Below are 56,365 nucleotides of genomic sequence, written 5' to 3'. Positions count from 1 at the left end.
GAGACCTGCTCCTTGACCGCGAGCGGCCTGAGCTGGGCCGTCTGCTGCTCGGACGAGCTGGAGCATCCGGCCAGGAACAGCAGGGCGAGAGCGCCGACGATTCGGGTACTGTGCGTCACATAGTCGTCATAACCCGTGAACCTTCCGGTCTCCACCGGACACACACGACTCGGGCGAATTCTTTAACAGGGATTGTTTATGACGGATTCTCCGCACCGGTCTCCTCGCCGCCGCCTTCCCGGCACCGCCTTCCCCACCCGGCTCCCGCCCTGCCCCTTCAGCGCGGGCGGACCACCCTGGTCTCGTCCCAGATGGGTTGCGGCGATTCGTACACCTTGCCATCGGAGCCGAAGACCAGGTAGCGGTCGAAGTCGTCGGCGAACCAGCGGTCGTGGGTGACCGCGACCACGGTCCCGTCGAAGGCGTTCAGCCCCTCCTGGAGCGCCTCGGCGCTGGCCAGGTCGAGGTTGTCCGTCGGCTCGTCCAGCAGGAGCAGCGTTGTCCCCGACAGTTCGAGCAGCAGGATCTGCAGACGCGCCTGCTGCCCGCCGGACAGCGTCTCGAACCGCTGCTCGGCGATGCTCCCCGCCAGTTCATACCGCGAGAGCGCCTTCATCGCCTCGTTCTTCAGCCTGGCGTGCTCGGACATGACAATCTCGCAGGGCGTCCTGCCGAGCAGTTCGGGGCGCGCGTGGGTCTGCGCGAAGTGGCCGGGCACGACCCGCGAGCCGAGCCTGGCCACACCGGTGTGCCGGACCCCCTCACCCGCGACCAGGCGCAGGAAGTGTGACTTCCCCGAGCCGTTCGAGCCCAGCACCGCGACCCGCTCGCCGTACCAGATCTCCAGGTCGAAGGGCTTCATGAGCCCGGTCAGCTCCAGCTTCTCGCAGATCACCGCGCGCTTGGCGGTCCGCCCGCCGCGCAGGCGCATGCTGATGAGCTGCTCCCTGGGCGCGGCCTCCGGCGGTCCCGCCTCCTCGAACCTGCGCAGTCGCGTCTGGGCCGAGTGGTAGGCGGCGGCCATGGTGTCCATGTACTTGGCCTTCTGACCGAGCATGACGACCAGCCGCTTGAGCTTGGCGTGCTCCTCGTCCCAGCGTTTCTTCAGCTCGTCGAGGCGCTCGCGGCGGTCCTTGCGCGCCTGGGCGTAGGTCGCGAACCCGCCGCCGTGAATCCACACGTTGCCGGACTCGACGGTGACGATCCGGTCGGCCGCGTTGGCCAGGAGCTGCCGGTCGTGGCTGACCAGCACCACCGTCTTGGCCGTCTCGCGGAGCGCCTGCTCAAGCCAGAGCTTGCCGGGCACGTCGAGGTAGTTGTCCGGCTCGTCCAGCAGCAGCGTCTGGTCGGGTCCCCGCAGCAGCGCCTCGAGCACCAGCCGCTTCTGCTCGCCGCCCGACAGGGTGTTGACCTCGCGGTACTTGCAGTTGTCGTACGGCACGCCGAGGGCCGCCATCGTGCAGGTGTCCCAGAGCACCTCGATGTCGTAGCCGCCCGCGTCGCCGTAGTCGGTGATGGCCTGTGCATAGCGCATCTGGGCCTTCTCGTCCTCGCGCTCCATCATCACCAGCTCGGCGGCGTCGAGCCGCTCCGCCGCCTGTCGTACACGCTCGGGGGCGACGCCGACCAGCAGGTCGTGCACGGTCCGCCCGTCGCGGATGCTGCCGATGAACTGGCGCATGACCCCCAGGCCGCCCGAGCTCGCGACGCTTCCCTCGACCGGTTGCAGGTCCCCCGCGATCAGCCGCATCAGCGTCGTCTTGCCCGCCCCGTTGGGGCCGACGAGCGCCGCCTTGACCCCTTCCCCGACGCGGAACGACACGTCGTCGAGCAGCGGCCGGCCATCCGGCAGGACATATGTCAGATGCCCGACCTCAACGTGCCCCACGACGATTCCCTTCCCTAGGTCCTCGCGCAGGGTACATGCCGTTTTCGCTCATCGACATCCCGTTTTCCCGCGGGCACGGGTGTCCGGACCAGGAGACCGGGAGGCCGAAACGGACCAAGACGGAGAGGCCGCGCGCCGGCTCTCCGGCCGCCGTCCGTTCTCCCGGAGAACCCGGATCGCCCCTTCTCATATCCGAACCGATCGTTAGGGTTTGCTCCATGGGACCCAACGGCTTCAGTTACGACTCCAACCAGCTGCACAGTCTGGCCATCAAGACTCATGAGACGGCCGTCAAGCTCTTCGACGTGCACGACCGCTTCAAAGAGGTCACGGAATCCACGCGGGCCGCGCTCGGCGGAGACGAGTTCGCCCATAAATACTGGCAGTCGAGCGGGAAGCGAATGGGCGCCATCAGCGAGGCCCTGAACCTGCTGAAAAAGGCGGTTGGCGCACAGGAATCCAAGCTCAGGGCCGCCTCCGCCACCTATAAGGCAAGTGACGAGGCCAGCACCGTACGCGAATGACCATAAATGAGAGATATGTCACGGCGTGATCGCCGGAGCGCTCCCGCGCTCACCTTGTGAACGAGCTTGTCAGGCACGAGTGGTCACGAATGCGACCATCTTCGGAAACCGGAAGTTAACGCAGAGACGGCCAAAAGTTAACGCAAGGGCAACTAAACGTCCCACAGAGGCAGACGATAATCCTGATGTGACTGAGACAGGAGCAATTCGTCTCACGGGGGCGTCAAAGTGAGCATGGATGATTCTTGGACGGTGCTCGAAAAGCTCGTCAAGGAGGTGAACCGGCAGACCAGGCAGGTCCAGGACATGCACGAGAAGGCTCGTGACATGTCCGCCTCGGCCACGTCGAAGGACGGCATGGTGACCGTCACCGTGGGGGCGCGCGGGGAGGTACGCAAGATCGACCTTGATCCACGGGTCTACCGGAAGCTGTCCCCGTCGGAGCTGTCCGCCTCGCTCATCGAGCAGATCGGTGCGGCCACCCGGACGGTCTCCGGCGAGCTACAGGAGGCCATGCAGCCGTTCACACCGGCGGACCTTTCTCTCGAAGATCTGTTCGGCGAGGGAGCCGACCTCCCGTCCTTCCTGGCACAGGTCGTGACGCCGCGTCCGACGGAGCGTGAAGAGCGCCCATGACGACGGCACCCACCCCCTCGCCTAAGCGGCGGCACGTACGCTCATGGGGCTGAATCTCGACTTCGTCCCCGATCTGGTCAAAGGCGTGGCACCGTTCCTGGCCGGAGGGGCGATCCCCGACGCCAAGGTCGACCAGGTCATGCATGAGGCGGACGCGCTGGACCAGATCGCCGACATGATCGCCCAGGTCAAGGCCGAGGACATCGACAAACTGTTCGCCTCCCTGAACGGCCCCGGGTGGAACGGCGCGGCCAAGAAGGCCTTTCAGGAGGTGTTGGCGCAGCTTACCGAGGAGCCTCCGGGAGGCGACATCTCGGGTACGTCGCTGCTGAGGCGGCTGGAGGCGGCGATCAGGGCGGAGGCCGCGAACCTCCGTGAGTACGGCGTGCAGATGGAGCACACCCAGTGGATGATCTACGCGTCGCTGGCGCTGCTCGCCCTCGCCATCGCGCGCCTGCTGGTGTGGATCTACGTCAACGGCCCGGCTGTTCTCTCCGCGATCCAGGAGCGAACCCTGCTCACGAAGATGTCGATCGACGAGCTGAAACGCCAGACGCTCACCAACATGAAGAGGTTCGCCGGGATCATGGGCGGCCTGGACCTCGGCGTGCAGACCGCGCAGAAGGAATGGGGGCACCGGGAGCACTACGATGTCAGCTCGCTCCTGCTGTCCGCGGGCAGCGGCGCCCTCACCGGCGCGGTGTTCACCAGAATGGACTTCGGCCTCAGCCGTCTGCTCTCGCAGGAAACGCGGTACGTCGCGTCGAGCGCTGAACTGTCCTTGCGGGACAAGGTGGCCGCGTTCGGGCAGAGCCTGTACGGGCGCGCCCTGATGGGCGGCGTCGCGGGCGCCGCGGGCAGTGTTCCCGGGCTCGCGATGAGCGGCAACCTCGATTCGTCACACCTCTTCTACACCTTCGTCGCCGGAGTCGCGGGAGGCCTGGACGTCCCGGCCGGCGCTCGCACCACCTATCACTCACTGGACGCCGTCGCCGCCCTCGACGGGCCCTCCACCGGACATCAGTCCGGCTCGTCCGGCACACCGCCCCCCAGCGGGGGCGACCTCTTCGTCTCCCCGCACGTCAGCGAGGCGGGGCAGCACTCGAATTCGGCGCCCAGCGGATACGAGAGCGCCTATCAGACATCGCCCACGGCACCGGCCGGGCACAGGCCCGTCATCCAGCCGTCGCACACAACGCCGACCGGGCACGAACCCGTCATTCAGCCGTCGCACACAACGCTGGCCGGCGTCGCGGAACAGTCTCCCGTTCACTCCCTGAACAACGGCCGCCCTGAGCCCGCGAGCCCGATGGCCCCGGTGGCACAGCACGCCCCACCGGCCGAAGCACAGCCCGGTCCGGTGCGCATCGACGCCGGCACGGTGGTTTATCCGGCCAACACGCCCATCCCGGCGCCCCGAGGCCACGACGGCCCAGGAAGTGGTGGCTTCGGGGCGGGGGACGGTGCCGGAGTGAGACCCACCGGCACCGGCAACCGGCCCGCCGATACGGGACAGGTGATCGCGGGCGAGGTCGTGCGGCGCCAGGATTCACCGCTACCCGCCGGTTCCGGTGACACGGCGCACGGCACCACCGTGGTCCCCAGGCAGCCGAACGAGGCGAACCTCGCGGGCGACCGGACCCGAGGAAGCACCACCGCGCCGCAGCAGGCCGAGGCCCCGGGCCGCCCGGCCTCCCCGCAGCAGGCCGGGCCCCCGGCTCACCCGGCCTCCCCGCAGGCCGAGACCCCAGCCCATCCGGCCTCCCCGCAGGTGCGGCCCCTGGCGCCCCATGGCGACCAGGGTCAGACAACGGTCCTCGCCGCACCACGCTCCGGGGATGGGCAGGTGGAGACGGCAGGCGCTCCGACGAGCCCGCTCCCCGGTGCCGGACGCATCGGCAACTCGGCCGCCCCGCGCCCGAGCATCGATGACCTCATCAATCCGGCCAGCCGCCTGAATCCGGTGCCCCCGCTGCTCAGTCTGGAGAGTCCGGGGAGACCACCCGCCCATTCCACACCGGCCGGTGACCTTCCTGTCGCACTGCAGGAGCGCCCCTCCGGCGATCCCATGCCCACCGGGAATTCCGGGAGGCCGGGCGAAGTGGCGACGGTTCCGCCGCTCCACCCGCCCACGATCAATCCGCCCAGATACGTCGAGCTCGGCGCCGTCGGAGAGACGGCGCTGCACCAGGTCCAGATCCCGGCGGACCCCAGGAGCGCGGCGCAGCAGTGGGTGGACGGCATTCCGGGCGATCTCAGCCCCGAGATCCGCACCAAGATCCAGACGTGGCTTACCGAGCAACTGTCCAATGCCGACCGGGAGAAATGGACTGATCTGCTCCAGAGGGGCGCAGCGCTGAGCGTCGGCGACGATGTCGTGTACCTGAAGCCGCGGATGCGGGACTTCTCCGTCACGGAGACCCCAGAAGGCCCGCGCGCCTATCCCGTCTCGTTCGGCGGTGACGGCGTGGAGAGCAGGACGTCGAGAAGCCGCCATGCGGAGCTGAGCTCAGGCGTCGCGAAGATGTGGGAAACCACCGATGAGGTGGAGACCTTGGGACTGCCCATCGTGGGGCTCAGGCATTCGTCACGCACGAGCGACATGAACGGCGTCGACATCATGAGCGGCCGCAAGCCGGTCGCCTTCCTCGACTTCTTCGACGCCGGGCTGTCGCTCGAGATCTACCGAAACGGATCGGAGGTGCCTTACGGCGCCCGCGTTCCCGACCTGTCCGTCGTCGTGCCCTTCCCCACGGACTTCCGCCGCACGGGGCAGCTCACCAGCGGCGACAGCCCGTCGCTTCTCCCCCGGCACGAGGTCCCGTCCGAGGCGGCCCGGAGAGTACCGGACCACAGCGTTCTCCTCACCGCGGTGGACACCAGGCCGTTGGCGTTGGAGGTGCAGCGCCGCCTGGTGGAGGCGGGCGTGCCGTCGCACCAGATCGTCAAGATCGTCGACCATCTCATGTCCACAGTGTGGAGCGAGCAGGCGATGAAGAACCGCAGCCAGTGGCTGCTGACGAGCGGAGTCACCTCCGAGGCGGTGCGGTACCAGACCTCCCGGTGGCGCTCCACCGAAGACGCCTTCCATGTCACCTCCACCGTCCTGCGCATGGAGCCCGTGACGGGGAGCAGGCCGGGGAGCAGGGAGATGCCGATCGAGACGCGCATCCGCGAAGACCTGGGACGGCGTGCGGTCACGGGCTCGACGAGCCAGGAAGGCAACGCGCTGAGCGGTTCGGTCGGCCTGAAGTTCGACGTGGGCGAAGCCGACAAGCTCGTCGTGAGGGCCGGTGTCAGCGGCAGGCTCGGAAAGCAGCACTCCATAGGGACATCCGACACAGACGTGGTGAAGACAAACTTCATCGAGAAGACCGACGTCGTCCTCTATGACGCGACGGTACGGCTCCATGTCTCCTCGGAGAAAATGGGCCCCTTCGACGTCGATGTGCGCATGGAGATGGCGCTGCCGGTGCGCGAGGCGGACCGGTTCGAGCTGGACATCTTCGGCAGGGAGCTGACCCCCGTACAAGAAGAGTTCGCCGCTCTACGGGACCAGATCGCCGCATTGAAGAAATACACCGAAGAGACGCGGGCCGAACTGGGCATCCCGCACATCGAATCCGTTCAGCCGCACGGCGAGGGCCAGGGCACGGTGTACGAGCCCCATCCGCAGGAGCCGTTGATGCTGGCCGCCGGACGTGGGCCCGGACTGGGCACACCGGCCCATCTGATAGGAAGCGAACGCCTCGTCACGGGAATCCGTGACGCTCTCACCGAGGCCGTGCCCAACCTCCCACCGGCTGCGCTACGGCAGGTCCTCCAGGATCTCGGCGCCTATTTCGGCCGTCCCGCTCTGGAATCCGATCTCACCCACCTGCTGAACGGGATCGACTACCGGACAACGGTCGGCGGCCATCACATCGAGGTTTCCGCCCGTGGCACCCTCGGCGCGCTGCACGAGGTCGCGGAGTATCCCCTGACGGTGAATGATCGCAGGACCGTGGGGGCCGCGCTGAACACCGGATGGACGACCGCCAGGGCGGCCGGTTTCGAGCTTGCCGGAAACGTGCGCTTCAAAGTGGACGTGCAAGAAGTGTTCGGGATCAAGCTTCCCAAGCTGGGTATCGACTTTCCCAAGATGCTGGCCAGAGGGACGGTGGGATCCACCAACAAGACGGCTTTCTCCTCCGGTCACAGCGTCTACCGCAGGACCGAGACCGAAGGTACGGTCACCGTGTTCAAACGGGCGGTTCCCATCGAGGTGGAACTGCACGTCACCAGGAGGGGCAAGGAGATCGCGGACGTCTCCTGGCGGGTGGACGGCAGCGTGGCGGAGATCGTGGTGCCCGGCCAGCATGTCCCGCACCAGCCGGTGAGCGCGCAGGACGCGGCGGGTGTGGGCCACCTCGAACCGCTGGAGCGCCGTCCCGACGACATGCTCGACCTCGGCGAGCATCCCGCCGGTGTGGTCCGCATCGGCGCCATGCCCGACCTGGCCCTGGCGGTGGCCAAGGCACACGCCGAGTGGACCGGACTGCCGTCGCCGGAGGGGCGTCGAAACGTTCCCGCCGAGATCCTGGATCTCACCCGGCCCTCCTTCATCGAGGCGAACATCGGGTTGCTCACCTCGCCGGACGGCATGACGATCGAGCTCCCCGCACACGGGGGCTGGAACCAGGCGCTGCGGATGAAGGTCGGCATCGCCGGGCTGGAACACACCACGTCGGGCCCGGGAGTGGAGTACGAGCACTACACGAACGCGAACTCCAGGGTCATCACCGGCAAGGGCAGCACCAAGGGCCTGGAGGGGCAGGCGATGATCGGAGCACGCACCACCCTGGGCGACTCTGCGGTGGGCGGGAGCGAGCACAAGCTCATGGCGATGACCGCGGCGACCGCCTCGACCGGGCGGGCCTCGAACGAGAGCACCTATTCCGGCGCCATCGACGTCGCCCGCGCCACCTACGGCGGCGAGTCACACTGGTACCGCGGTGACCTGGTCGTGGAGGTGACCCCGATCCGATGGAGGGGGGAGTCGGTCGAGCAGGGCCACACCACCGGCCTCAGGGTGAACCAGATCATGGACTTCATGACGCCGGATCAGGTGGCACGGCACCTCGGGCTTGAGGGGCCCGCCCCCGCCGAGGTCGTCGTTCCCGAACCCCGTGCCTACGTCTCCCCCGAGCTGACGATGAGCTCGGCGTACGTCGAGCATCTCGCCTCGGGAAACGTGCTCCCCGAGCTTGTCAAGATCTTCCATGAACAGGGGTACCTGTTCAAGGGTGAGGAGCTCACGACAAGCCCGATCATGGAGGCCCTGCGTTCCCAGTACAACGAACAGGCGCTGTCGGCGAACCTGTTGTCGCTCCGTACCGGCGTGACGGCCTGGCTCCCCGTCGAACGTGGCCGTGGTTTCACCGAGTACGTAGGGGTCCGGGTCAAGGCGGTGGTGCTGGACGGAGCACACACCGCGGTCCGTCCCGACGTCAGGCTCATGCTCCGCAGTGAGCTCGCCAGCGGCGACGGAACCATGCACGAGGCCGGTTCCAGCCGTGGGGCCAGAGCGGTCGGGCGCTACAGCAGGTATGCCGGAGACGTCATCACCGGAGCGGAGGCGTCGGCCAGGAACATCTCCGAGTCCGGAACCTCACATCTCCAGGGCAGCAATGTGAAGGAGATCAACCGGGTACAGACCTACGACTCCTCGCACGAGTTCACGCACCCCGTCCGGTACGAGATCGAAGTGGTGAGCAGCAAGGAGCCGCCACCCGGCCTGGAGCATCTGGCCCGCGGGGTCCGCGGCACCCTGCACAAATGGACGGAGCTGACCGGTAACGATGCGGCAGAGAGGTTCTGGGACAGGCGTCGTTCGATCTCGGCACCCTCTCGGGTGGCACACGGCGAGGTCCGCCTGATCGTGCCCGAGCACCTCACCGTGCCGGTCGCCGAGGGCACACCGGTTACGGCGCAGACGGTCGTCACAGGAGAGGCTCCACGCTGGTCGAATCCCGTCAAGCCCCTCGCCGTGAACGCGACGCTGGGCGAAGTCGCCAATCAGGTAACCATTCCGGCGGCCCTCCTGATCGAGCAGTGGGCCCCGGTCGCCGCCCTGCCGCCGAAACTTCAGGGGTCGGTGCCTCTGCTGTCCGACCGCCCCCTCGGATATGAGCTCAGCCAGCCGCTCGGCATGCTTCTCGACGAGGCAGGCAACCCGAGAACGGCGCGCGCCAACCTGAAGGCACTGCTCGCGCACGAGTACGAGATCCCCGGTCTCGGAAAGGCCGGAATCCAGGTTCTACGGGCCGAACCGGTCGCCGAGGCATCGGTCAAACAACGCGTGTACAGCCAGACGACGACGGGAACCGGCCATGCCCACAGCGACAACAGGGAACGAGACACCCATGTGGGCGCCTCCCTCGGCCTGACCGAAGAAAACGCCGTAGGCATCCTCGGTGCCGGCAGGGGACAGGGATCCGGCGTGGAAACAGGGTCGCGGAACAACAACATCCGCGAACGCAACCTGGAGATAAGCACCGAGACCACGTACTACCGTTGCGCCACCAGCCTCGTCTTCCACGGCGCGGAAAGGGACCTGATAATCGACGTCCCCGACGGACTGTACATACGGCTCTCGGCCGCCGACATCGAGCGGATCGAAAAGGAGCACCCCGGGTTCATCTTCCGGCGCTGAGCGCGTCTCATGGGTGGCCTTCGGCCACAGCTGCTGGTCAGCGTTGTGTGTGAAGGTGGTTTCAATCCCCGTTATGAACGTGCAGTCGCTGGCTGGGCAGGTGCCAGCCGTGTGTGAGGAGGTCGAAGACCTCTTCGACGGCCGTTCGGGGATCTCGTAGGCCTCGGGTGAGTACCGGTATGTCCAGCACGAACCGGGCGAGTGCGCGGCAGGCGATGTTGTCGTGGCTGACGCCGGCGTCATCGGCGATAGCCGCGCTGAGGGCAGCGGTGTGCCGGGTCCACATACGTTCGGCGTACTCCTGCAGCGCCGGCGTGGAGTCCACGAGATCGGTGAATTCGGTCCGTAGCGGGTGGGTCGCGACCCGGAGCCGGGACGCGAGGACGTGTTCGCGGAGTGCACCGACGATGCCTTGACCGGCGGGGCGCTGGCGTACCGCGGCGATCAACTCCGCCTCTCGGTCTTCTTCCTGGTCGAAGACCAGTGCCTCCTTGCCCGGGAAGTGCTTGAACAGCGTTGTGGTCGATACGTCGGCCGCTTCGGCGATGTCTCTGATGCTCACCCGGTCGTAGCCGCGCTCCAGGAACAGTTCCAGGGCGGCGTCGGCGATCGCTTGACGGGTTGCCGCCTTCTTGCGTTCACGGCGACCGACGACAGGTGGGGTGTCCATGCACGCACCCTATCAAAAGTGGCTACAGACAATTAGTGGACCAATTGCACTTTTTTACTCGTTCTGCTTTTATGTGGTGGCGGGGCCGCCGCCCGCTCTCGGGATCTCGGGGACGACGTGCACGAGCAGCTGCGGTAAGCGACCGGGCGGGGCGAACAGCCCATCGCGGTTCCTCGCCAGGGATCGGCAGGCGAACACAGCTTGCGGCCCCCGTGTGCTACAGGCAGTCGCGTCTGCGATCCCCGGCGCGGCTCGCACACCGTCATGAACGAAAGGGACCAGTCATGAACTCACCAGTACCGGCCGCCGCGAGGATCAGCATCATCGGAGCAGGTCCCGGCGGCCTCACCTGTGCCCGCATCCTGCAAAAACACGGCATCCCCGTAACGGTCTACGACCGCGACCCCCACCCGAAGGCGCGCAACCAGGGCGGCACCCTCGACCTGCACGCCGACGACGGCCAGCTCGCCCTGCGCGAGGCCGGCCTGATCGACGAGTTCTTCAAACTGGCACGCCCGGAGGGACAGGAGATGCGCCTATTGGATCCGACGGGGCGCATCCTGGGCCACCACGTCCCGGCCGAAGACGAGCTCTTCAAACCGGAGATCGACCGAGGCCAGTTGCGCGATCTGCTGCTCGACTCGCTGGAGCCGGGAACCGTACGGTGGAACCACTCCGTCGAGAAGATAAGCGGCCCGGCCGACGGCCCGCGGCGGGTGCACTTCCTCGACGGCACGACCGTCGAGACAGACCTGGTCATCGGAGCCGACGGCGCGTTCTCCCGAGTCCGCCCCGCGCTGTCGTCGGCCGCGCCGCAGTACACCGGGGTCAGCTTCCTGGAGGCCTGGTTCCAGGACGTCGAGAACGCGCACCCCGACCTCGCCGCGCTCGTCGGCCAGGGGAGCGCCACCGCAGCCGACGGCGACCGCGCTCTGTTCGCCCAGCGCAACAGCGGCGACCACATCCGGGTCTACATCATCCAGCGCCTGCCCGCCGACTGGATCACCGCGAGCGGCCTGAACACCGGCGACACCACCGGGATCCGCACCCGGCTGCTCGACGCCTTCTCCGGCTGGTCGCCGCCCATGCTCCAGATGATCAACAACAACGACGGACCGTACGTCGATCGTCCGTTGTTCGCCCTGCCGGTCCCGCACACCTGGGACCCCGTACCGACCATGACGCTGCTTGGCGACGCCGCCCACCTCATGCCCCCGCTCGGCGTCGGCGCCAACCTGGCCATGCTCGACGCCTGCGAACTCGCCCTCGCGCTGGCCGGCTCCACCACGGTTGCCGAAGCCGTCGGCACCTACGAAAAGACCATGCTCCCCCGGGCGACGGCCACGGCCCGGATCCTCGAAAACGGCGCCGAGGCCCTGCTCGAGCGACACGACAGCGGCGAAGCCGCTGGTATGCCTCCAGCCACACCAGCAACGCCAGGAAATGCCGGTCATCCCGTGTCTTGACGCACGCCCACTCCACCTCACCGACCGACGGGGTGAACACCTCCGCCAGTTCCCGCACCGGTACCGCCCGCGTGAACCTCGGGTATGCCGTCCGCTCGATTGACGCCGCCCGAACCCCCCAGAAACCACCACTAAGCAGCCGGAACGCCAAGATCTAACGATCGGCGATCAAGCCCACGGCCCGTTTTTGCCGTATTTCGGTGGCACCCCTCAACCGCCCGGGGAGACGGCCGGGACGCGGCCCTCCACGAGCGGAACGGGGCGGTTCTCAGAGGTCCTCGTCTCTGATGACGTCGAGGTCGACGAACCGGGGCGGCCCGTCACACAGGTCCCGCATGCGCCTGGCCAGTGCGTCGGTCTCCGGCATGCTGCTGTTGCGCATCGCCTCCTCATACGACGGGAACTCCACGATGGCGACGTAGTGGTTGGGTCGCGTGTGGTCGCGGGTGAGGGTGGTGTGCGTGACCGTGCGTTCGTTCTCCGTCGAGTCACGCCAGTCATCCATCACTCGCTGGATGTCCTGCTCGTGGGTGGTGTCGAACTCGATGACCTGTACGAAGCTCATGGAATTCTCCCCTCCTCGTACTCGCTACCCCACGACTCCACCCCCGTCCACCGGCATGGGCAAGCACGGTTGGGTCAAAACGCATCCGTCTTTCCATGACCCTTGATCCGCCCCTTCCCCACCTCGACGGTGCCCGGGGGGCAGGGCGGCTCAGCCCTTGCTCCGCCGCCGCCCCAGCGCCTCGACGAAGGCGGTGAGCAGGCGGGCGAACTCCCACTGGTCGCGCTCGGGCCAGTCGCGCACCGCCGTACCGAAGACCTCCCACCTGAAGGCGTGGACCCGCTCCGCGTGCTCAACGCCAAGGCCGGTGAGCTCCAGGGTGCTCCGCCTGCCGTCGACAGGATCGGCGACCCGCCTGACCAGGCCCGCCTCAACGTCCCTCGCCACCAGGCGGCTAGCGCGAGGCTGGTCGACACCCAGGCGGTCGGCGACGGAGCCGACCGTCGGCGCTCCCGGATCGCCTGGACGTGCGTCCCGGCTGAGGCGCCCCGGCACGTGAGGCCTGCGGCCGATGTCCCCGTCACGAACGGTCTCAGTCGTAGACCTCACGCGCCATGGCCGCGGCGGAGACCCCCATCGGCCGCCTCGCTCACGATGGTGAGATCGGGCTCGGAATCGATGATGATCCACAGGCCCGCGCGGATCAGGTCCTCGTCATCGGCGATCACCACACGCAGCGTCATGGCCACGACCATAGGAGCTCTGCCGCACCTGAAAGTCGTTCCTGATTTCGTCTCCTCATTTTCAGAAGGGGGACGGTGAATGCGGCATGCGCAGCGGGAATCGATCGGTGAATATCGGAGAAAGCCCCAGATTCACGACTCTCCCATCAGTAACATTTTGGACGCAAGAAGGCTACCTCAATTTGTCGGCATTTTTGCCGACCGAAAAGGATAATTCATGCACACAGCCATCCAATTTGAGGGCGTAATCGCACTATCATTAAAAACGCCCGAATTGTCGACTATCCTCACGTTTACGGCCTTGCTGGTAGTGGCTGGCCTGGTCGGCTACCGCGTCGCCACCAGGAGAAGGAGGAGGGTGAAGTGAGGCGCCGTAAGCAGCACGATGGCTTACGGGTAGCGACAGCCGGCATGTTCGTGCTTGTCGCCGCCGTCGCATGGATTTTCATCTTTCGCACGTTCCTCGGCGACCCCGCGAATTGGGAGTCGATGGGGGGTCTATCTACTCACCACAGGCGTTTTCCTGGCCGTGCTCGGCTCGACGGTTTACCCTCGCCGATTCACTCACCTCCCACCGGCCAAGGGATGGATAGTGGCAATCATCCCCGCTTACAACGAGACGACCGAGGCGCTGAACTCCACCATCGTGGGCCTGCTTAACTCCTCCCGTCCGCCGGATGAGATCCATGTCGTGGACGACGGCTCCAGCACCCCGGCTCCCAGACGGCCACCGTCGTAGGGGCGATGAGGACGGCCCTCCATCCATCTGCATCTAAGGCTCGCAGAGAAATAACTTGCTTGTTCCCAGCATGATGACCTCGGTGGAAGCCATGTGAGCACGCAAGTTATTGATCGACAGGTCTTTAGTAACCGGTGGTGAAGCGCTCGCGGATGAAGGAGCCGTTCTCCAGGACATCGATCAGGGCTGCCGCGTAGTCCGGGACGCTGATGCGGGTGGCGATGCCGTCGATCGGCGTGTCGCCGCCCCTCACCTGGTAGACGCCGGTGCGCTCACCGTCGACCAGGTACGCCGGAGGCGGGCTGGCGTAGGACCACTCGAGCGCGTCGCCCTCCGCCCTGAGCAGGTCGAGAGCCCTCGCCTGGGCCTGGGCGTCGGCGAGATACTCCTTGGGGAAGTCGGGGCCGTCGACGAAACGCTGCCCGGGGGCGTACTCCAGGCTGCCGCCGCCGCCCACGACCAGCACCCGCGTCACCTTGATCCCGGGGAGCACGTCGATCAGGTTCCGTACGGCGCCCGGCACGTCGCCCTTCACCGACACGATCACCGCGTCGTATCCGGGGAGCGTCCTCGCGATCGACTCGGGGTCGAGCACGTCGACGGCGACCCCGCTCTCCAGCGAGGAGGCGTTCCTGGCGAGGCCGGTGACCTCGTGACCGCGCTCGCGGGCCTCGCGGGCGATGGTCGAGCCGATGTGGCCGGTCGCGCCGATAACTGCGATCTTCATTTGCTGTCCTTTCCGACACGCTCGAGGAAGTCGGCGATCAGGGGGGCGATTTCCGGAAGTTTCTCTTCGAGTGCGAAATGCCCGGTATCGACTAGATGCAACTCCGCCTCGGGAACATCCCCGAGGAAGGCCCTGGCCCCCTCCTCCAGGAAGAAGGGGTCGTTGCGTCCCCAGACGATCAGGGTCGGCGGGCGGTGCTCGCGAAGCCACGCCTGCCACTCGGGGTAGCGCGCGACGTTGCTCTTGTAGTCGAACGCCAGGGCGATCTGACTCTCCTTGCGACCGGGCAGGTCGAGGAAGTGCTGGTCGAGAGTCCAGCCGTCGGGGGCGACCGTCTCGGGGTCGGACGCGCCGCCCTCGTACTGCCCTCTGGTCGCCTCCAGAGTCAGCAGGCCGAGCACCTGCTCCTCCTCGCCGGGCCCGAGGGCGATGAACCCCCGTGCCATATCGCTCAGCCCCTCCTCGTAGGCGTTGCCGTTCTGCACCACCAGGCCCGTGACCAGCTCGGGACGCCGTACGGCCAGCCGGAACCCGACGGGCGCCCCGAAGTCGAACGTGTAGAGCGCGAACCGCTCCAGCCCGAGCTTGTCCACGAACCCTTCGACCACGTCGGCGAGACCGTCGAAGGAGTACTCGAACCCGGCCGGAGCCTCCGTGTGCCCGAACCCGGGATAGTCGGGAGCGATGAGGTGGTACCGATCACCAAGGGCATCGATCAGGCGTCTGAACTGGTGCGATGCCGAGGGGAAGCCGTGCAGCAGGAGCAACGTGGGCGCGTCGGCGGGCCCGGCCTCCCGGTAGAAGACCCGCACTCCGTCCACGTCCACGAACCGGTGGGCAACGTTCGGCACGTTCATCACATGCTTCTTTCGCTCGAAGATGCATTAGTTATAGCGCGCGATCTGCTAATGCGTCAACGCGACGAAGTACCATTAGAAGCATGGACCTCCCGCTGACGGGCGAACCGCTCGCACTCGACCTGATCAACACCATGGGCGGCTCCCCCGAGGGCCCCGTCGACCACCTGGCGACGATCGAGGGGCTGCGGAAGTGGCTCGGGACACAGTCGCACCGACTTCCCCAACCCGCCGCCCCCCTCACCGAGGCCGACCTGGCAGCCGTCCTTGAGCTGCGCGAGGTCGTCACCACGGTGATCGACCAGGCGCGGCGGGGCCTCGAGCCCCCGGGCCACGCACTGCTCGCGCTGAGCGAGGCGGACCGGCTGGCCTCGCCGTACCGGACGCTGGGCTGGGAGGACGGCAGGGTGGTCGTCGGTGCCGAGCGGCAGGGCGACTACTGCTCCACACTGCTCGCGCTGCTCGCGGGTGCGACGATCGACCTGCTGGCGGGGCCGATCGGGACGGTGCGCGACTGCGAGGGGCCGGGCTGCTGCATGCTGTTCCTGCCCGCGCACCCCCGGCGCCGTTGGTGCTCCCCCGAGCTGTGCGGCAACCGGGTCCGGGTCGCGCGCTACTACCGGCGCCACAAACCATGACCCGCGGCGCGCCCCGGGCCGTCCGATCCCGGCCCCCACCCACGTGTGCCACGGGGCCGACCGGCAACCAATCCGGCAAAGCCCCACATATGATCACCGTCATGCCCGAAGCGATTCTTCGCCCGTCCGCACGGATCCTGCTGGTCGACGACCGGGACCGGATTCTGCTCTACCGCGGGCTGGGGTTGATGAGGGACTCCGGCTACGCCTGGTTCACCCCTGGCGGCGGCGTCAACGACGGTGAGACCCTGAACCAGGCCGCGGCCCGCGAGCTTCGCGAGGAGGCCGGACACTCGGTCACACCCGAGGCGCTCGGACACGTCGTGGCCACCAGCTCCGGCCACTGGTACCACGCGGACGGCAGACTCTTCCGCTCCTTCGACTCCTTCTTCTTTCTCCGCGCGGGAAAAACGGAGGTCGACACCTCCAACATGGAGGACCTCGAACGCTCGATGATCGACGACTTTCGCTGGTGGTCGTTGCCCGAGCTGCACGGCACCGATGAGCGGATCATCCCGCTCGGCCTGACCGGCCTACTGGAGCGCCTGCTCACCGGCGACATCCCCGCCGAGCCCGTCGTCTTCCCCTGGCACCACCCGGACCCCTTCGCCTGAGAACGCCTCCGGCCAGGAAGGGCTCTCAGCCGTCGAACCAGATCCCCGCGGAGGGAAGCGCCAGCAGCACAAGGGCGCAGCCGTACGAGGAAAGGGCGCGTCGGTGAGCGTGCGTCACTCGATGTGACCATTTCCGAAAAGCCACATGTTCGTGGATGGCCGCATGCGGCGGCATCCGCCAGTGACCACTCGCGCTCGAGTGACTACGGTGAGACGTGGTGCGGCCGATGAAGGAGCCGACCCCCGAGACGAACGGGAGGGCGAAAAGCATGCTGACCGACCCGCAGAAGCACAGGTTCGATCGTCTGTTCGACCTGTTGGACGCCGACCGCAACGGCGTCATCGATCTCGCCGACTACCACCGCCTGGGGGACGTGTCGGGCGACGACCTGACCCCTCAGCCGGGGTCGGCCGCCGGGGAGCCGATCCGCGCGTCGTTCACCCGGTTCTGGGACCAGGTGGTCAGGCCGCTCGACTCCGATGGTCAGGGCACGATCACGCGTGAGCAGTTCGTCACGGCCCTCGGCCAGATGGCCGCGCAGCCCGAGGGGTTCGACACCGCGCTCGGCCCCGCCGTCGACGCCGTCTTCGACCTGATGGACCTCGACGGGGACGGACAGGTGCGCGAGGACGAGTACATCCAGACCCTCACGGTGTTCGGCCTCACCCCGGCCGCGGCACAGCAGACGTTCGCCCATCTGGACAACGGCGACGGCCTGCTCGGCCGCGCGGAATTCCGGTCCCTGGCCAGGGACTTCTATCTCAGCGACAGCCCCGACAGCATCGGAAACCTCCTGTTCGGCCCCCTCTGACCCGCCGCCCCAGATTCCGGGGTGGCGACGCGTGGAAGGGCGAGGAGAGCAGTCATCACCAGGACCTCTGGAAACCATCCCCGGGGGTGTGACAGTTTCGGCGCCCTCCCGCCCCAGATCCGCCTCCGCCGAGAGATTGACGGGCCAGAGACTCGCTGTCAAGGTCGGGCGTAAACCCCCCGTGAAGAGGTGAACCCTCATGTCCATACGTCGAGGCAGACGCGTCTTCCAGGTCGCCGCCGTGGCGGCGGCGTTGCTGGCACCGCTCGTGCCGCAGGCGGCCAACGCCTCAGGCTTCCAAGGCTGCCCGCCCGGCTCCATCTGTGGATGGAGTGGCCCGTACTACAGCGGTGCGATGGTCCAGTTGCCGCTGGGCGCGGGCTGTGTCCAGCCCGCCTTCCCCATCAGGTCGGCGGTCAACACCGTGGGGTCGCCCGGCATCCCCGCGGTCGCGGCGTTCTACGCCTCCACCGGCTGCACAGGGCTCTACGTCGGTGGGGTCGGCCCGACACAGTCGGCGCCGGCCATCTCACCGGCCGCCCTCAGCGTCATGCTCGTGTGGTGAGACGGCCCGGCCGGGTGGGGAACCGCTGAGCCGCGGTCCGCGACGCCCCACCCGGCGACGCCCCACCTGGCCGCGAACGATGACAACGACATCCAACGACTCCTGCCGGTGGCTGGGCCTGTATCGAGTGTGCGGGGCATTCCCCTACTTCTCGTATGAGAAAGAGAAGGACATTCCTGGAAGCGCCGCCCTTGTCACCAGGGAATGGACCATCGAGAGCAACACGGGCTTCATCTGGCTGACCGAAGGCCAGCCAGACGAAACCACGGCTCGCGTCCGTCTACCGTGTCGATCCGCGACTGCCCCGTTCGACCTAGAAGTGAGAGGGTCGAGAGGCGACCCCGAGGTCAAGGAGATCGAAGATGGCGAAGTACATGCTGATCATGCGAGGCACGGACGAATCCCTCGCGAAGATGATGGAGACGCCCTTCGAGGAGATGCTCGAGACGGTGGGGCGTTTCAACGAGGAGATGATCCGGGCCGGTGTGCTCGTCGCCGCCGAGGGCCTGGACGACCCGGCCCAGGGCGTGGTGGTCGACTTCAGCGGCGAGACGCCGGTGGTCACCGACGGCCCGTACGGCGAGACGAAGGAGTTGTTCGGCGGCTTCTACGTGATCGACGTGGCGTCGAAGGAGGAGGCGGTCGAGTGGGCAAAGCGCCTCCCCGCGTTCACCGGTACGAAGTGTGAGGTCCGCCGGGTGCCGAGTATCGACGAGTTCCCGCAGGACAACGAGTGGGTCATCAGTGAGCGGGCGTGGCGCGAGCGGACCGGCCAGCTCTGATGCCCGCGGCCACCGGCGGTCCGCCGAGCACCGAGTCGGCGCGGCGGGCCGTCGAGGCCGTCTGGCGGATCGAGTCCGCACGAATCGTGGGTGCGCTGGCCCGCTACACCGGGGACTTCGAGCTCGCCGAGGACGTCGCGCAGGAGGCGGTGGCTGAGGCGCTCGTCACCTGGGCGCGTGACGGCGCGCCGTCGAGCCCGGTGGGCTGGCTGCTCGCGACCGCGCGGCGACGCGCCATCGACAGCTTCCGCCGCCGGTCGGCGCTCGACGAGCGGTACGCCGCGCTCGCCGGCCGGCTCACCGAGGGTGAGACGAGCTCGGGCGCGCTGACCCCGCAGGACCGGGCGGACGACCTGCCGTGGGATCCCGACCGGGTCGACGACGACATCCTCGCGCTGATGTTCGTGGCCTGCCATCCGGTGCTCTCGCCCGAGGCCCGCGTGGCCCTGACGCTGCGCGCGGTCGGCGGCCTGTCGAGCGAGGAGATCGCCAGAGCGTTCCTCGTACCCGTGCCAACCGTCCAGGCACGGATCACTCGGGCGAAGAAGACGATCGCCGCGGCGGCGGTGCCGTTCGAGCTGCCTCCGTCCGAGGAACGGCGCGAGCGGCTCGGAGGTGTCCTGAGCGTGCTGTACGTGATCTTCACGGAGGGCTCGACGGCGACGACCGGTGACCGCCTGCTGCGCTCTGATCTTGCATACGAGGCGATCCGGCTGGCCCGGATGCTGACCGCGTTGCTGCCCGATGAGCCGGAGGCGTACGGGCTGCTCGCGCTGTTCGAGCTCACAGCAGCGCGCTTTCCCGCACGCGTCGGGCCCGATGGCGAGGCGGTGCTCCTGGAGAATCAGGACCGGAGCCTGTGGGACCGTTCGGCGATCCGTCGCGGCCTGGCCGCGATCGGCCGGGCCTCGGCTGTCGGACGCGGCCTCGGGCCGTACGGCCTGCAGGCGGCGATCGCCGCCTGCCACGCGTCGGCGTCCTCGGTGCCGGAGACCGACTGGGAACGCGTCGTGCTCCTCTATGAGGCGCTCGGCCGCGTGGCTCCGTCACCCGTCGTCGAGCTCAACCGGGCCGTCGCCGTCGCGATGGCGGACGGACCGCAGCAGGCGCTGTCCATCGTGGACGAGTTGATCGTCTCCGACCGCCTGTCAGGGTCGTACCTGCTCCCGAGCGTGCGCGGTGAGCTGCTCGCCCGGCTCGGCCGGATCGCCGAGGCACGGGCCGAGCTGGAACTCGCCGCCCGGCTGTGCCGCAACGCCCGCGAGCGGTCGGTACTGCTGCGCAAGGCGGCTGCGCTGCCATGACATCCGGCCGCCCGTACTCGGTCGCCTCCTGCTCGGCCGGCAGGATCGCCGCCTCTGCCGAGTCTGCTGAGTCTGCCTGCCACAGCGTGATGCGTTCCTCGGTCCTCCAGATCCGTCCAGTCTTTTGTCAGCGTTCGCGTCAGCGAGATCAGATGACGGCGACCGGCTATATCTGAGGCTGAGCGTGCTTCACCCGGTCGCGCACCACCGCGGCGCCCAGCAAGCGATCACGAAGGACCCGGCCTTCCGGATCGAGGAGCGTCCACAACCCGTCCACCAGAAGACACCACAGCCCGACGCCCGGGACGAGGACGAACAGAGGGAAGATCAATGTGCGAAGAGCCGCCTTTCCCGCCCCCAATCGTCCACCCGTCCGCGCGACGATGACGCGAACGCCCAGCAGTCGTTTGCCGAGAGTCCGCCCCCATACGACGTGCTGCACCCAGAAGTAGGCGAACAGCCCGGCCAGAATGGCCAATCCCGCGAGCTTCACATCGCTCTGGAACACGTATACGTCGGCCCGCCTCAGAAGCCCGGCCCCCATGCCGATCATGAAACCGATACCGATCAAGAGCCGTGCCAGCCCCACGACGGCGCTGAAGACCGAAACAACGATCAGATAGTCGGCCAGAGCCGCCGCAGGTCGACGCCATATCATCCCGGTCCGTGACTCGTCCGGCATCATCTCGGCCCGTGACTCGCTCGGCTCACTCGAGGTGACGGGTCGCATCGCTCGCGACGCGCCAAGCACCAGCGCCGCGGCTGTCAGGAGGAACAGCTGGGTGATCCCCCACCCTCCGGCCACTCCCGTGAACCAGTCGGCGCTGAACAGCGGGACCGTCTCCCCGCAGATCCCCCGATCGCTGTACAACGAGGCGAGAGGGTCGATGAGCGCGATCATGACGACGAGTCCCGCCACTCGCCGACCTATCACCCTGGGATCCCTGCGGCCGAGACACGCGACAAGGCCGAGGAGGACCACCAGAGCCGGAACCGCCCACTCCGTCGTGAGTTCCTTGACCACTTCGAGATCATGACGCAGCGGGGCAAGCGGGGACAGCGTCGATCCACTGTCGAACAGGCACACGTACCCGTAAACCTGATCGGACCCCCCGTAAGTCCGGGTGAACTCCTCGAAATCGAGGCGCTCGCGCCACAGCTCCCACGTCGGGAGAACAGCGACGAGCGCGGCCACCCCCCATGCCGACAGCGCTGACCGCGATAACCGGGAGAACTGCGGCAAGATGATCCTTTCGCCCTGGAGAGGGACACCCTACCGATACTCCGGCGAAGCGGCGGAGACGCGGAGACACGGTGACCCAGGTCGGGCACGGCGCCACACACCGAGGAAGAATCAGAGACGGTTCCCTTCCGGGCTGCGGTGCGGCCTTCGGTTAGCGCTCGCCGTACGGAATCGCCGTCGCCTGGGTGCCCGCGCGGCAGATCAGGGCCGGTCCGGCGGCGGGCCCAGCGGCTCCGCGTAGCAGTGCAAGGCGACCCGCCTGCGATCGGCTGAGTCGTCCGCGGCGTTCTCACCGTGGACCCGCCAGCGTTCCACCAGCTCATCGAGCTCTACGCTGAACCGGCTGAGCTCCTCCGCGGTCAACCGCATCGGCTTGAGGAGACCGAGCCTCGAGGCGTCCTGCCACTCCTGCGGCCAGGCATGCATGCCCTCCACCCAGCTCCGCATCCGCTCGGCGGTGACCTCAACCCACTGGAGCATCATGGCCCGCGAGGCGATCAGGCCGACGGGGTCGTCGGCGAACTCCGAGGGTGTCAGCGACAAGCTCTCCGTCGGCACGAATCGCCACCACCGCTCGCGCCGGTCGCGGGCCAGCTCCGGGACCTCCGCCACCAGCCCGTGATGGGCCAGCTGCCGCAGGTGGTAGCTGATCACGCCCACCGGCTGCGTCAGGTGGGCGGCGAGCATGCCGACCGTGGCCGGCCCGATCTCCTCGACCGTCAGGAGCAGCCGCATCCGCAGCGGATGACTGAGCGCCTTGAGCGCGCCGGTGTCCTTGGGGCCGAGATGACGGTGAGCCTCTTCCATATCGTCATTCTACCAGGAAAGTTGTACAAGACTTCTTGTACAACTATTGTGGTGGAGCATGCAGCCCTTGCGGAGAAACATCCGTTTTCAACTGTTCTGGCTAGGCTCGGCTGCCTCCGAGCTGGGATCGACCCTTACCTGGCTGTCCTATCCCCTGCTGGTACTGGCGCTGACCGGCTCACCAGGCCAGGCCGGACTGATCGGCGCGATCGAGCTGGCGAGCGGGATGGTCTTCGCTCTGCCCGCCGGAGTGCTGGTGGACCGCTGGGATCGCCGCCGCGTGCTGCTGGGCACCGACCTCGTCAGGGCCGCCACGATCGCGAGCGTCGCGCTGGCAGCCTTCACCGACGGCCTGACGCTGGCCCATCTGATCGCGGCCTCGATCGTCAACGGCGCCGCGGGCGCGCTCTTCGAGCCCGCGCACGTCGCCTCCCTGCGCGCGCTGGTGCCCAGGGAGCAACTGCCGAGCGCCTACGCCCAGGAGCAGACCCGCAAGCACGCCGCCGGACTGGCCGGGCCGCCGCTCGGCGGCCTGCTGTTCTCAGTCGGCCGCGCCGTACCCTTCCTGGTCGACGCCGTCACCTACCTGGTTTCGTTCGTCTGCGTCGCGTTCGCCCGGGTCCCCCGCCGACCTGCCGAGCCTGCCCCGCGGCAGAGCATGTTCGAAGGGATCGCCGAGTCCGCGCGGTGGATGTGGGACCAGCGCCTGCTCCGCGCTGTCTGCGGGCTGGTCCTGACGGCCAACCTGGCCGTCAACGCGATCATGATCCCGCTGATCGTACTCGTCGGCTCACCAGTACAGGTCGGCGCCGTCATGGCGTCCCTGGGAATCGGCGGCCTGCTCGGCGCCGCGATCTCCGGATGGCTCACCCGGCTGCTGCCCACCGGCCGCCTCATGCTCACCGGCTGCTGGTTTCTCGCAATCGTCCTGCCGTTGATGGCACTGCCGCTCGGCACCTACTGGCCCGCGGCCATCCTGTTCGTCGCCGGCCTGGTCGCGCCCGCGCTGAACATCGCCCTCGCCGTCGAGGTGGCCCGGACCGTCCCCGATCACATGCAGGGCCGAATCCAGTCCCTGCTCAACGTCGCCACAATGGGCATCACGCCACTCGCACCGCTGGTCGGGGGCGTACTGACCCAGTACGGCGGAGCCGTCACCGCCATCATCGTCCTCAGCTGCTACCTCGCCGTCTGCTGCGGCATCGGCACCCTGTCCCCCACGCTCCGGCGCACTCCGGCCCTCAGCGCCGCGCACGGCAAGCCCTGACGTCGATTACCCCCTCTATCGCACACCTAGGACATGCGAGGCATCCCCGCGCGCGGGACGCCTTGGTGAACCTCACCCCAGAAACTGCTGTGCGCCCCGCAGTCTGGTCCGAAGCCGCCGCTGAGTCATGCCGCACTCCAAGCGCACATCCAGCGGGCCGGGCACGTTGGTGTCTGCTTTTCGACCCGAAGGCAATTGGTCCGCGTCGAGTCCATCACGTCGGGCGATGAGCAGCCCCAGCTCGTATCGGCTTACCGCATCGGTTCCAGCGACGTGGTGGATGCCGTGATACTCGGATTCGGCGAGTTCGAGGAGCGCCGCAGCGAGATCGACGACATGCACAGGGCATCGCACATCATCGGTGAACAGCATTCCTCTCGCCCTGCCGGTGGCCAGTGAATGCACCAGCGCCTCGTGCGGAGAACCACCGTCTCCAATGATCAGGGATGTCCGGGCTATCACAGCGGTTGGCGCGATCGCGGTCACCGCTGTCTCGGCAGCGGCTTTGGCCGCACCATACGGGGTGATCGGGTCGGGGAAGCACGTCTCGTCGTAGCGGATCGCGGCACCGGAGAAGACGGCGTCGCTGGACACATGGACCAGGCGCCCACCTGCCGCAGAGGCAGCGAGAGCCACGTTCACGGCTCCCGTCGCCGTGGTCGTCCAATCTGTCTGCCGGTACGCGGCGTTAATGACCACCTCTGGCTGAAACGCGCCGATCAGCGCGTCGGCGTCCTCTCGTCGGCGCACATCGAGCGGCAACCACTCAACATTCTCGGTCTCTCCTGATCGGGTCAGGTAGGTCGCGGCCACCTCATGCTTGGCCGCCGCACACTGCCGAGCGAGTTCGCCGCCGAGAAAACCACTGCCGCCGACGATGAGGAGTCTCATGGCCGGTCACCATAGTTGACCGGTCGCCCCGAAGTGGGCGCCGCATTCGCCTCCCGAGACATGGCGCTCATACTCATCGGCACTTCGAAGCCGGGTCATCATCAGCTGGCGCCCGAACCGACGGTCACGTCCACGCCGTTACCGTGTTTCGCTGCCGTACGGCACGCGAAAGGCCTTCCGAGATGAGGCGCGTTCCAGGGGGCGTTGTAACACGGTGGTCAATTGTCAGCGGCGAGAAGCCTGGCGAGACGCTCGGTCAAGGTTTCCCAACCAAGCGTCTCGCAGGGTCTGGAGTTCAATTCAGCATCGTCCAGCCCCGTCCGCAGCCGTTGTCGGCAATGGCGTTGGCAAGACCCGGCCGTAGAGCTTCTGGCGGGGAACCGGTCGGCCGGCGCGGCGGAGCGGCCCACTCGTGTCCCTCACGTTCACATGCCGGTCGGGATTCCCTGCTCGAGCCAGCAGACGACGGAATTCGAACCGGGGTCGGCGGCCAGCGTGCTGCGCAGGTGTTCCGGTGACTCGGAGAAGTGTGACCAGCCGTCGTAGTGAACGGGAACGGCCACACGCGGTCGCGACAAGGCAAGCAGCTCGACGGCGTCCCGGCCGTCCATGGAATAGCGCAGGGCGCCGGTCTGCCGGAAGCGGACGCTGCCGAGGTGGAGGAGCAGGACGTCGACGTCCAGCCAGCGTGCGATCCGGCGGAGCGGCCGGTTCAAAACGGTGTCACCCGTCATCCACACCGCGACGCCTGGCCGGTGGCCGACGGCGAGGGCGAACCCGATCACGTCTCCGGCGACGGGACGACTCAAGGGTGGTCCGTGCCGGCAGGGGGTAGCGGTGACGGTCAACGGTGGCTTTCCCGGTGCGGTGAGGCGCGTCGTCTCGCCTGCGGTGAGACCGCGAGCGTTGGGCAGGGCCAGTCGTCGCGCCCCGGACCTCGTCGTCACGACCGTGGTCGCGCGAGGAAGCAAGGCCCGGCCTAGGTCATCGAGGTTGTCAGCGTGGTGATCATGGCTGAGCAGAATGACGTCGAGGGGGCCGACGTCTTCGGCCGCCAGGGCGGGGCCGCGCTGCTTGACGGACGAGGTGCCCCACCCGAATCCATACCGCCGTCCTGCCAGGTCGAAGGTGGGGTCGGTGAGGATGCGCCAACCGTCGAGTTCCACCAAGACGGTGGGCCCGCCCACGTGGGTGAGGGTCGTCATGGGCGGGCCACCTTCATCCGCACCGGGTCAGGATCCCGCGTGGGTGTCACGGGAGGAGAACGTCGCGTGCTCCAGGGCCCAGGCCAGGCCATGGTCGGCCACGGCTTCCCATCCGGGTGCGCCGCAGGTCCAGTGGTCACGGCCCTCGAACTCGTGGTACTCGGTGACCGCGGGAGACTTCTTGTAGTGCTTGGCGTTCGACTTGTTCACCGACGGCGGCATGATGTGGTCCTTCTCGCCGCCGATGAACAGCAGCGGGGCGCGGTCGGCGGCGTAGTCGACCCACGTGTCCTGATGTCCGGGCTTGAAGTTCGCGAACAGCCCGTACTCCCACACCCAGTGACCAGGAGCCGGGATGGCGTAGCGGTCCCACACCTTGCGCGACTCCTCCTCGGTGAGGGTGTTGGTGAAGGCATAGTGGAACTCCTCGGGCGTGAAGCCGACGGCCTTGTGGCGGTTGGCCGGATTCTTCAACGCCGGGAACAGTGATTTGGCCTGCGACAGCGGACTGACCCGGACTCCCTCGGTGGGCGCGGAGTCGATGACCACCCCTACTGATCCCAGCCCGCGGGCCAGAAGCAGTTGGGTCAGCGTTCCGCCGAAGGAGTGACCCATGATGATGGGCGGCGTCGGGATGGCCTCGATGACGCCGGCGAGGTGGTCGACGGTCTCGGGGACGGTCAGTTTGGCGATGACGTCCGGATTCTCGCGGAGTGCCTCGACTTCGATCTCGAAGCCCGGGTAGGCGGGGGTGATCACGGTGAGGCCCTTGGCCTCGTAGTACGTGACCCAGTTCTCCCAGCTGCGGGGCGTCATCCACAGGCCGTGTACGAGTACCACGGTGTCGGGACGGATGCTGTGGTTCATGGAGGCTCCTTCGGTGGTTCAGGCGTCGATGAGTTCAGGCGTCGATGAAGGCGAGCAGGTCGGCGTGCAGGCGGTCGCGGTCGGTGTCGGGCAGGGCGTGTCCGCTGCCCTCGTAGACCTTCAGCACGGCACCGTCGATCAGTTCGGCCGACCGCTTCCCCCCGACCTCGAACGGCACGATCTGGTCGTCATCACCGTGGATGACCAGGGTAGGAACATCGATCTTGGCCAGATCCGGCCGGAAGTCCGTGGCCGAGAAGGCCGCGATGCACTCGTACGCGCCTCGGTGCCCGCACGCCATGCTCTGCAGCCAGAACGCGTCCCGGAAGCCCTGGTCGACATCCTGCCTGCGGTTGTGCCCGAAGAACGGGCCGTCGGCCAGGTTTCGGTAGAGCTGGGATCGGTTCGCGACCTCGCCCGCGCGGATCGCGTCGAAGGTCTCGATCGGCAGCCCTTCGGGGTTGTCGTCGGTGCGCAGCATCAGCGGTGGTACGGCGCCCACGAGGACCACCTTCGAGACGCGATCGCTGCCGTGGCGGCCGATGTAGTGGACGACCTCCCCGCCACCGGTCGAGTGCCCGACCAAGGTGAGGTCCCGCAGGTCAAGATTGTCGATCAGGCAGGCCAGGTCGTCGGCGTAGGTGTCCATCTCGTTGCCGTGCCAGGTCTGCGACGAGCGGCCGTGGCCACGCCGGTCGTGGGCGATGGCGCGGTGCCCGTGCTCGGCGAGGAAGAGTGCGGCCGCCTCCCAGGCGTCGGAGTTGAGCGGCCAGCCGTGGCTGAGCAGAACCGGGGATCCGCCGGTCCCCCAGTCCTTGTAGAAGATCTGGGCTCCGTCATCGGCGGTGACGTAGGGCACCGTGGCCTCCTTGTGCTCGATGGGTGAATCGAGCGTGCCGCCGGTGCCCGCTCTCGCGGACCACGTGATTCACGTAGTCGCTCAGCGGTCGGCGGCCTTCAGCTTGTCTGCGAGCTGGCGCCGTGAGGAGATGCCCAGCTTCTGGAACACCTTGCGCAGGTGGTAGTCGACCGTGTTCACACTGATGAAGAGGTTGGCCGCTATCTCCGGATTCGTGTGTCCGAGTGCCGCCAGGCGGGCGACGGTTGACTCCTGAGTGGTCAGATCGGGTGTACCGGAGCCACGGCGGCCAACCGGCTTCACGCCGACCGCCTCGAGCTCAGCACGGGTCCGCTCCAGGAACATCTGGGCGCCGCTGCGTTCGAAGTGCTGGACTGCCAGTTGTAGCTGCTCGCCCGCGTCACGGCGGCGTCTCATCCGCCTCAGCCACTCGCCGTAGAGCAGATGGGCGCGGGCAAGGTCGATCTCCGCGCATGTTCGCTCAAGCGCCTGGATCGCGGCCACGAAGTGGGGTTCCGCCGTCGAGTCCTCGCTGGTCAACGCTCGAGCGCGGTCGGCGACCCCACCGCACCACAGGGACCCGTTCGCCGTGGCTCGGTCGATGAGCAGGTCGACGTACGGCTGTGCCTCGTGGGTGTGCCCGCTCCGGACCGCGGCCTCGACGAAGTCGGCGTACTGGGTGGGCGTCACCTGCAGAAACGGTTCCCCGACCAGCGGCTTGAGGCGGTCGTAGGCGTCGCGGTAGTTGCCTTCTGCGATGTCGCGAAGGCCGACGGCCGCGACCGCGGAGGCCCCGACGCCACCGAAGCCGACGGAGTTCGCACCGTCCGCGATGGCGAGGACGACATGGCGCGGTGAACCGGTCCACGCCATCAAGGCCGCATTGATCACGTTCTCCGCGTCATAGCCCATCGCAAGCCGTACTTCGCGGACCTGCTCCATGGCCTCCTCGGCCCGCTTCACGGTTCCACCGGTCAGCTCAGCCAGCGACGTGACCCACAGCAACGAATCGAGTGCCTGGAGCGCCCCGGCCTCGCGAGCCGCCGTGGCGGCCCGGGCGAGCCCGGCCCTGCGACCGGCGTCATCCCACAGGAAGGTCCCCAGCGCCGCGATCGCCGGCCCCATGTCCATCATCTCGCGATCCGGCAGCTTCAAGATCGCGTCGAAGGCCGCCCTGACCAGCGGAACCGCCTGTGCGTAGGGCTCCAGGATGAGCGCCCCGAGGCCGGCCAAGATGGTCGTGTCCAGCCCGCCACCCAACGCCGACACCGCCTCAAAGCGCCGGCCCAAGGTGTGCAGCGAGACGCCCTGCATGAATCGGTCGGCGGTCATACAGAACTCGAACGCCTTGAGGAGTGTCCGGTGTTCACGCTCGGCGTCGCGTCCGCTGAACTCATCCGCGGCCCGGACGAGTTCGGCCGTCCCAAGCAACAGCACGGTGGGATCCGCGATGAACATGCCCAGCGCACAGCGAACGACGATCACACGCCCTCGATCGACCCGATCGGCGGAATCCGTGTCGATCCGCTCCAGCAGCTCCCGGGCCACCTGGGCGGCCCCCGCAGCGAGGGCGGCCTCTGCCGCGCCGACCAGACGCGAGTCCTTGACCCGGCTGGGCGGGGTCAGCTCTGCGGCGCGGGCGAGGATGCTCGCCCGCGAAGCGACCCCACCACGGCGCGCGGCGAGGTCTGCCGTGTGCTCCAGCCGGTCGGCCACGCGTGCGTCCGTTCCCAGCGTGGCCTTCGCCGAATGCCATGCCTCGATCTCGACCATCCCGAGGTGGTCCGCGGCTGCGGCCAGGGCTCGGTGTGCCCGCCGCCGGTCCGCACCCGAGGGCGCGTTGTAGACGGCAGATCGCACCAACGGGTGCCGGAACCGGACCGTTTCCCGCAGCTCCACCAGCCCGGCGGCCTCGGCCCGATCGGCGACGCCCTCACCGAGACCCATCGCGCGCCCTGCGGAGGTGATGAAGTCGACGTTGCCTGTCGTATCCGCGGCGGCCAGCAGCACCCACTGCTGGACCTCGGCGTCCGTCTGCCGCACACGCCGCACATAGTGCGCCTCAAGACGACGGCCCACCGGGATCGGGTCGCTACCAAGGCCAACACCGCCGAGCTCCGGCGCGGACAGGCCCTCCGCAAGATCGATGAGCGCGAGCGGGTTCCCACCCGTGGCCCGCGCGATCGAGGCCGCTGAAGCCGGATCGATCGGAGCGGCGAGCGACCTTCTGAGAAGAGCGGTGGCGGACTCCTGATCGAGCCCGCCGAGCACCAGCTCGGGAACGCCGCCCATGCGGGCGGCGAAACCTTCTTCATCCCTGGCGGTGAACAGTATGGCAACCGGCTCAACGGCCAGACGCCGAGCCACGAAAGCCATGACCTCCAGACTCTCCTGGTCCAGCAGGTGTGCGTCGTCCACAGCACACACGACGGGCGTCTTGGCGGCAGCCGCGGCGAGGAGTCCGAGCACCCCCAGCCCCACCAGGAAACGATCGGGTGGCGGTCCTTCGGCGACGCCCGAGGCAACCTGGATCGCCTGCTGCTGGCGCTCGGGAAGGGCGGGTAAATGCTCGCCCAATGGGATGGTCAGCCGCTGGATGGCCGAGAAGGGGAGCGTCATCTCCGACTCGAAACCGTCGAGCCGAAGCGTCGACAAACCGACCGCGCCGGCAGTGGCCGCCTCGAGCAGCGCCGTCTTGCCGATTCCCGGTTCACCGGTGATCAGAAGTGATCCTCCACGGCCGTTGCGCGCGTGGCTGAGCAGTGAACCCAACCGCCGCCGTTCGTCATCGCGACCGAAGAGCCCCGCGGGTCTGATCATGTGGACGACGGTAGGTCATCCGCGCGGACAGCACCAGCGGTGGATGACTACGAACATCACGTGGTCCGACACTTGCGTCCACCGGCCGACGATGTGCGGGTCCCATCGACCCGAGGAGTCCCCATGACATCCTTCAACTCCCAAGCCAGCGCGCCTCCGCGCTCCCGTCCGCGTCGTCGGTTGCTCGGGACAGTCACCGGCGCCGTGGCCACTGTCCTCCTGAGCGGGCTGGTTCTCACCGGGCCCGCCACCTCCGCGAACGCGTCCTCCGGCCCCCGCGCCGCCGCTGCAGAACAGGTGAACCGAACATCATCGGCGAAGCCGACGATCGTCCTGGTTCACGGTGCGTTCGCCGACTCCAGCGGCTGGAACACCGTCACCGGCCAACTGCTCACGGCCGGTTACAAAGTGGTCGCGTTCTCCAACCCGCTGCGCGGACCGCAGGCGGACGGCGAGTACCTCCGGCAGTTCCTGACCACCATCGACGGTCCGGTCGTGCTCGTCGGCCATTCCTACGGAGGGGCGGTGATCAGCAACGGCGCCACAGGAAACCCGAAGGTCAAGGCGCTGGTCTACGTGGCGGCCTACGCCCCTGAGGAGGGCGAGAGCGTCGCCGCCGCGAACTCGCTGGGCGGTGGCCACACCGACGTGACCGACCACCTCATCGTGCGTCCCTACCCGGGCGCCGCCCCGGGAGACGGGGACGCCTACATCGACCCCGCCTACTTCCACAGCTTGTTCGCGCAGGATCTTCCGCGGAGCACCACCGGCGTCATGGCCGCGACCCAGCGGCCCGGCGCGCTGGCGGCGCTCGTCACACCGTCCGGTGCGCCGGCGTGGAAGTCGGTGCCGAGCTGGTATCTCATCGCCCGGCAGGACAAGATCATCCCGCCCGAAGCCGAACGCACGATGGCAAAGCGGGCCGGCGCCACGACCGTCGAGATCGACAGCTCACACGTCGCGATGATGAGCCACCCCAACGTGGTGACGAAGTTGATCCTGCGGGCTGCCCGCTAGCCAACCTGTCCGGCACCGAGTGCGGTCGGTGCCGGACAGGTTGGTGCCCGCTTATCGCCAGAACAGCGGCTCGATCCAACCCATTGGGCATCGGTCGACGACATACCCAGACCAACGATTCAGATGATCTGAGAGAAACGGCCGAGTTCAACCGGACGGCGTGACCGAGGACCACACACCGAACCACTGCTCGGCGCCGTACTCCTCGAACCGCTCCACCTCGGTGAACCCCAGCTTCATCGCGAGGCGCATCGAGCGGTCGTTGGCGGTCTGGGTGCTGAGCACCACCGGCTCGCGGGGAAGCGCGGCGGCGATCCAGTCGAGTGCCGCCGCGCACGCCTCGGCGGCGTACCCGTATCCCCAGGCCTCCGGCAGGAACATGTAGCCGAGCTCGGCCTCACCGCCATCCGGACGGACGTGTCCCGGACGCTCGGCGTCGCGCCGGTCGATCTCGATGATGCCGATCATCGCCCCATCGAGATCGACCACGAAAAGGCCGGGGCGCCGCGTGGGCACGGCAGGCAACGCGCGCTCGAACTCATCACGCGGTCGAGGGCCACCAATGTAGGTGCCCACCTCGGGCGAGGTGAACAGTTCGATGAGCGCCGCACGGTCCTGGGCCTCGGGCTCACGGAGCACAAGGCGTTCGGTCCTTATCGGGGCAGGTGGCCAGGCGACGGGACCGAGTTCTGCCATGGCAGACAACCTATCGGACGCCGTGAGAGTGATCCGAAAGAGAAGGCCTAGCCGACGCCCCCGCCCCGCCCGCCGGTTGACCCCCGCGAGAGTCCCGCCGGGGATTTCGGAACCTCCGCGCGAAGGTCACCCTTCCGGCCGGCGCACCGAAACCCGGCAAGCCCGGTCCTGGGCGCCCGCCCGGCTCCAAGAATCGCGGACCGGCACCTCGCTACGGCGTCGGCAAAACCGTCAAACGGAGCCCCACGATGACCGCCCGACAACAACGCACAGGTTAGAGATCAAGCTTAGTACTACAAAAACGAGATGTTGTCGCAGTACTAGCGGTCGATTGGCGCCGCGGCTTCATCGAGTGTGCGGGCGATCCACTCGGGCAGGGAGACGGCCGCATTCCGCGCCGCCGCGATCCAGCGCTGCTCCTGCCCGGAAGAGACCGTAACGGAAATGGTCATCTTGACCAGGTCCGCACTCTCGATATGGGCGCGGCTTCCCTGGATCTCCTTGCGCAACCTGCTCTGCGGCCAGCCTTCGCTTTCCGCGCGCGTGAGCCAGATCTCCTGCTGGTCTTCCGGCAGGGCGGCCACTTCGGCGTGGTGCTGCAGGCTCAGCGTGTCCCGTCGACGGGACACCGGGAACTTGCGAGCCACCCACGCGTAATTACGGAGTGTCTTGTACGACAGCGAGGTCTTGGCGAGGGCTATCCGATATCGGTCGGGAAAGAACTCCTCGCCGTAGACCAGCCAATCGCCCAGCCACCAGGTGGAGGAGTCGGCGATCACACACAATTGATCACCGATCCTCCGCCACGATTCGAACGACATGTCCACGGGAAGCAGCAGCCCGAGCCTCCTGGCTTGTACGCGGGAGTCGAGCCCCAGTCTTTCCTGCGAAGGGTTCTTCCGCGCCCCGCCACCCCCTCGACGGGCGGTGACGCGCTTCTCCCCCTTCGCTGGGACAGGATCGAGGAGTGGCATCGCCATTGAGCATCATCCCCCTGGTTTGAAACCCATAGAAGAGAGCCAACGCCAGCTCGGCTCGGCTCCGACGCTGATTCCTTAGGGCCAGCCCCTGCTTGGCCACAACCATGGGGCGCAGGAGAGCCCTACCTCCACCCCCCGAAATCGTCACACGCATGGTCGATCATGCTTCGACCAGGAACGCCTTCATGCGTGTGGGCGTGCTTCGCGATAGCGCGATGTGATCAGTCGGCGGCAAGGAGGAAATCGGACACTTCATGGCTCTCCTGAGTTGGCTTTCCGCCAACGGAAGTCCGCAGAAACACACCTTTAATGATTTCCGTCTCTGTCATAGGATGTCAACCTTTAACACTGCAGGACGTCGCCCTCGGCAGCGCGGCCGAGATGTCGTAAACCGGCCTGGATACCGGCATGCCCCTGCTCACCGTGGCAGGCCGTCCGACCCCGGCCCGTCACGTGGACGCCATTCGCGAACACCCGCCTCCGCCGCTTCCAGCCTCATCACGGCCTGCATTCAGAAATATCCACACCGTAGTCGCAAGCACTGAAACAGCAGGCCAGGGAAAGCACTCCTACTATTTATAAGAAGATGACAGACGGAGGTATATCGTGGTATCCGCGTACGCGAATCATATTTCTTGAAAGCAGCCCCGAGAGATAACCGGCTGCCAATTCTGGATATACCAAATATCGATCTAACCAATCTCCCGCATAGCGTGTTAGCGTGATCTCACGAGCCACGGGCTTGGGGTAAATGCCCCGACCGTCTCCCATTGCGGGGCTTAGTAGGCGCGGCTGCGCCTGGCCTGTGGCCCGACCCTGAGCAGGAGGTGAGAAGCATGGAGAAGCAGATTTACGTCGCCCCGGTCTTGGAAAAGATTGGCGGATTCCGCGAGGTCACTAACGGCTACCCCTGGTGGGACTACCGCGACCTCTTCGGTGGACACACGTTCATCAAGCCGTAGTACGGCAATTCATTGTGTGGGTGAGGCGAGTCATCTCACCTCACCCACACTGTTTGCCAGGCGTCAACTCGCCAGCCGCACGAACTTGGATATCAACGATTAGGTGACGTCACGTGAAGTTCTTGACTTTACCGGACCGAGACGTCGATCAGCGATTCGTCAGCCGGCTTGGCTGGGACATCGACCCGGAAGTCATTCGACATCCCTCGGGAAGGCTCTGGATCCTCACAGACGACCTGTCGGACTGGATGGTCCGAGACCTTTCAGATGGCACGAGGATCGCCGTTCCGGATGCGAACAGTAATCCCGTCATAGCGACCAAAGTCGAAGGTCTCGCGCCCCACACAAGTGTCGACGACATCGCAAGCGACCTGACCCTGCACACTTTCCTTCTTGCTTCGACTAATGGGCGGCAGCGGCTACAGGGTTCGCTGAGCACTGAGAGGCAGCTCATTTGGGGCGTGATTCATGGCGTTACGCTCGCCTCGAACAGCCTGCATGTGCTGAGGGAGATGGCACGGCCCCGGGTTGACGAGCGTTGGCTCGCGCTCTCCTTGGTGAAGTCACTGCCCATTCACTCGTTCGCGCCGTGGACACCGTGGCACGGGCTGTCCTCGCTGGGCATCGGCGAGTGGTTGAGGATCGATGCGCAAGGGTCTGCTCGACCCGTTCGATGGTGGACTCCTCCGGCTTCGGGGGAAGACTTCGTGTCGTCGGCCGAAGCGGTTCGCGCGTCCCTCCGTGAAGCACTCTGCGAAACCGTCCGCGGCAGTGGCCGGCGAGTCAGCGCGGACCTGTCCGGCGGCCTGGACTCGACCAGTCTGTGTTTTCTGCTCGCGGACCTGGGCGTCGAATTCACCACCTACAGAACCTCGTCCATGAGCTCATGGAATGACGAGACGACTCGTGCCCGCGAGGTCGCCGGAGATCTCCGGCTGCCGTTGCACGAGTTCGCACCGCTCGCCGAGCAGAGCACGGCATTCGATCTGGATCCCGACCCGAACCCGGCATCCATCTCCGAAGGTCCGCTCGTTTGGGCCGCGTCTCGTGGTTACCTGGACCTCTTGGTGAAAGAAGTCGGCCGAACGGGTGCTCACGTTCACTTCACAGGACTCGGTGGCGATGAGCTCTTCGACCTGGTCCCTGGCTTGTTCCGGGCTCTGCGGCAAGAGAATCCCCTGACTGCCCTACGGCAAATGCGTAAATTTCAGCTCGGCCAGAAGCTGCACCTGGTTCCACTCCTCAAGGGCGCCTTTTCCCGTGAGAGCTACCAGAGCTACTTCACACGCATCGCCACATCGATCGAGCGCGACATTCCCTCGCGGCCCGAGGACGCGTACTCGTGGTTCCCGCCTGTGGTCCTTCCCCATTGGCTCACGGCCAAAGCGAAAGACCTGATTGTTGAGGCATTCTCCGACGTGGCGAAGTCGACGCCGGAGCCATTGGGGCGCGATCCACTGGCGCACCAGACCGTGGAGTCGATCGCCTTTCAAGGGAAGATACTTCGCCAGTTCTCCGAGATCTACCGGCAGTACGAAGTTCGCTGGTGCGCGCCCTACACCGACATCCGTGTCGTGCGCGCGGTGCTGAACGCCCCGGCGTCCGCGCGAATCAGCGACTCCGTGGACAAGCCCCTGCTGGCCGCCACGTTGGATCACATCGCGCCACGCGGCTTCTACGACAAGAGAGGTCGAGGAGACTTCACCTCGGATATCTACGCCGAACATCAAAGCCGTCGGGATCAACTCCTCACCGAGTTCAAAGACAGCCGCCTGGTGGAGCGTGGAATCGTTGAGCGAGATCGAATCGAACCGGTTCTCGTTGAACCCGCGGCGGCTGACGTCGGGCTGCTGGAGCTGGAGAAATTGGTCACCGCAGAGCGCTGGCTGCGTGCCGTGGATTGATTGCCGACAACCATTCTCACGACCACAGGAGAGAAGAACGTGACTATCCGCTTGAACAAAGGCGTTGCGCTGCAGGAGGTCGACGGGCAGGCGGTCTTGGTCGGGACCGGGCGTAACGCGGCATACTGGCGCGTCAACGGCACGGCGCTCTTCATACTGAAACGTCTGCTTGACGGCGAGACGGTCGGCGAAGTGGTCGATGCGGTCACCCAGACTCACGACATCGATCGCGCTCGTGTGAAGGCCGACATCGACCAGCTGGTCGGTGCTCTTGTTGAGTCTCGTCTCATTCTCGCCGACTCTACGGGCTGAGTGCGTTGAACCTGGCCCATCCGCTCATGTACCGGATTCAGGCGCGTGCGGCCATCGCCGTCGCACGGATGATGATTCTGCTTTCCCCTGACCGTCTCGCCGCCGTACTGTCGCGTCTTTGCCGAGGTGTTGCCCAGACCTCGGTGGGGGAGGCCGGAAAGGCGCGGGACATGGTGTGCGCGCTGAGCCGACGCTGCGCGGGGCAAGGGTGCCTCCAGCGTTCGGTGGCTGTTGTGATCTTGTGCCGGCTCCAGGGGAATGCCCCCGATTGGTGCGCCGGATTCGCCCTGCACCCCTTCATCGCGCATGCCTGGGTGGAGGTGAACGGTCTGCCGATAGGGGAGCCTGAGAAGGTATCTGCCTACCAAGTCGTTCACGCGGCGCGTGTCCATCCACCTCAGGCGAAGCCCGGGTGAAGGCACCGAGACCTGTTCAGCGCGTCGACTGGATGAGGTTACTCTCGTAGGCCGCGATGACGAGGTGCGCGCGATCTCGTGCCTGGAGTTTGCTCAACAGGTTGCCGACATGTGTCTTCACGGTCTTGATCGAGATCGTGAGCCTCACCGCGATTTCGCCGTTGGAGAGCCCACGACCGACCAAGGCGAGGACCTCGGTCTCCCTCTCGGTGAGACCCTCCAGGCTGGCTGGCCTCTCGCCCGTGGGCTGGGCGATGTAAGCCTCGATGAGTCGTGTGAGGACTTTCGGAGCGAACAGCGATTCGCCTTGATGAACGCGACGGATCGCGTCAAGGAGTTGGTCGGGATGAGAATCCTTGAGCAGGAAGCCACTGGCACCGGCTTGGAGGGCCGCGCGGACATACTCGTCGAGCTCGAACATCGTCAGCACGATGACCTTCACTGACCCGCTGCCCGCGTCGGTCGTGATGCTGCGGGTGGCTGCGATTCCGTCGGTGCCCGGCATGCGAATGTCCATGAGCACGACGTCGGGATGCAACTCGGCGTTGAGTCTGACCGCCTCGTCGCCGGTCCCCGCCTCGCCGACCATCGTCATACCGTCACTGGCGTTGATGACGGCGGCGAGGCTGTGGCGCAGCAATGGCTGGTCATCGGCGATGACGACGCGGATGGGGGATGCGGGATCGTTCATGACGGCCGGGCCTCAGGAATACGGGCGGTGACGCGGAACCCGTTCTCGACATGCTCGGCGTGGAGGGTTCCGCCGATCGCGGTGACGCGTTCCCTGAGCCCTTCGATCCCGTGCCCGGCTCCCGGGTGAGGGGTCCACCCGTTCACGGGGCCTTCGTCATGGACGCTCGTGACTATCCAGTCGCCATCGCGGCGAACGTACACATTCGCGCCAGTGGGCCCGGCGTGCCGGGCGGTGTTCGTGAGGGCTTCGCGCACGACGGAGCAGACCGCGAGCTGCGCCCCAGGGCTGATGTCATCGACCTCGTCGAGCCCGAGAGTGACGGTCGGGCCTGCCCGTTCGGCGTCCTTGATGATGGCCGGCAGGTCCTGGAGGGTTTCCGCGGGCCGCAGAGGTGCGATCGCGCCGGTTGAGTCTCGCAACACGTTGAGCATGCGGCGTAACTCCGTCGTGGTCTGCCGTCCGATGCGCTCGACATCCGACAGCGCCGCGGCGCTGTCGTCCGCTGTGCCGAGGTAGCAAGCCGTACTTGCCCGGACGGTGATCAGGCCCAGGCCGTGAGAGACGATGTCGTGCAGCTCGCGCGCGATCCGGAGTCGTTCGGCCTGTGCCGCCCGTTCACCGGCCCAGGCCGTCAGCCGTGCTTCGTACGCGATCCGCTGCTGGCGGGCGCGAAACACCGCCCACACGGTAACCGTCAACGCCAGGGCCGCGATGATGATCGGGAGGATGACCGCGGCACTGCCCCCGTCGCTGACCGTGAGGAGGGCGAGTAAGAGCACGACGTGAATGGCGATGGCCAGCGGCCAGACTTGCCGCCTGCGTCTCGGAAGTGCCTCGTCGACCCCCACGCTGGGATTCTAAGGACTCGCCCGCGAGCAACGCATCAGCCCAGGGTCTGAGAGACCTGAGTCCGAGCCGCGCGGCCAAGTCCGGTCTTCGGCCCGATGAACCGGAGGTCGTGCTTGGGGTTCGCTTGTCACATGCTGACGATCGACAATCTCGTCAAGCGACGAGGCTCCAAGGAGATCCTGGCCGGCATCAGCTTCCGGGCCCGGCCCGGAAGAGTGACCGGATTCCTCGGCCCGAACGGGGCGGGCAAGAGCTCCACGCTGCGCATTCTGCTGGGCCTGGACCGGGCGACCTCCGGAACCGCGCTCATCGATGGTGTCCCGTTTGCGAGGCTTCGTGACCCGCTCACCATGGTCGGGGCCATGCTGGACGGCTCCGGCGCGCATCGGGCGCGGACGGGCCGGGCGCACCTGCGGTGGGTGGCCCGCTCTGCGGGATTGCCGCGTGCGCGCGTCGATGAAGTGCTCGAAGTCGTCGGGCTGACGCACGCGGCGTCAAAGCGGGTCGGCAGTTACTCGCTGGGCATGGGGCGCCGCCTCGGGCTGGCGACGGCGCTGCTCGGAGACCCGGGAATTCTGATCCTGGACGAGCCGGTGAACGGGTTGGACCCGGACGGCATCCGGTGGATCAGGATCTTCCTTCGCGAGCGCGCCGCGTCCGGCCGAACCGTGCTGCTCTCCAGCCACCTGATGGGCGAGCTCGCGGAAACAGTGGACGATGTCGTGGTTATCAACGAGGGCAGGATCGTCGCGGACGGCACCCTCGACGAGGTCACCGGCTCGTACCGCACCCTTGAGGACGCGTTCTTCGCCCTCACCACCGGTGGCGGAGCACGATGAGGGCGCTCGCGGCGGAGGCCTCGAAACTCGCCTCATCGCCGACGGTGTGGATCGCGGCGGTGGTCGGGGTACTCGTACCGAGCGTGATCGCCGCAATCACCTCCTCCTCAACCCTCGGCGCGATCACCAGCGGCACCGAGACGACGGCCGGGATCGATACCGGCTATCAGGAGCTGGCGTTCGGCGTGGTGGGTGTGATCATCCTTGGCGTCGTCGCCATCAGCAGCGAGTACTTCACCGAGAGCGCGGAATCCGGCGGCGGACGTCAGATCACGACCAGCCTGACCGCGGTGCCCTCCCGACTCCGCTTCCTGTTCGCGAAGATGTCCGCGGTCGCGATCACCAGCGCGCTGCTCGCGATCGTCGCGGCGGCGGCCACCATGGGCGCCGTCCAGATCGTGCTCGGCGAGCACGCCCCTGCCCTGGGCGCGGACGATGTTCCGCGGCTGGCCGGGGTGGTCTGCTACTGGGTGTACACCGCACTCCTCGCCTTCGGGATCACCGTGCTCACCCGCCACGGGGTCATTCCGCTTGCCGTGCTCATCGCGAACACCTCGGTCGTCACCGTCACCTATTTGCTCACCAGGATCACGCCGCTGGCGAATTATCTGCCTGACATGGCCGGGGTCCGCATGTTCATCAGGAATCTCGCCGACAACACCGTCGAGATCAGCCCGCTCGTCGGCGGCCTGGTCATGACCGCCTGGGTGGCCGCGCTGCTCGTGATCGCCGCCATCGCGTTCACCCGGAGGGACGCATGACCGCCGTCCCCACGTCGGCGCCCCGTACCCGTGGCGGGCAAGCAGCTCGAGCACTCTCCGCGGAACTGTCGAAACTCATATCTCTTCCGGCGACCTGGCTCACGCTCGGAGGCACCCTGGTCGTGAACCTGATCCTCACGATCGCGTTCACGACCGCCGGGCTCAGTGGCTCGACCGGCACGCGGAGCGCCACCGACATCGGACTGGCTTCGATCAGCTACGCCCAAGCCGGCTTCGTCATCCTCGGCGTGCTGGCCACCTGCTCCGAGTACACCGGCGGGCAGATCCGCACGACGCTGATCGCAATGCCCCGCCGTACCGTCCAGCTCACCGCCAAGCACCTCGCGTTGGCGATTGTTGTGCTTCCTGCGGCCTTGGTCACGGCCGCGTCCGGAGTCGTGCTCACGACCAGCACGCTCGGCGACACGGCCACACCCGTGACCTCAGGTCATGTCGCCCGTGTGCTCATCGGCGTGACCGCGTATCTCGCGCTCACGACGTTGCTCAGCGCAGCCGTCGGCGCCTTGGTACGCCAGACTCTCGCGGCGGTCGTCGTCCTGCTGGGGTACTACTTCATCGTCGGACCGCTCCTGCGCGATCAGACCCAAGCGGCGAAATACCTCCCGGACACGGCCGGATTCGCCATGTGGTTCCCGGTGGCCGACAACGCGAGCGCGGTGACACCGGTGCAAGGCGCGCTGCTGCTCACGGCCTGGACCATCGTCCTGATCGCCGTGGTCATGCTCGGATACCGCCGATGGGACGCGTGAAGCAGCCCCGTTATCGAACCAACAGATCGGATGGTGTGGCATGGGACGTGATGGAGGAGCCCGTTCGTCGCTCCGTGAATTACTGGGCCTGCTGAGGGGCAACGGCAGACTTCTCACGGCGGCGATCGTCGTCAGCCTGCTGGGGGCGGCCGCATCCTTGCTGCTTCCCATCATCGTCAATCAGCTTGTGAAACAGGTCGGCAGCTCCGGTGGCGGCGAACAGCTGTCCCCCTATGTTCTAGCGGTGTGCGCCCTGCTCCTGACCACGGGACTTCTCAGCGCACTACTGCAATACCTCCTCTACCGCATGGGGGAGGGCATTGTCTTCAATGCCCGGCGCACGTTGATTCGTTCATTACTGCGACTGCCGATTCGCGAGTTTGATGAGCGCCGAAGCGGCGACCTGGTGTCTCGCGTCTCCAACGACACCACCATCATCCGCCTGGCCTTGGCCCAGGGGATTCTCGCGGGCGCGGGCGGAATTGTGACCATGGTCGGGGCACTGGTCGCGCTGCTGCTGCTCGACGCCCTGCTCTTCGGGATCACTCTTGGCATAGCAACCGTTTTCGCGGCACTCACCGCGGGGATGTCGCTGGCCGTCAGAAAGGCGAGTCGCGAACTACAGGGAAGCGTTGGCCGACTCGCCTCGGCACTGGACAGGGCGATTGTCGGTATCAGAACCATTCGCGCCGGAAATGTGACCGACGTCGAAGAGAAGGCCATCGTCCACATCGCCGACGACGCGCGCAAAGCAGGGGTGAGAGTCGCGAAGATCACCTCGTTCCTTGAACCGATGTCGCTCCTGACCATGCAAGCCGCGGTGCTGGTGGTGCTGGGGGTCGGCGGTTTCAGGGTCGCGGCGGGTCAACTCGCCATCGGCGACCTGGTGTCGTTCCTCATGTACGTGTTCCTGCTGATCGCCCCGCTCGGGCAGATCTTCTCCGCCTTGGGGACTCTCGGTTCCTCGATGGGGGCGCTTGACCGCATCCGGGAGATCACGAACCTCCCGAGCGAGTCGATGGACCGGCCAGTCGCGCCGACATTCGAAAGACGCGACGGAGCGGCGAGCACGACGTTCAGAAACGTCTCCTTCGACTACGGGACCACGGCGCGCAATGGCTCCTCGCGGCCGGGCACCCTTTCAAACGTGTCCTTCCATATCGATCCCGGTCAGCGAGTCGCCCTGGTCGGTCCTTCCGGGGCGGGCAAGACCACCACGCTCAGCCTGATCGTGCGCTTCTACGATGTGACGTCCGGACAAATCCTCATCGACGGCGTCGACACGGCAGATCTTCCCCACGAACTCGTACGAGACCGCGTGGCCTACGTCGAGCAGGACTCCCCCGTCTTACCGGGCACGATCCGCGACAACCTTACGCTCATCGCACCGGAGGCGACGGACGCCGACTGCTGGAGCATGCTGGATGCCCTGGAACTCGGGGGTAAGATTCGGGATTCCGCCGCAGGCTTGGACACTCCAGTTGGAGAGTTCGGCGCAACGCTGTCGGGCGGAGAACGTCAGCGGATCGCCATCGGACGCGCACTGCTCGCGCGACCCCGACTTCTCCTCCTCGACGAGTCGACGGCGAATCTCGATGGCCGAACCGAGGTGCTCGTCCGCCGGGTGATCGCCTCGGCAGCGGACAACTGCACCCTCGTGATCGTGGCCCACCGTCTCGCGACCGTAAGAGACGCCGATTTCATCATCGTCTTTGACGAGGGTCGTATCGCGGCACAGGGCAACCATGATGACCTGATAAAGGAGAGCCCGCTCTACCGGGAGCTTGCTCACAATCAGCTCCTTGTCGACTGATTCCGCTGCGGCGCGCCACCAGGCGTGAGTGTTGCGCCTGGTCAGGCATGGGCGGCGGCATGGCCTCCCGGAACGTGCGGCCGGTCCCTGCGGCGCCTTTGGAGATCAGGATGGCGGAGGCGAGCCCCACCCATATGGGAGTGGGGGAGTTGTGGCATCACGCGCCGTTTGTTCGCTTTGATCGAAATGGGGGGATTGAGCAATCTATGGGGCTAGCGTGGCAGGTGATATTGGCAGGATGTCGGATGATCCTGACCTCGGAGGTCAGGATGTCCGGCGATGGAGAAAGGGTCTGTTACGTGAGCCCAACCCCCAAGTCGCTTCCGATGGCAGGGTTCTTGTTCTCCGCTGTCGGTGTCGGCGGCGTGGTCTTGCAGATGCTGGCCGTCGCTTACCCCGATGGCGACCCGGCCAAGGCGCGCGAGGCCGCGCAGCTGTTGCGGCAGCTGGCCAAGCGGGTGGACGCCAGCCTGGACGACGTGGAGAAGGTCGCGAGCGTGGTGTGGCAAACCAGCTCCGGTGCGAGCATCGACGCCTTCAGGAAATACTTCACCGAAGAGATCGCTCCCTATCCGCCGCGGGTGTCCGCGTACATCCGCGGGCTGGCCGACGCGGTCGACGCCTACGCGGACATGCTGGAGCAGGTCCAGCACACGCTCCGGACGATGGCCATGATCCAGTGGCTCGAGTTGCTGATGTTCTTCTGCTGGCCGGCGATCGGCAAGAAGGTCGAGGTGATGATCAACTGGGGGATACGCAAGTCGCAAGCACGACTGCTGCTCAAGATGTTCAATCACGCACTGGGGAAGCGGTTCATCTACGCGACAGGAGGCAGCCTCGCTTATACGGCCCTGGACCAGTCGCTCGTTGACGTGGTCAAGTTGTCGAGAGGCGAGGACATCGAGTCGTGGGGCGACCAGGGCGAGTACATGTTGAAGAACTTCGCAGCCTGCATGGTCTTCTACCATGTGGATCCCGCTAATTTCGGAAAGGCCGCGAACCTGCTGCCGAAGAACAAGGCGGCGCAGAACGCCATCGTGTTCTTGACCGGATCCACCGTCTTCAGCGGTACGGCGAACGCGCTCAACCGGCCCGGCGACGTGATCGACGATCCGGCCAGCCTGTTGCCCACTTGGGAGCAGATGCTCGCCAAGCTGGGTGTCGCCGCAGGCCAGGACCAGTTCAGGCGCTGGCGCGGGTACTGACCGCCGGTGACCACGTAGCTAGTCCCGGCTGAAACGCCTGACCTCGTCGGCGAACGGGGTCAGGCCGTCCGTCATCATCCCGGCCATCTGCGTGGTCAAGTCGGCGGTGGCGGCGCTCGCGGCGGCGAGCACCGCCTCCGCCAGCGCGTCCGCGCCGAGCCGCATCGCCCGCGAGTCGATACGCAGACTGCCGAGCGCGCCGCTTGGCAGCACCTCGACCTCCACCTGGCCATTGGCCGCCTCACCTCGGCCGCGGATGGCGTTAAGGCCCTCCTGCAATTCTTCCAGCGGCCGGGTGTCGGCTTGGAACTGGGCAAGAAGGCGGTGCATTTCCTCGTCGAGGAAGGGGGTACCGTCGTCTGGTGTGGTCATCAGGTCTCCAAGAAACGTCAGGGGGTGAGCTTTCCGTCCGACTCCGAGAACTTGAGTGGGTCGGACACTTTCGGCAGGGATTCGATGATGGCCCAGTTCGCGACGTCGAAGGTGGTCTTTGTGGCGGCCAGCCGTACGGCGACTGCGGGATAGACGTCGCGTAGCGCATTGACGTACGTCCTGGTGTTCTCCAACCCCGTGGAATAGTCCTTCCTGAACGTGTTCGCCGTCTCATCTGTGCCGGCGAAATCGCCCAATGCGGCGATGGCGTCGAGAATCGAGCGGATATCCCTCTCCAACTCATCGTGCTCGGCGGTGAATCCACTGGCCGCCTTCGTGAAGGTGCTCTCAAAGAAATCAATGTTCGGCATGCCCGAACCTTCAAGACCAGGCGAGGCCGGCGAAGAGAAGGCGGCGGGGGACGCGGCAGCAGAGAGAGACGGCGACGCCTCAGGCGTTTCGGTGGGCGACTGGGTGGGCGTGGGCGTAGAGCTTGGCGACGTCAGACTTGGTGTGGGACCTGGGGGCGTGGGGCTCGACGCGGGTGTCCCCGTGGAAGCGAACGACGGTGTGGGCGATGGGGACGAAGTGGTTGAATCTACCCCAGACATGGTGTTCCCCTCGTCGGTGCGCCTTATCGGGCCGTCGCGTAGGCGCAGGACAGAGCCGCCTCGCATATTGCCTCCATTATCTGTAGGGATAGTATATTTTGCGACGGCAGGACATGGGCCTGATGATCGCGACCTCTATACCTCGACGCGATAGCCGCTGACCTGGGTCGCAAGCAGCCGGGCGTAGTTGCTCCCCGAGGCGGTGAGGTCGTCGTGACTGCCCTGCTCGACGATCCGCCGTCGCCGAGCGCACTATGAGGCTGGCGTCCCGTACCGAGCCACGCCGGTGCGAGACGAGCGGGCTGGTACGCCCGACCTGGTGCTCGCGCAGCCGCCGGTGCACCTTGTACTCGGCCTCGGCGTTGAGTCCCGAGCTGACTTCGTCGAGGGTGAGTAGGTTGCGGCGCTCGCGCACGAGGACGCGGGCCAGGGCCATCCGTTGCCACCACCCTTCCGAGAACACCGTTCCGGCGTCGTCTTCTGACCCGAAGAAGATGCGGCTCAGCATCGTGGCGTATGGCAGGGCCCAGATTGGGCCGGCCCCGGACATCTCGGCGACGGCTTACCCCCAGGGCGTGCAGCCGGGTGTCGGCCTGGAACTCCTCCCAGGCGCGCCGGTACATCTCGTCGGGCTCCACGCGCTGGTAGAAGTCGATGTATCCACGGAAGAGCGCTTCCCACACAGGCCGGTCCGCGGGCTGGAGCTTGCCGATCTCGATCACGCGTCCACGGTAGAAGCGGACGCGGCGCACCGACACGGCCACTTGGGGCGATACCCGGCGACCGCCCTGGCCGGGGCTAGGCTCGCGAAAGTGAGCATTCTTGTCATTGGTGGCACGGGGCGCGTCGGCAGTCATGTGGTGCGCAAGCTGACCGAGGCCACCCAGAGCGTGCGGGTGCTGGGACGCAGCGCCTCCGGGCCCGGTGCGGTGCGGGGCTCGATCGATGACCCGGCCGCGGTCCGCCGGGCGCTCGAGGGCGCCGACGGTGTGGTGATCGCGGTCGAGTCAGGCACCACGGCGGCCGCCGCCAGGGCCGTGCACGAGCTGGGGGTGCGCAACGTCGTCGAGGCCGCCGCGCCCGGCACGTTGGTCGTGCTCGTCACACAGATCTACCTGACCAGGGCGGACGAGCACCCCGAGATGGGCTACATCCTCGGCGCCCGGCTCGCCGGGGAGGAGGCGGTACGGCGCAGCGGCCTGCCGTACACGATCGTCAGGCCCAGCTGGCTGACCGGCCAGCCCGGCGGGCGGGGCGCGCTGCTGCTCGACCAGGGCGACACCGGCGACGGCCAGGTCAGCCGCGAGGACATCGCCGAGATCTGCGTGCAGGCACTGCGCGTGCCCGCCGCGCGAGGCAAGACCTTCGAGGTGTACGGCGTGCCAGGCGATCCCGTGGCCGACTGGCAGGCGGCGTTCGCCAAGCTCGCAGGGGACGCGGCGTGAGCCGTACCTGCCTGGTCACGGGGGCGAACCGGGGGATCGGGCTGGAGGTGGCGCGGCAGCTGGCGGCGGCGGGTGACACCGTGATCCTGACGGCGCGCGACCTGGGCAAGGCGCAGGAGGCGGCGAAGGGCATCAAGGGCGACGTGGTGCCCGTGCAGTTGGACGTGTCGGACGCGGAGTCCGTGGCCGGGCTCTCGCTCGAGCGGCTGGACGTACTGGTCAACAACGCGGCCATCCACTACGACACCTGGCAGCTGGCGGCCGAGGCGGACCTGGGCGTGGTGCGGGAGGCGCTGGAGACCAACGTGCTCGGCGCCTGGCAGCTCACGCAGGCGGTGCTGCCGCTGCTGCGCGCCTCGGGACACGGACGCGTGGTGAACGTCTCCAGCGAGGCGGGATCGCTGGCGCGCATGGGCGCGGGCACCCCCGCCTACGCGATGTCGAAGGCGGCGCTGAACGCGCTCACCAGGATGCTCGCCGCCGAGCTGCGCGGCGACCGCATCCTGGTCAACTCCGTGTGCCCGGGCTGGGTGGCGACGGACATGGGCGGGCCGGGCGGTGGGCCGGTCGCCGAGGGCGCGGCGAGCGTGCTGTGGGCGGTGAACCTGCCTGACAACGGGCCGACCGGCGGTTTCTTCCGTCACGGTCGGCCTCTGCCGTGGTGATCACCGGGTGAACCAGGTGACTGTGGCGCCGTTGCTGAACTCGCGGCGCGCGGTCGGCGTGAACAGGGTCGGGCTGAACTCTCCGGCGAAGCCGGGGATGCCCGTCCCTGCCACGACCGGGTAGCTCTTCACGACTAGCTCGTCAATCTCGGGCAGCAGACTCGCGGCCAGCTTGCCGCCGCCAGCGAGCCAGATGTCCTTGCCGGTGTCCTCCTGCTTGAGCTCGCGCACCAGCTTCACGGGGTCCTCGACCAGGCCCATGGTCTTCGACACGACGTACTCGCGCAGGTGGGCGTACGGGTTGGTGACGTTGATGGCCAAGGCGGGCTCGTAGGTGCCCCGGCCCATCACCAGCGTGTCGAAGGCCTGGTTCGGCGCGTCGACGGCCAGGCCGAGGTGGGGGCGGGCGTGGGTCGGCAGTGTCTCCGGGTAGTCGAACTTGATCCATTCGAGCATGTCGTCGGGCAGCGGGTAGAAGTCGATCTCGCCGCCAGGGCCGGCGATGTAGCCGTCGATCGACATCCCGACGAAGTAAACAAGCTTTCGCAAAACTGCTCCTATAGTACTCTGCTTGAAGTGGCTTAATCGTAGTACTACATGTGGAGTGGTGTAAATGGTGAGGCAGAACCTGGCCCGGCGGGCGGCGCTGGTGGACGCCGCGATCGAGGTGCTGGCGCGCGACGGGGCGCGCGGGCTGACGTTCCGGGCCGTGGACGCGCAGGCGGAGGTGCCGGTCGGCACGGCCTCGAACTACTTCGCCAACCGCGACGACCTGCTGACGCAGGCGGGCGGGCGGATCTACGAGCGGCTGCAGCCCGACGAGCGCACCATGGCCGACTCCCTGGCGGGCCCGCGCACCAAGGAGCGCGTCGTGGAGCTCATGCGCGACATCGTCAGCCGCATCACGGCGTTCCGCACGGGCTGGCTCGCGCTTCTGGAGCTCCGGTTGGAGGCGACCCGCCGCCCGGAGCTACGCGCCGTCCTCACCAAGCGCATCAGGGAGGACATCGACGCCAACGTCCGCTACCACCTCGAATCCGGGCTCCCCGGCGACGAGACCACCGTCAAACTGCTCTTCCTCGCGATGAACTGGCTCATCGTCGAACAGCTCACGCTCCCGGACGTCTTCTCCGAGCAGGAGGTCCAGGATCTGGTGGCGGCGGCGGTCGAGCGTCTAGGCAATGAGCACGGGTGAATGACGACATTGCATGACGACGTCGTGAAGGCAGGAAGCATGAGGCTGGCGCGGGAGAGCGACAGGGACGCGGTCGAGGAGATCGTGTTCGCAGCCTACGAGCCGTGGGTCGAGATCGTGGGGATGCGGCCGCTGCCGATGGAGGCCGACTACGGCAAGCTCATCGCCGAACAGCGGGTGCACCTGATGGGGGACATCGACGGGTTGATCGTGTTGATCCCGGAGGACGGCGCGCTGTACATCGACAACGTCGCCGTCCGGCCGGAGCTGCACGGCAAGGGGATCGGCAGGGAGCTGCTGGCCTTCGCCGAGGACGAGGCCAGGAGGCTCGGCCTGCCCGCGACCCGCCTGATCACCAACGTGAAGATGCTGTCCAACCGGGCGCTCTACGCCCGGCTCGGCTACCAGGAGGTCGGGTTCAAGGGCGTCGAGGGACGACAGGCCGTGGAGATGCGCAAGGAGCTCAGCTAGCTCAGCCAGGGGGAAGCCCGGAGGATCCTCGACCAGGCGAGCACGATGCGCAACGGCGTCCGCTGGTCGGTGGGGTTGGCACTCGGCCTCCGCCAGGGCGAGGCGCTCGGCTTGCGCTGGAAGTACTTAGACCTCAAAGCAGGCTCGATCTTCGACGTGGTCTTCGCGCAAACGAACGGCAGGCCGATCGGCACGCACGACGACTGGGAGGAGTGGAAGGCAATTCTGGTCGCGGCCAACGTTCGTGAGGCGCGCGTCCACGACGCTCGGCACACCGCAGGGACACTTCTGATCGAGCAGGGCGTCCACGTCCGGACCGTTCAGGAGATCCTCGGCCACAGCGACATCCGACTCACTCAGAGGTACACCCATTTCGACGACACCTTCGTCGCCGACCTGCGGACCGTCTCCTCGGTCGATGAAGCCGGTGAAGTGCTGGTGCACGGCGCGGAGTTGGGACCGCTCCTGGACCGCCATGGCATCGACCTGACCAGCGAGGAATCCGGGAAACTGAACGGCTGGCTGACCGTGCTGCTGCGCGTCACCACCGATGGCACGCTCACCGATGCGATGCGGACCGCCACGTTCACCGAGCGCGGCCCCGAACACCTGGTGTCGATTCACGACATGGATGACACCTTCTCCGCCGACGAGCCCTGGGAGGAAAGGCTGAGCGCGGTCACGCATCCCGCGCTCCGCGACCATTTGTCTGGTCGGTCGTTTTGATGACCGGGTGACGGGGAGCGGAGCCACGGGTGCTGCCACCAGTCCAGCTTCGTCGTTGCTCGACAACATACATACTAGTATGTACTCTTGCGGTCATGACCACGACCCGCACCGCCTACGACTCCCATGTGCACTATGCGAGCCTGTTGCAAGTCGCCGCGCGGCTACGTGCACGCGAACTCACGCCAGTGGAGCTGATCGAAGCACTGCTGGCGCGGGTCGACCAGGTCGATCCGGTTTTGCGTAGTTACGCCACGGTGACGGCGGATGTCGCCCGCGCTCAAGCCGTAACCGCCGAGGCCGAACTGGCAGCGGGCCGCTACCGAGGCCCCCTGCACGGTGTGCCGATCGCGGTGAAAGACCTCTGCTTCACCGCCGGTATCGTCACCGCGGCGGGCACCACGATCCACTCCGGATACGTGCCCACATACGATTCGACAGTGGTACAGCGTCTTTCGGAGGCCGGTGCCATCCTGCTCGGCAAGCTACAACTCACCGAAGCCGCGTTCGCTGAACACCACCCATCGGTCACACCACCTCAAAACCCGTGGAATCCCGATTATTGGTCCGGCGCCTCGTCGAGCGGTTCCGGCGTCGCGGTGGCGGCCGGCCTCGTATTCGGTTCTCTGGGCACCGATACCGGCGGGTCAATCCGGTATCCCTCCGCAGCCAACGGCGTCACCGGCATCAAACCGACGTGGGGACGAGTGAGCAGGCATGGCATGTTCGCGCTCGCCGCGAGCCTCGACCATATCGGTCCGATGGCGCGCTCGGCGGCTGACGCGGGCGCGATCCTGGGGGCGATCGCCGGAGCGGATCCGCATGATCCAACTGCGGTTCCCGTGCCGGTGCCCGACTATCTGGCCGACCTCGACGCGCCGATCGGTGACGTACGCGTCGGGGTGGACCGCGGGTACAACGAGACGCGCGTCGACTCGGTGACCATCCGAATGCTCGACGATGTCGTCGCGGTACTGCGCCGCCTCGGCGCGACGATCGTGGAGGTCACCCTTCCCGACACCAGCACCATCAACGCCATGTGGTCGCGTTACGCCGGCGTTGAGGCCGCGATCGCGCACCAGACGACCTTCCCGTCGCGCGCCTCGGAATATGGTTCGGTGGACACACCCGGTTCGATCGCCGGACTCGTCGCGCAAGGTCACACGGTGTCCGGGATCGAGCTGATGCACGCGCACCATGAGCGGCTCGCGTTCACCGGTGGACTCATTCGTACCTTGTGCGATGTGGACGTCCTGCTGACTCCGGTGCAGCCGACCACGAGTCTTACGCTCGCGCAGAAGGAGACACTGTATGCCGACTCTGACGCCTTGACCGATTTCCTGCGCTTCGTCACTCCGTTCGATATGGCCGGCAACCCGACGATCACTCTGCCGGGCGGTTTCGGCGAGGACGACATGCCGCTGGGGTTCCAATTCGTCGGCCGGCCGTTCGACGAGAAGCTACTGATCCAGCTCGGCCACGCCTATCAACGCGAGACGGACTGGCACCTGCGGCATCCGAACCTGTGAGATGAGCCGCGGAGACACCGCACTGCATTGCTGGGAGGCACCATGAAACCGAACGCTCGTGACCGTCTGATTGAGGGTACGCGGCAATTGCTGTGGGAGCGTGGATATGTCGGCACCAGTCCGACCGCGATTCTGACGCGCTCCGGCGTGGGCCAGGGCAGCATGTACCACCACTTCGACGGAAAGCCGGACCTGGTGTTGGCGGCCGAGCAGCGCAGCGCGGAACTGATGCAACAACAGATCACCGAAGCCTTCGCTGCTGAAGGCACCGCGCTCGAACGAATTTCGGGATATCTGGGGCGCGAACGCGATGTGTTGCGCGGGTGCAGCATCGGTCGGCTCACCGCCGACCCGGACGTCATTGCGGACGACATGTTGCGTGCACCGATCCGCGAGACCTTTGAGGTACTGCACGAACACCTCCGGCGCACGATCGCCGAAGGCGTAGCGGCGGGTGAATTCACCGGCGATCTAGACGTTGACGAGATCGCTTCCACCATTGCCGCCGTCATCCAGGGCGGCTACACCCTTGCCCGCGCGGCGCAAGCCGTCGAGCCCTTCGACCGCGCCGTACGAGGGGTGCTGTCACTCCTGCGGGCGAGCGCTCCGCACACGAACTGAACAGCGGCGCCCACCACCGGTCGACCAGGGCCAGGCCCTCGACAAGCTCGCGGGCCCTGCCGTTCTCGCCCCGTGCCTGCAAGATGCCGTCTTGCGCGACCGCCGCTCAGGTTCAGTCGCTATGCGATCGTGCGTAGCCCGATCGCATAGCGACGCCGGAGGCGCCGTGGTGGTCCCGTCTGCTCGGAGGCCTTGGCGCCGTGCTGGGTTCGGCGCTCGTGGGCCAGGCGCGCCTTCCGGTAGCCGTCACCTCCTGCTTACACGCTGTTCCTCTGCCTACCGGAGTGACCGTGTCGTCTGATGCTGTCCAAAAGCAGTTGCTGCCACCCGTCTCCGCCACCGGCCGGACACTCGGTCTGACCGGCCTGTGTCTCGGCACCGCGCTGATCATCATGGAAGCGAACGTGATCAACGTCGCGATCCCAGCGATTCGGACCGACCTTCACGCAAGCCAGACCGGCGCGCTATGGGCCGTCGACGCCTACACACTCGTGTTCGCCGCGCTGCTGTTGTCCGCGGGCCGGCTCGGGGATCGGATCGGTGCCCGGCGCGGCTACCTGACCGGACTGGGGTTGTTCGCCGTAGCCTCGATCGCCTGCAGTTTCGCTCCCAGCACGGGCATGCTCGTCCTCGGCCGCGTGTGCCAGGGCCTGGGTGCGGCGCTGCTCGCCCCGGCACCACTGACACTGATCACACGCACCTTCACAGCGACGGCCGAACGCACCAGAGCTGTCTCGGTCTGGGTGAGCATGGGTGGCATCGGATTCATGATCGGCCCATTCATCGGTGGGCTGCTGGTCGACACTCTCGGTTGGCGAAGCATCTTCCTGCTCAATGTCCCAGTTGCCGTAGCCACCGGTTGGCTTGTCGCGCGAAACGTGAAGGAGGTTCCGCTGCAACGCGTGTCGTTCGACATCCGCGGGCAGGCCATCGCGATCGTCGGCCTCGCCGCAACGGCGTGGGCGCTGGTTGAGTCGAGTGTCGCCGGCTGGCTCGACCCTGTCGTGCTCGCGGCGCTTGTCGGCGGCATCGTCGCCCTCATCGTTTTCGTCGCGGCTCAGTTTTCCTGGGCACGACACGGGCGACAGGTCCTACTACCGCCCGCCATCATCGCCGCGCGTCCCGTCCTCGCCGGTTTGCTCGGTGGTGCGACGTACAACTTCTCCCTCTACGGGATGCTGATCGTCTACACGTTCAACTTCCAGCAGCTACGCAGCTACTCGGCATTTCAGACCGGGTTGGCCTTCCTCCCCTTGACCGTTGCCGCCACACTCGTCTCGACCTTTCTCAGTACCCGTTTCATCACCAAGTTCGGGCCGCGTACCGGCTTGGCCACCGGAATGACCCTCTCGGCGATCGGGCTCGTATTGCTCACCGTCGCCTCCGCGCCGTACTGGCTCGTCGCAGTCGGCTTCTGTGTGTTCTCCTTCGGAATGGGACTCTCCGCACCCGCGCAGACGCTCGCGGTCATGACGTTTGCTCCCGACCAGCACAAGAACATGGGGTCGAGCGCTCTGAACACGGCTCGGCAAACAGGTGGCATGATCGGGGTCGCGCTACTCGGTGCGATCGTCACGACTGATCCCGTCAGCGGCACGCCGATAGCCATCGCGATCGCCATCGGCACGTGCATGATCGCAGCCGCGACCGCGCTACGGCTCATTCCACGCGAAACGATTCGCACCGACACGAGTCAGCGACCTGGTCATCACAGCCGTGAACGCATCCCCGGAGGTGGGGAAGAGGGCGATGAGCAGATGCCGCGCCAGTGACACCTGCGCAGGAGAACCTCATAACTCGGGGTGGTCCACCTGGGCTCCACCCCACCATCGCAGAAGTAGCCAGCAGTTGCGCGGCACTGTTAGCAAAGGTGTTAGCAAAAGGCCCCCACCGGTGTCCGGTGAGGGCCTCTGACCTGGAGCCGCCTTCGGGATTCGAACCCGAGACCCCTTCATTACGAGTGAAGTGCTCTGGCCGACTGAGCTAAGGCGGCATACCACGCGTGGTCAACGTGGCCTACGGCAGTCTACAGGCTTTCCGAGGCTTCCCGCGCCCCCGAATCAGCTGATCTTCGGACAGTGGACACCGTCCTTGGGAACGAGCAGGTTGACCAGGTAGTCGTCGACCAGGCGGTCGACGCAGGCCGAGCCGCTCCGGTAGGCGGTGTGGCCGTCGCCGTCGAAGTCGACCAGTACACCCGAGGAGAGCTGATCCGCCAGGGACTTGGCCCACTCGTACGGCGTCGCCGGATCACGTTCGGTTCCCACGACCAGGATGGGCGCGGCGCCGGGGGCGTCGATCTTCTCCCGGGGCACCGGCTTGACCGGCCAGTAGGCGCAGGGCAGCGCTCCCCACATGATGTAGGGCCCGAACAGCGGCGCGTCCCGGAGGGACTCGCGGGCCGCGGCGGCGAAATCCGCGGAGCTGTGCGGGAAGGCGGCGTCGACGCAGTTGATGGCGGTGTTGGCCTCGGTCTGGTTGGAGTAGCTGCCGTCCCGATGACGGTCGATCAGCAGGTCGGCCATCCGCAGCAGCGTGGTCCCGTCGCCCTTCAGCGCCTCGGTGAGCGCCCGGCGCAGGATCGGCCACGCCTGCCGGTCGTAGAGCGGGGTGACCAGGCCGAGAATCGTCCACGACTCGCCGACCGGGCGGCGGTCGGCGGTCCTGTTGGTGAGGGGCTGCTGGTCCGTCCTGTGGAGCAGGTCCGCGATCTGGTCGCGGGCGGACTTCACCGTGCCGTGGAAGGGACAGTCCGCGAGCGTGAGGCAGTCTTCCAGGAACGCGTCGAGAGCCACCTCGAAGCCGCGGGCCTGGGTGGCGTTCATCTCCAGCGGGGACAGCGAGGGGTCGACGGCGCCGTCGAGGACGAGGGCGCGGACGCGCTCGGGGAACAGGTCGGCGTAGACCGCGCCGAGCTGCGTGCCGTACGACTTGCCGAGATAGGTGAGACGCTCGTCGCCGAGGGCGGCGCGCAGCAGATCCATGTCCCTGGCCGCGTCGGCGGTGCCGACGTGCGACAGGAGCTTGCCCGAGCGAGCCTCGCATCCGGCGACGTAGTGGCGCGCGCCCTCCTCAAGGGCGGTGATCTCCTCCGGCGAGTCCGGCGAGCTGTCCAGGGCGTTGAAGGCGTCCAGCTCGGCCGACGGCAGACAGCGGACGGGCGAGGAGCCGCCGACCCCGCGCGGGTCGAACCCCACCACGTCGAAACGGGCCCGTACGGCGTCGCTCAACACCGAGCGCGCGTTGCGCGCGTAGTCGACGCCGGAGGCGCCGGGGCCGCCGGGGTTGATGAGGATGGAGCCGATGCGCTTGCCTGTGGCGGGCAGCCGGATGACGCTGATCTCGATCTTCTCGCCGCCCGGCTCGCCGTGGTCGAGCGGGACTGCGAGCTTGGCGCACTCGAACCCGTCACCGCAGGCGGCCCAGGCGAGCGCCGTCGTCGGGCTGCCCGAGGTCTTTCCCGCCTTGGCTCCCTCACTCGCGGCTCCGGCTCCCGCTCCGCTGCAGGCCGTCGTGAACAGCGCCAGCGCCGTGAGGGCGGCGGCCGTACGGTGGAGTCTCACGCCTCATCCGCTCCATAGATCAGGCCACACGACGGCGCGGCGCGGAAGCCGGGATGCGCGAAGTGACTGGCGGTCGTATACCGCTGGCATCGTACGCCCACGAAACCGCCATCGCGGAGATTGCCGATCAGCGATGCTGAGGTATGTCTTCCCCTCATCCACAGAAGTCTGACGATCTCTGTGGATGAGACATGTACGTCGAGTGAGGAGGTCTCGTGTTCAACGGAGCATCCCATCGCGAGCCTGGGTCGCCCTGGCCCGCAGGAACCCTCATGGCCGCCCTTGAGGAGAGCGCGCGCGGTGAGCTCCTCGCCTTGGGCAAGCCCGACTCCCACCAACCGGGAGAGATCGTGATCCGGCAGGGCGACCTCCGGCGCGACCATGTCTTCCTGCTGCGTTCGGTCAGGCCGGGGCTACCCGCCTGCGCCAAGGTCACGGCGATCCTCGACAACGGCGTCGAGGTGCTGCTCGGCGTGAGGGTGAGCGGTGACCTGGTCGGGGAGATGGCGGTGCTCAGGGGGGTCAGCCGCTCGGCGACGGTCACGGCGTGCACGCCCATGCTGACCTTCAGGATCCCTGCCACCGCCTTCCTGGCATATCTGAACAATCGTCCCGAGTCGTGGCCCCTGCTGGCTTCCATGATCGCGCAACGCCTCGACTGGGCCAACCGTCGCCGGCTCGACTTCGCCGCCTACGAGGTCCCGGTACGGCTGGCGCGGGTGCTCAGCGAGCTGGTCGAACGCCACGGGTTCGCGGTCGAGGACGGAATGGACATCGGCGTCCAGCTGTCCCAGCCCGAGCTGGGGCGGCTGATCGGAGCCAGGGAGGCGGCGGTGGGCAAGGCGGTCAGGTTGCTCAAGGAGCACAAGCTCCTGAAGACCCGCTACCGGCAGGTGGTCGTCACGGATCCGGAGGGTCTTCGCGCCTTCGCCTCCGACGAGTGAGCCCGTGGGGCGGCTCGCGGGGAGAGTGAGTTCGCCGGAAGGCGCTCATTGCCAGACGGTGACGAGGGTCAGCCAGCAGATCGCGGCCGCCAGCATCAGCCCGGCCCAGGGCACCGCCCTGGAGACGTGACGATACTTCCGCTCGGCGATCTCGGCGAGGACACGGGTCGTCGCCCGCGCCTCCGTGATCCTGGCCTGGACGTCCTCCGCGACCACGGCCTGGGTGGGCGAGGTGTGGGGCACAGGTCCGGTGATCGCGCGCGAGATCCGCGTTCCGAGGCCGGTGAGCACAGGCGGGACGGGACGTTCGGCGTACGGCGCACGCCTTCCGCCTCCGGTGAATCCGGTGAATCCGGTGAATCCGATGACGCTGTACCTGCTGCGTACGGCCGACGTCCGTAACACGGGCCGGAGGGCCCGGAGCATGTGGTACCCGGAGACGAGGAAGCCGAGCAGGAACAGGCCCAGCAGCACGGCCGCCACGACGGCGACGGGCCGGGCTAGCCCGGCGCCCGCCGAGGCCTGGGAGGCGACGGTCGCGGCGGCTCCCGCGTGGAACGCGACGAGGGTGCTCACCTTCCCGTCCGCGTGCTGAACGTGCCCCTGAAACGAGGCCAGTGTCGCGAGCGCATCATCCAAGTCGTCTTTTGTCACTGCATGAGGCTTTTGCCGGAAGCGAAGTAACATTTCACTCTCACCCCTCTTGGTTATCTCCAGAGAAAGAGGCGAAGCGTGGTACGAGTATGGATTAATACACTCTGAGATTCATTCTTTGTATTTGGCGGGGCGAAGACCACGACCTTGTCATTGACCGAGTAGCCGATCACGGTGAGCATCGAGGCCAGGAAGACCCCGTCGACCGTCTTGCCCAGCCACGCGAAC

At 66.9% G+C, this 56,365-nt stretch carries 56 protein-coding genes and 1 tRNA gene (1 of these 57 cut by a window edge); 31 read left to right on the top strand and 26 right to left on the bottom strand.

The window, feature by feature from the left end; translation table 11 throughout:
* Together AB0395_RS31975 and AB0395_RS31970 are read right to left on the bottom strand one after the other, a co-directional pair.
* A protein-coding gene (locus AB0395_RS31975) for a hypothetical protein (RefSeq protein ID WP_366287526.1) crosses the window boundary here: on the bottom strand, positions 1-119 show its start. The gene continues 682 nt to the left of window position 1, outside the view; the window shows 119 of its 801 coding nt (coding positions 1-119); the start codon lies at positions 117-119; its stop codon lies beyond the left edge, outside the window.
* 158 nt (positions 120-277) lie between these two features.
* Positions 278-1,888: an ATP-binding cassette domain-containing protein gene (locus AB0395_RS31970; protein WP_366287524.1), complete on the bottom strand. Its 1,611-nt coding sequence runs from the start codon at positions 1,886-1,888 to the stop codon at positions 278-280.
* 218 nt (positions 1,889-2,106) lie between these two features.
* Here AB0395_RS31970 and AB0395_RS31965 point away from each other — a divergent pair, with 218 nt between their 5' ends.
* The 3 genes from AB0395_RS31965 to AB0395_RS31955 all read left to right on the top strand — a co-directional run bounded on the left by AB0395_RS31965 (position 2,107) and on the right by AB0395_RS31955 (position 9,742).
* A complete protein-coding gene (locus AB0395_RS31965; RefSeq protein ID WP_366287522.1) occupies positions 2,107-2,412 on the top strand; it encodes a hypothetical protein in 306 nt (101 codons plus the stop codon).
* Between the two features lie 234 nt (positions 2,413-2,646).
* Positions 2,647-3,048, top strand: coding sequence for a YbaB/EbfC family nucleoid-associated protein (locus tag AB0395_RS31960; RefSeq protein ID WP_366287521.1), 402 nt, complete (start codon positions 2,647-2,649; stop codon positions 3,046-3,048).
* A 43-nt stretch (positions 3,049-3,091) separates the two neighbouring features.
* Positions 3,092-9,742 carry a hypothetical protein gene (locus tag AB0395_RS31955; RefSeq protein ID WP_366287519.1) on the top strand — a complete coding sequence of 2,217 codons (6,651 nt, stop codon included), beginning with the start codon at positions 3,092-3,094 and terminating at the stop codon, positions 9,740-9,742.
* A 61-nt stretch (positions 9,743-9,803) separates the two neighbouring features.
* On the opposite strand, the gene AB0395_RS31950 is transcribed toward AB0395_RS31955, so the two are convergent.
* A complete protein-coding gene (locus tag AB0395_RS31950) occupies positions 9,804-10,412 on the bottom strand; it encodes a helix-turn-helix domain-containing protein (protein ID WP_366287517.1) in 609 nt (202 codons plus the stop codon).
* A 284-nt stretch (positions 10,413-10,696) separates the two neighbouring features.
* Here AB0395_RS31950 and AB0395_RS31945 point away from each other — a divergent pair, with 284 nt between their 5' ends.
* Positions 10,697-11,878: an NAD(P)/FAD-dependent oxidoreductase gene (locus AB0395_RS31945; RefSeq protein ID WP_366287515.1), complete on the top strand. Its 1,182-nt coding sequence runs from the start codon at positions 10,697-10,699 to the stop codon at positions 11,876-11,878.
* 268 nt (positions 11,879-12,146) lie between these two features.
* Here the strand turns inward: AB0395_RS31945 and AB0395_RS31940 are convergent, their stop codons facing one another.
* The 3 genes from AB0395_RS31940 to AB0395_RS31930 form a co-directional block, all read right to left on the bottom strand.
* A complete protein-coding gene (locus AB0395_RS31940) occupies positions 12,147-12,443 on the bottom strand; it encodes a hypothetical protein (RefSeq protein ID WP_366287513.1) in 297 nt (98 codons plus the stop codon).
* A 150-nt stretch (positions 12,444-12,593) separates the two neighbouring features.
* Entirely contained in the window at positions 12,594-12,992 is a 399-nt protein-coding gene (locus tag AB0395_RS31935; RefSeq protein WP_366287511.1) for a MarR family winged helix-turn-helix transcriptional regulator, read from the bottom strand.
* The gene (locus tag AB0395_RS31930) at positions 12,989-13,126 is read right to left on the bottom strand and encodes a hypothetical protein (RefSeq protein WP_366287509.1); all 138 of its coding nucleotides are present in this window, start codon (positions 13,124-13,126) and stop codon (positions 12,989-12,991) included. The genes AB0395_RS31935 and AB0395_RS31930 overlap by 4 nt, the downstream gene beginning before the upstream one ends.
* Positions 13,127-13,718: 592 nt before the next feature.
* On the opposite strand from AB0395_RS31930, the gene AB0395_RS31925 reads away from it, so the two are divergent.
* Positions 13,719-13,865, top strand: coding sequence for a glycosyltransferase family A protein (locus tag AB0395_RS31925; protein ID WP_366287507.1), 147 nt, complete (start codon positions 13,719-13,721; stop codon positions 13,863-13,865).
* Between the two features lie 124 nt (positions 13,866-13,989).
* Here AB0395_RS31925 and AB0395_RS31920 read toward each other — a convergent pair whose 3' ends face one another.
* Both AB0395_RS31920 and AB0395_RS31915 read right to left on the bottom strand, forming a co-directional pair.
* The gene (locus AB0395_RS31920; RefSeq protein WP_366287505.1) at positions 13,990-14,592 is read right to left on the bottom strand and encodes an NAD(P)H-binding protein; all 603 of its coding nucleotides are present in this window, start codon (positions 14,590-14,592) and stop codon (positions 13,990-13,992) included.
* Positions 14,589-15,449 (bottom strand): alpha/beta hydrolase, encoded by an 861-nt coding sequence (locus AB0395_RS31915; protein WP_366287503.1) that lies wholly within the window; start codon positions 15,447-15,449, stop codon positions 14,589-14,591. The genes AB0395_RS31920 and AB0395_RS31915 overlap by 4 nt, the downstream gene beginning before the upstream one ends.
* An 83-nt stretch (positions 15,450-15,532) precedes the next feature.
* Here AB0395_RS31915 and AB0395_RS31910 point away from each other — a divergent pair, with 83 nt between their 5' ends.
* The 6 genes from AB0395_RS31910 (at position 15,533) to AB0395_RS31885 (ending at position 20,164) form a co-directional block, all read left to right on the top strand.
* Positions 15,533-16,087 (top strand): CGNR zinc finger domain-containing protein, encoded by a 555-nt coding sequence (locus tag AB0395_RS31910; RefSeq protein ID WP_366287501.1) that lies wholly within the window; start codon positions 15,533-15,535, stop codon positions 16,085-16,087.
* A gap of 101 nt (positions 16,088-16,188) precedes the next feature.
* On the top strand, positions 16,189-16,701 hold the full coding sequence (locus tag AB0395_RS31905; RefSeq protein ID WP_366287499.1) for an NUDIX domain-containing protein: 513 nt from the start codon (positions 16,189-16,191) through the stop codon (positions 16,699-16,701).
* Between the two features lie 227 nt (positions 16,702-16,928).
* On the top strand, positions 16,929-17,513 hold the full coding sequence (locus AB0395_RS31900; protein WP_366287497.1) for an EF-hand domain-containing protein: 585 nt from the start codon (positions 16,929-16,931) through the stop codon (positions 17,511-17,513).
* A 199-nt stretch (positions 17,514-17,712) separates the two neighbouring features.
* On the top strand, positions 17,713-18,078 hold the full coding sequence (locus AB0395_RS31895; protein ID WP_366287495.1) for a peptidase inhibitor family I36 protein: 366 nt from the start codon (positions 17,713-17,715) through the stop codon (positions 18,076-18,078).
* Positions 18,079-18,440: 362 nt separating this feature from the next.
* Positions 18,441-18,860, top strand: coding sequence for a YciI family protein (locus AB0395_RS31890; protein ID WP_366287493.1), 420 nt, complete (start codon positions 18,441-18,443; stop codon positions 18,858-18,860).
* On the top strand, positions 18,860-20,164 hold the full coding sequence (locus AB0395_RS31885; RefSeq protein WP_366287536.1) for a sigma-70 family RNA polymerase sigma factor: 1,305 nt from the start codon (positions 18,860-18,862) through the stop codon (positions 20,162-20,164). The genes AB0395_RS31890 and AB0395_RS31885 overlap by 1 nt, the downstream gene beginning before the upstream one ends.
* A 166-nt stretch (positions 20,165-20,330) precedes the next feature.
* On the opposite strand, the gene AB0395_RS31880 is transcribed toward AB0395_RS31885, so the two are convergent.
* A complete protein-coding gene (locus AB0395_RS31880; protein WP_366287491.1) occupies positions 20,331-21,407 on the bottom strand; it encodes an RDD family protein in 1,077 nt (358 codons plus the stop codon).
* Between the two features lie 201 nt (positions 21,408-21,608).
* Positions 21,609-22,214, bottom strand: a complete 606-nt coding sequence (locus tag AB0395_RS31875; protein ID WP_366287489.1) for a helix-turn-helix domain-containing protein — start codon at positions 22,212-22,214, stop codon at positions 21,609-21,611.
* Positions 22,215-22,281: 67 nt separating this feature from the next.
* Here AB0395_RS31875 and AB0395_RS31870 point away from each other — a divergent pair, with 67 nt between their 5' ends.
* Positions 22,282-23,481, top strand: a complete 1,200-nt coding sequence (locus AB0395_RS31870) for an MFS transporter (RefSeq protein ID WP_366287487.1) — start codon at positions 22,282-22,284, stop codon at positions 23,479-23,481.
* Between the two features lie 72 nt (positions 23,482-23,553).
* On the opposite strand, the gene AB0395_RS31865 is transcribed toward AB0395_RS31870, so the two are convergent.
* The 5 genes from AB0395_RS31865 to AB0395_RS31845 form a co-directional block, all read right to left on the bottom strand.
* Entirely contained in the window at positions 23,554-24,372 is an 819-nt protein-coding gene (locus AB0395_RS31865) for a sugar nucleotide-binding protein (RefSeq protein WP_366287485.1), read from the bottom strand.
* A 425-nt stretch (positions 24,373-24,797) separates the two neighbouring features.
* The gene (locus AB0395_RS31860; protein WP_366287483.1) at positions 24,798-25,577 is read right to left on the bottom strand and encodes an MBL fold metallo-hydrolase; all 780 of its coding nucleotides are present in this window, start codon (positions 25,575-25,577) and stop codon (positions 24,798-24,800) included.
* 27 nt (positions 25,578-25,604) lie between these two features.
* On the bottom strand, positions 25,605-26,444 hold the full coding sequence (locus AB0395_RS31855; protein WP_366287481.1) for an alpha/beta hydrolase: 840 nt from the start codon (positions 26,442-26,444) through the stop codon (positions 25,605-25,607).
* 34 nt (positions 26,445-26,478) lie between these two features.
* Positions 26,479-27,303, bottom strand: coding sequence for an alpha/beta hydrolase (locus AB0395_RS31850; protein ID WP_366287479.1), 825 nt, complete (start codon positions 27,301-27,303; stop codon positions 26,479-26,481).
* Positions 27,304-27,384: 81 nt separating this feature from the next.
* Positions 27,385-30,123, bottom strand: coding sequence for an AAA family ATPase (locus AB0395_RS31845; protein ID WP_366287477.1), 2,739 nt, complete (start codon positions 30,121-30,123; stop codon positions 27,385-27,387).
* 204 nt (positions 30,124-30,327) lie between these two features.
* Between AB0395_RS31845 and AB0395_RS31840 the strand changes: the two genes are divergently transcribed.
* On the top strand, positions 30,328-31,140 hold the full coding sequence (locus tag AB0395_RS31840; RefSeq protein ID WP_366287475.1) for an alpha/beta hydrolase: 813 nt from the start codon (positions 30,328-30,330) through the stop codon (positions 31,138-31,140).
* A 147-nt stretch (positions 31,141-31,287) separates the two neighbouring features.
* On the opposite strand, the gene AB0395_RS31835 is transcribed toward AB0395_RS31840, so the two are convergent.
* Complete coding sequence (locus tag AB0395_RS31835; protein ID WP_366287473.1) at positions 31,288-31,836, bottom strand: GNAT family N-acetyltransferase; 549 nt, start codon at positions 31,834-31,836, stop codon at positions 31,288-31,290.
* Positions 31,837-32,156: 320 nt separating this feature from the next.
* Positions 32,157-32,675: an LmbU family transcriptional regulator gene (locus AB0395_RS31830; RefSeq protein WP_366287534.1), complete on the bottom strand. Its 519-nt coding sequence runs from the start codon at positions 32,673-32,675 to the stop codon at positions 32,157-32,159.
* Between the two features lie 977 nt (positions 32,676-33,652).
* Between AB0395_RS31830 and AB0395_RS31825 the strand changes: the two genes are divergently transcribed.
* From AB0395_RS31825 to AB0395_RS31810, 4 genes are all read left to right on the top strand, one after another.
* The gene (locus AB0395_RS31825; protein ID WP_366287471.1) at positions 33,653-33,778 is read left to right on the top strand and encodes a lasso RiPP family leader peptide-containing protein; all 126 of its coding nucleotides are present in this window, start codon (positions 33,653-33,655) and stop codon (positions 33,776-33,778) included.
* 113 nt (positions 33,779-33,891) lie between these two features.
* Positions 33,892-35,682: an asparagine synthase-related protein gene (locus AB0395_RS31820; RefSeq protein WP_366287469.1), complete on the top strand. Its 1,791-nt coding sequence runs from the start codon at positions 33,892-33,894 to the stop codon at positions 35,680-35,682.
* Between the two features lie 39 nt (positions 35,683-35,721).
* On the top strand, positions 35,722-35,994 hold the full coding sequence (locus tag AB0395_RS31815; RefSeq protein WP_366287467.1) for a PqqD family peptide modification chaperone: 273 nt from the start codon (positions 35,722-35,724) through the stop codon (positions 35,992-35,994).
* Positions 35,995-36,020: 26 nt separating this feature from the next.
* Positions 36,021-36,410 carry a lasso peptide biosynthesis B2 protein gene (locus AB0395_RS31810; protein WP_366287465.1) on the top strand — a complete coding sequence of 130 codons (390 nt, stop codon included), beginning with the start codon at positions 36,021-36,023 and terminating at the stop codon, positions 36,408-36,410.
* Positions 36,411-36,426: 16 nt separating this feature from the next.
* On the opposite strand, the gene AB0395_RS31805 is transcribed toward AB0395_RS31810, so the two are convergent.
* Together AB0395_RS31805 and AB0395_RS31800 are read right to left on the bottom strand one after the other, a co-directional pair.
* The gene (locus tag AB0395_RS31805; protein ID WP_366287463.1) at positions 36,427-37,101 is read right to left on the bottom strand and encodes a response regulator transcription factor; all 675 of its coding nucleotides are present in this window, start codon (positions 37,099-37,101) and stop codon (positions 36,427-36,429) included.
* Complete coding sequence (locus AB0395_RS31800; RefSeq protein WP_366287461.1) at positions 37,098-37,952, bottom strand: histidine kinase; 855 nt, start codon at positions 37,950-37,952, stop codon at positions 37,098-37,100. The genes AB0395_RS31805 and AB0395_RS31800 overlap by 4 nt, the downstream gene beginning before the upstream one ends.
* A gap of 132 nt (positions 37,953-38,084) precedes the next feature.
* Between AB0395_RS31800 and AB0395_RS31795 the strand changes: the two genes are divergently transcribed.
* The 5 genes from AB0395_RS31795 to AB0395_RS31775 all read left to right on the top strand — a co-directional run bounded on the left by AB0395_RS31795 (position 38,085) and on the right by AB0395_RS31775 (position 43,341).
* Positions 38,085-38,792: an ATP-binding cassette domain-containing protein gene (locus tag AB0395_RS31795; protein WP_366287459.1), complete on the top strand. Its 708-nt coding sequence runs from the start codon at positions 38,085-38,087 to the stop codon at positions 38,790-38,792.
* Positions 38,789-39,553: an ABC transporter permease gene (locus AB0395_RS31790; RefSeq protein WP_366287457.1), complete on the top strand. Its 765-nt coding sequence runs from the start codon at positions 38,789-38,791 to the stop codon at positions 39,551-39,553. Before AB0395_RS31795 ends, AB0395_RS31790 begins: the two co-directional genes overlap by 4 nt.
* Complete coding sequence (locus AB0395_RS31785) at positions 39,550-40,323, top strand: hypothetical protein (protein ID WP_366287456.1); 774 nt, start codon at positions 39,550-39,552, stop codon at positions 40,321-40,323. Before AB0395_RS31790 ends, AB0395_RS31785 begins: the two co-directional genes overlap by 4 nt.
* A gap of 40 nt (positions 40,324-40,363) precedes the next feature.
* Positions 40,364-42,136, top strand: a complete 1,773-nt coding sequence (locus tag AB0395_RS31780; RefSeq protein ID WP_366287454.1) for an ABC transporter ATP-binding protein — start codon at positions 40,364-40,366, stop codon at positions 42,134-42,136.
* A 245-nt stretch (positions 42,137-42,381) separates the two neighbouring features.
* A complete protein-coding gene (locus AB0395_RS31775) occupies positions 42,382-43,341 on the top strand; it encodes a hypothetical protein (RefSeq protein WP_366287452.1) in 960 nt (319 codons plus the stop codon).
* An 18-nt stretch (positions 43,342-43,359) separates the two neighbouring features.
* On the opposite strand, the gene AB0395_RS31770 is transcribed toward AB0395_RS31775, so the two are convergent.
* Both AB0395_RS31770 and AB0395_RS31765 read right to left on the bottom strand, forming a co-directional pair.
* Positions 43,360-43,713: a YbaB/EbfC family nucleoid-associated protein gene (locus tag AB0395_RS31770; RefSeq protein ID WP_366287450.1), complete on the bottom strand. Its 354-nt coding sequence runs from the start codon at positions 43,711-43,713 to the stop codon at positions 43,360-43,362.
* A gap of 17 nt (positions 43,714-43,730) precedes the next feature.
* Positions 43,731-44,084 carry a hypothetical protein gene (locus AB0395_RS31765; RefSeq protein ID WP_366287448.1) on the bottom strand — a complete coding sequence of 118 codons (354 nt, stop codon included), beginning with the start codon at positions 44,082-44,084 and terminating at the stop codon, positions 43,731-43,733.
* A 1,052-nt stretch (positions 44,085-45,136) separates the two neighbouring features.
* On the opposite strand from AB0395_RS31765, the gene AB0395_RS31760 reads away from it, so the two are divergent.
* Both AB0395_RS31760 and AB0395_RS31755 read left to right on the top strand, forming a co-directional pair.
* Positions 45,137-45,769, top strand: a complete 633-nt coding sequence (locus tag AB0395_RS31760) for an NAD(P)H-binding protein (protein ID WP_366287446.1) — start codon at positions 45,137-45,139, stop codon at positions 45,767-45,769.
* Entirely contained in the window at positions 45,766-46,434 is a 669-nt protein-coding gene (locus tag AB0395_RS31755; protein ID WP_366287444.1) for an SDR family NAD(P)-dependent oxidoreductase, read from the top strand. Before AB0395_RS31760 ends, AB0395_RS31755 begins: the two co-directional genes overlap by 4 nt.
* On the opposite strand, the gene AB0395_RS31750 is transcribed toward AB0395_RS31755, so the two are convergent.
* Complete coding sequence (locus AB0395_RS31750; RefSeq protein WP_366287442.1) at positions 46,435-46,983, bottom strand: dihydrofolate reductase family protein; 549 nt, start codon at positions 46,981-46,983, stop codon at positions 46,435-46,437.
* Between the two features lie 67 nt (positions 46,984-47,050).
* Between AB0395_RS31750 and AB0395_RS31745 the strand changes: the two genes are divergently transcribed.
* The 6 genes from AB0395_RS31745 (at position 47,051) to AB0395_RS31720 (ending at position 52,748) form a co-directional block, all read left to right on the top strand.
* On the top strand, positions 47,051-47,629 hold the full coding sequence (locus AB0395_RS31745; RefSeq protein ID WP_366287532.1) for a TetR family transcriptional regulator: 579 nt from the start codon (positions 47,051-47,053) through the stop codon (positions 47,627-47,629).
* Positions 47,630-48,100 (top strand): GNAT family N-acetyltransferase, encoded by a 471-nt coding sequence (locus AB0395_RS31740; protein WP_366287440.1) that lies wholly within the window; start codon positions 47,630-47,632, stop codon positions 48,098-48,100.
* 45 nt (positions 48,101-48,145) lie between these two features.
* Positions 48,146-48,826: a site-specific integrase gene (locus AB0395_RS31735; RefSeq protein WP_366287438.1), complete on the top strand. Its 681-nt coding sequence runs from the start codon at positions 48,146-48,148 to the stop codon at positions 48,824-48,826.
* 95 nt (positions 48,827-48,921) lie between these two features.
* On the top strand, positions 48,922-50,355 hold the full coding sequence (locus AB0395_RS31730; protein WP_366287436.1) for an amidase: 1,434 nt from the start codon (positions 48,922-48,924) through the stop codon (positions 50,353-50,355).
* 42 nt (positions 50,356-50,397) lie between these two features.
* Complete coding sequence (locus AB0395_RS31725; protein ID WP_366287434.1) at positions 50,398-50,976, top strand: TetR/AcrR family transcriptional regulator; 579 nt, start codon at positions 50,398-50,400, stop codon at positions 50,974-50,976.
* 290 nt (positions 50,977-51,266) lie between these two features.
* On the top strand, positions 51,267-52,748 hold the full coding sequence (locus AB0395_RS31720; protein WP_366287432.1) for an MFS transporter: 1,482 nt from the start codon (positions 51,267-51,269) through the stop codon (positions 52,746-52,748).
* Positions 52,749-52,892: 144 nt separating this feature from the next.
* On the opposite strand, the gene AB0395_RS31715 is transcribed toward AB0395_RS31720, so the two are convergent.
* Positions 52,893-52,969: transfer RNA gene (locus AB0395_RS31715), tRNA-Thr, on the bottom strand.
* A 67-nt stretch (positions 52,970-53,036) separates the two neighbouring features.
* Entirely contained in the window at positions 53,037-54,539 is a 1,503-nt protein-coding gene (locus AB0395_RS31710) for an alpha/beta hydrolase (protein ID WP_366287430.1), read from the bottom strand.
* Between the two features lie 272 nt (positions 54,540-54,811).
* On the opposite strand from AB0395_RS31710, the gene AB0395_RS31705 reads away from it, so the two are divergent.
* On the top strand, positions 54,812-55,483 hold the full coding sequence (locus AB0395_RS31705) for a Crp/Fnr family transcriptional regulator (RefSeq protein ID WP_366287428.1): 672 nt from the start codon (positions 54,812-54,814) through the stop codon (positions 55,481-55,483).
* A 45-nt stretch (positions 55,484-55,528) separates the two neighbouring features.
* On the opposite strand, the gene AB0395_RS31700 is transcribed toward AB0395_RS31705, so the two are convergent.
* Both AB0395_RS31700 and AB0395_RS31695 read right to left on the bottom strand, forming a co-directional pair.
* On the bottom strand, positions 55,529-56,122 hold the full coding sequence (locus AB0395_RS31700; RefSeq protein WP_366287426.1) for a hypothetical protein: 594 nt from the start codon (positions 56,120-56,122) through the stop codon (positions 55,529-55,531).
* 68 nt (positions 56,123-56,190) lie between these two features.
* Positions 56,191-56,355 carry a hypothetical protein gene (locus AB0395_RS31695; protein WP_366287530.1) on the bottom strand — a complete coding sequence of 55 codons (165 nt, stop codon included), beginning with the start codon at positions 56,353-56,355 and terminating at the stop codon, positions 56,191-56,193.
* Between the last annotated feature and the right edge of the window lie 10 nt (positions 56,356-56,365).

The organism is Streptosporangium sp. NPDC051023 (genome assembly GCF_040689595.1).
Classification (GTDB): domain Bacteria; phylum Actinomycetota; class Actinomycetes; order Streptosporangiales; family Streptosporangiaceae; genus Streptosporangium.
The sequence above is the reverse complement of the archived record's forward strand: the minus strand, read 5'-3'. Positions and strand labels throughout refer to the sequence as shown.

Bases quoted from the DNA above. Each gene is read 5' to 3' on its own strand.
- AB0395_RS31740 (WP_366287440.1), top strand. From the start codon at position 47,630: ATGACGACATTGCATGACGACGTCGTGAAGGCAGGAAGCATGAGGCTG.
- AB0395_RS31895 (WP_366287495.1), top strand. From the start codon at position 17,713: ATGTCCATACGTCGAGGCAGACGCGTCTTCCAGGTCGCCGCCGTGGCG.
- AB0395_RS31965 (WP_366287522.1), top strand. From the start codon at position 2,107: ATGGGACCCAACGGCTTCAGTTACGACTCCAACCAGCTGCACAGTCTG.
- AB0395_RS31940 (WP_366287513.1), bottom strand. From the start codon at position 12,443: ATGAGCTTCGTACAGGTCATCGAGTTCGACACCACCCACGAGCAGGAC.
- AB0395_RS31845 (WP_366287477.1), bottom strand. From the start codon at position 30,123: ATGATCAGACCCGCGGGGCTCTTCGGTCGCGATGACGAACGGCGGCGG.
- AB0395_RS31915 (WP_366287503.1), bottom strand. From the start codon at position 15,449: ATGAACGTGCCGAACGTTGCCCACCGGTTCGTGGACGTGGACGGAGTG.
- AB0395_RS31805 (WP_366287463.1), bottom strand. From the start codon at position 37,101: ATGAACGATCCCGCATCCCCCATCCGCGTCGTCATCGCCGATGACCAG.
- AB0395_RS31780 (WP_366287454.1), top strand. From the start codon at position 40,364: ATGGGACGTGATGGAGGAGCCCGTTCGTCGCTCCGTGAATTACTGGGC.
- AB0395_RS31960 (WP_366287521.1), top strand. From the start codon at position 2,647: ATGGATGATTCTTGGACGGTGCTCGAAAAGCTCGTCAAGGAGGTGAAC.
- AB0395_RS31910 (WP_366287501.1), top strand. From the start codon at position 15,533: ATGGACCTCCCGCTGACGGGCGAACCGCTCGCACTCGACCTGATCAAC.
- AB0395_RS31950 (WP_366287517.1), bottom strand. From the start codon at position 10,412: ATGGACACCCCACCTGTCGTCGGTCGCCGTGAACGCAAGAAGGCGGCA.
- AB0395_RS31955 (WP_366287519.1), top strand. From the start codon at position 3,092: ATGGGGCTGAATCTCGACTTCGTCCCCGATCTGGTCAAAGGCGTGGCA.
- AB0395_RS31785 (WP_366287456.1), top strand. From the start codon at position 39,550: ATGACCGCCGTCCCCACGTCGGCGCCCCGTACCCGTGGCGGGCAAGCA.
- AB0395_RS31730 (WP_366287436.1), top strand. From the start codon at position 48,922: ATGACCACGACCCGCACCGCCTACGACTCCCATGTGCACTATGCGAGC.
- AB0395_RS31835 (WP_366287473.1), bottom strand. From the start codon at position 31,836: ATGGCAGAACTCGGTCCCGTCGCCTGGCCACCTGCCCCGATAAGGACC.
- AB0395_RS31930 (WP_366287509.1), bottom strand. From the start codon at position 13,126: ATGACGCTGCGTGTGGTGATCGCCGATGACGAGGACCTGATCCGCGCG.
- AB0395_RS31855 (WP_366287481.1), bottom strand. From the start codon at position 26,444: ATGAACCACAGCATCCGTCCCGACACCGTGGTACTCGTACACGGCCTG.
- AB0395_RS31765 (WP_366287448.1), bottom strand. From the start codon at position 44,084: ATGCCGAACATTGATTTCTTTGAGAGCACCTTCACGAAGGCGGCCAGT.
- AB0395_RS31860 (WP_366287483.1), bottom strand. From the start codon at position 25,577: ATGACGACCCTCACCCACGTGGGCGGGCCCACCGTCTTGGTGGAACTC.
- AB0395_RS31875 (WP_366287489.1), bottom strand. From the start codon at position 22,214: ATGGAAGAGGCTCACCGTCATCTCGGCCCCAAGGACACCGGCGCGCTC.
- AB0395_RS31885 (WP_366287536.1), top strand. From the start codon at position 18,860: ATGCCCGCGGCCACCGGCGGTCCGCCGAGCACCGAGTCGGCGCGGCGG.
- AB0395_RS31775 (WP_366287452.1), top strand. From the start codon at position 42,382: ATGATCCTGACCTCGGAGGTCAGGATGTCCGGCGATGGAGAAAGGGTC.
- AB0395_RS31890 (WP_366287493.1), top strand. From the start codon at position 18,441: ATGGCGAAGTACATGCTGATCATGCGAGGCACGGACGAATCCCTCGCG.
- AB0395_RS31900 (WP_366287497.1), top strand. From the start codon at position 16,929: ATGAAGGAGCCGACCCCCGAGACGAACGGGAGGGCGAAAAGCATGCTG.
- AB0395_RS31795 (WP_366287459.1), top strand. From the start codon at position 38,085: ATGCTGACGATCGACAATCTCGTCAAGCGACGAGGCTCCAAGGAGATC.
- AB0395_RS31920 (WP_366287505.1), bottom strand. From the start codon at position 14,592: ATGAAGATCGCAGTTATCGGCGCGACCGGCCACATCGGCTCGACCATC.
- AB0395_RS31790 (WP_366287457.1), top strand. From the start codon at position 38,789: ATGAGGGCGCTCGCGGCGGAGGCCTCGAAACTCGCCTCATCGCCGACG.
- AB0395_RS31770 (WP_366287450.1), bottom strand. From the start codon at position 43,713: ATGACCACACCAGACGACGGTACCCCCTTCCTCGACGAGGAAATGCAC.
- AB0395_RS31825 (WP_366287471.1), top strand. From the start codon at position 33,653: ATGGAGAAGCAGATTTACGTCGCCCCGGTCTTGGAAAAGATTGGCGGA.
- AB0395_RS31905 (WP_366287499.1), top strand. From the start codon at position 16,189: ATGCCCGAAGCGATTCTTCGCCCGTCCGCACGGATCCTGCTGGTCGAC.
- AB0395_RS31725 (WP_366287434.1), top strand. From the start codon at position 50,398: ATGAAACCGAACGCTCGTGACCGTCTGATTGAGGGTACGCGGCAATTG.
- AB0395_RS31705 (WP_366287428.1), top strand. From the start codon at position 54,812: ATGGCCGCCCTTGAGGAGAGCGCGCGCGGTGAGCTCCTCGCCTTGGGC.
- AB0395_RS31810 (WP_366287465.1), top strand. From the start codon at position 36,021: ATGTACCGGATTCAGGCGCGTGCGGCCATCGCCGTCGCACGGATGATG.
- AB0395_RS31865 (WP_366287485.1), bottom strand. From the start codon at position 24,372: ATGAGACTCCTCATCGTCGGCGGCAGTGGTTTTCTCGGCGGCGAACTC.
- AB0395_RS31735 (WP_366287438.1), top strand. From the start codon at position 48,146: ATGCGCAACGGCGTCCGCTGGTCGGTGGGGTTGGCACTCGGCCTCCGC.
- AB0395_RS31945 (WP_366287515.1), top strand. From the start codon at position 10,697: ATGAACTCACCAGTACCGGCCGCCGCGAGGATCAGCATCATCGGAGCA.